Origin of the sequence: Streptomyces sp. NPDC048411, assembly GCF_040704695.1 — a bacterium.
Lineage (GTDB): Bacteria > Actinomycetota > Actinomycetes > Streptomycetales > Streptomycetaceae > Streptomyces.
The window spans coordinates 1-47,762 of sequence record NZ_JBEZKL010000055.1; the positions used below are offsets into that span (position 1 = coordinate 1).

Annotated in this window: 42 protein-coding genes and 4 pseudogenes; 14 read left to right on the forward strand and 32 right to left on the reverse strand. The window is 70.5% G+C overall.

The annotated features are described in order from the left end of the window. From AB0915_RS20390 to AB0915_RS20440, 11 genes are all read right to left on the reverse strand, one after another. The coding region (locus AB0915_RS20390) for a kelch repeat-containing protein (RefSeq protein ID WP_366692426.1) at positions 1-923 on the reverse strand (923 nt) is incomplete at its 3' end. Continuing rightward, positions 884-2,065 (reverse strand): hypothetical protein, encoded by a 1,182-nt coding sequence (locus AB0915_RS20395; protein ID WP_366692427.1) that lies wholly within the window; start codon positions 2,063-2,065, stop codon positions 884-886. The genes AB0915_RS20390 and AB0915_RS20395, both read right to left, overlap by 40 nt. A 102-nt stretch (positions 2,066-2,167) precedes the next feature. Continuing rightward, on the reverse strand, positions 2,168-2,599 hold the full coding sequence (locus AB0915_RS20400) for a hypothetical protein (protein ID WP_366692428.1): 432 nt from the start codon (positions 2,597-2,599) through the stop codon (positions 2,168-2,170). A 440-nt stretch (positions 2,600-3,039) separates the two neighbouring features. Further along, positions 3,040-3,936 (reverse strand): RNA methyltransferase, encoded by an 897-nt coding sequence (locus AB0915_RS20405; protein ID WP_366692429.1) that lies wholly within the window; start codon positions 3,934-3,936, stop codon positions 3,040-3,042. 63 nt (positions 3,937-3,999) lie between these two features. Continuing rightward, entirely contained in the window at positions 4,000-5,256 is a 1,257-nt protein-coding gene (gene cobA, locus AB0915_RS20410; protein ID WP_366692430.1) for a uroporphyrinogen-III C-methyltransferase, read from the reverse strand. Positions 5,257-5,495: 239 nt separating this feature from the next. Then, positions 5,496-8,843 (reverse strand): nicotinate-nucleotide--dimethylbenzimidazole phosphoribosyltransferase, encoded by a 3,348-nt coding sequence (cobT, locus tag AB0915_RS20415; RefSeq protein ID WP_366692431.1) that lies wholly within the window; start codon positions 8,841-8,843, stop codon positions 5,496-5,498. Between the two features lie 334 nt (positions 8,844-9,177). Beyond that, positions 9,178-10,392 (reverse strand): precorrin-6y C5,15-methyltransferase (decarboxylating) subunit CbiE, encoded by a 1,215-nt coding sequence (cbiE, locus tag AB0915_RS20420; RefSeq protein WP_366692432.1) that lies wholly within the window; start codon positions 10,390-10,392, stop codon positions 9,178-9,180. 106 nt (positions 10,393-10,498) lie between these two features. After that, positions 10,499-11,176 (reverse strand): GNAT family N-acetyltransferase, encoded by a 678-nt coding sequence (locus AB0915_RS20425; RefSeq protein WP_366692433.1) that lies wholly within the window; start codon positions 11,174-11,176, stop codon positions 10,499-10,501. Positions 11,177-11,278: 102 nt separating this feature from the next. Next, a complete protein-coding gene (locus AB0915_RS20430; RefSeq protein WP_366692434.1) occupies positions 11,279-12,145 on the reverse strand; it encodes a MetQ/NlpA family ABC transporter substrate-binding protein in 867 nt (288 codons plus the stop codon). A gap of 75 nt (positions 12,146-12,220) precedes the next feature. Beyond that, positions 12,221-12,892, reverse strand: coding sequence for a methionine ABC transporter permease (locus AB0915_RS20435; protein WP_366692435.1), 672 nt, complete (start codon positions 12,890-12,892; stop codon positions 12,221-12,223). Continuing rightward, complete coding sequence (locus AB0915_RS20440; protein WP_366692436.1) at positions 12,889-13,971, reverse strand: ATP-binding cassette domain-containing protein; 1,083 nt, start codon at positions 13,969-13,971, stop codon at positions 12,889-12,891. The genes AB0915_RS20435 and AB0915_RS20440 overlap by 4 nt, the downstream gene beginning before the upstream one ends. A 629-nt stretch (positions 13,972-14,600) precedes the next feature. On the opposite strand from AB0915_RS20440, the gene AB0915_RS20445 reads away from it, so the two are divergent. Both AB0915_RS20445 and AB0915_RS20450 read left to right on the forward strand, forming a co-directional pair. Then, a complete protein-coding gene (locus tag AB0915_RS20445) occupies positions 14,601-14,960 on the forward strand; it encodes a hypothetical protein (RefSeq protein WP_366692437.1) in 360 nt (119 codons plus the stop codon). A gap of 1 nt (position 14,961) precedes the next feature. Continuing rightward, positions 14,962-15,390, forward strand: coding sequence for a hypothetical protein (locus AB0915_RS20450; protein WP_358862079.1), 429 nt, complete (start codon positions 14,962-14,964; stop codon positions 15,388-15,390). Between the two features lie 4 nt (positions 15,391-15,394). Here the strand turns inward: AB0915_RS20450 and AB0915_RS20455 are convergent, their stop codons facing one another. From AB0915_RS20455 to AB0915_RS20465, 3 genes are all read right to left on the reverse strand, one after another. After that, positions 15,395-15,898 carry a GNAT family N-acetyltransferase gene (locus tag AB0915_RS20455; protein WP_366692438.1) on the reverse strand — a complete coding sequence of 168 codons (504 nt, stop codon included), beginning with the start codon at positions 15,896-15,898 and terminating at the stop codon, positions 15,395-15,397. Between the two features lie 45 nt (positions 15,899-15,943). After that, entirely contained in the window at positions 15,944-16,483 is a 540-nt protein-coding gene (locus AB0915_RS20460; RefSeq protein ID WP_366692439.1) for a sigma-70 family RNA polymerase sigma factor, read from the reverse strand. 99 nt (positions 16,484-16,582) lie between these two features. Continuing rightward, the gene (locus tag AB0915_RS20465; protein ID WP_366692440.1) at positions 16,583-17,746 is read right to left on the reverse strand and encodes a glycerophosphodiester phosphodiesterase; all 1,164 of its coding nucleotides are present in this window, start codon (positions 17,744-17,746) and stop codon (positions 16,583-16,585) included. A gap of 229 nt (positions 17,747-17,975) precedes the next feature. Here AB0915_RS20465 and AB0915_RS20470 point away from each other — a divergent pair, with 229 nt between their 5' ends. Next, positions 17,976-18,647: a lysophospholipid acyltransferase family protein gene (locus AB0915_RS20470; RefSeq protein WP_366692441.1), complete on the forward strand. Its 672-nt coding sequence runs from the start codon at positions 17,976-17,978 to the stop codon at positions 18,645-18,647. Between the two features lie 277 nt (positions 18,648-18,924). Here AB0915_RS20470 and AB0915_RS20475 read toward each other — a convergent pair whose 3' ends face one another. From AB0915_RS20475 to AB0915_RS20500, 6 genes and pseudogenes are all read right to left on the reverse strand, one after another. Continuing rightward, the gene (locus AB0915_RS20475) at positions 18,925-20,469 is read right to left on the reverse strand and encodes an MFS transporter (protein WP_366692442.1); all 1,545 of its coding nucleotides are present in this window, start codon (positions 20,467-20,469) and stop codon (positions 18,925-18,927) included. Continuing rightward, the gene (locus AB0915_RS20480; RefSeq protein WP_366692443.1) at positions 20,466-21,017 is read right to left on the reverse strand and encodes a helix-turn-helix domain-containing protein; all 552 of its coding nucleotides are present in this window, start codon (positions 21,015-21,017) and stop codon (positions 20,466-20,468) included. Before AB0915_RS20480 ends, AB0915_RS20475 begins: the two co-directional genes overlap by 4 nt. 161 nt (positions 21,018-21,178) lie before the next feature. Next, entirely contained in the window at positions 21,179-22,078 is a 900-nt protein-coding gene (gene sigJ, locus AB0915_RS20485) for an RNA polymerase sigma factor SigJ (protein ID WP_366692444.1), read from the reverse strand. 102 nt (positions 22,079-22,180) lie between these two features. Further along, the gene (locus tag AB0915_RS20490; RefSeq protein ID WP_366692445.1) at positions 22,181-23,152 is read right to left on the reverse strand and encodes an aldo/keto reductase; all 972 of its coding nucleotides are present in this window, start codon (positions 23,150-23,152) and stop codon (positions 22,181-22,183) included. Between the two features lie 568 nt (positions 23,153-23,720). Continuing rightward, positions 23,721-25,154: an argininosuccinate lyase gene (gene argH, locus AB0915_RS20495; RefSeq protein ID WP_366692446.1), complete on the reverse strand. Its 1,434-nt coding sequence runs from the start codon at positions 25,152-25,154 to the stop codon at positions 23,721-23,723. Positions 25,155-25,296: 142 nt separating this feature from the next. Then, a pseudogene (locus AB0915_RS20500) lies at positions 25,297-25,389 on the reverse strand (argininosuccinate synthase domain-containing protein); the annotation flags it as partial. A gap of 174 nt (positions 25,390-25,563) precedes the next feature. Between AB0915_RS20500 and AB0915_RS20505 the strand changes: the two are divergent. Next, the gene (locus AB0915_RS20505) at positions 25,564-26,157 is read left to right on the forward strand and encodes a pyridoxamine 5'-phosphate oxidase family protein (protein ID WP_366692447.1); all 594 of its coding nucleotides are present in this window, start codon (positions 25,564-25,566) and stop codon (positions 26,155-26,157) included. Between the two features lie 239 nt (positions 26,158-26,396). On the opposite strand, the gene AB0915_RS20510 is transcribed toward AB0915_RS20505, so the two are convergent. The 5 genes from AB0915_RS20510 to argC are packed head-to-tail and all read right to left on the reverse strand — an operon-like array spanning position 26,397 to position 31,260. Then, positions 26,397-26,933 (reverse strand): arginine repressor, encoded by a 537-nt coding sequence (locus tag AB0915_RS20510; protein ID WP_037698928.1) that lies wholly within the window; start codon positions 26,931-26,933, stop codon positions 26,397-26,399. A gap of 10 nt (positions 26,934-26,943) precedes the next feature. Next, positions 26,944-28,155: an acetylornithine transaminase gene (locus tag AB0915_RS20515; RefSeq protein WP_366692448.1), complete on the reverse strand. Its 1,212-nt coding sequence runs from the start codon at positions 28,153-28,155 to the stop codon at positions 26,944-26,946. Continuing rightward, positions 28,152-29,084: an acetylglutamate kinase gene (gene argB / locus AB0915_RS20520; RefSeq protein ID WP_366692449.1), complete on the reverse strand. Its 933-nt coding sequence runs from the start codon at positions 29,082-29,084 to the stop codon at positions 28,152-28,154. Before argB ends, AB0915_RS20515 begins: the two co-directional genes overlap by 4 nt. Continuing rightward, entirely contained in the window at positions 29,081-30,235 is a 1,155-nt protein-coding gene (argJ, locus tag AB0915_RS20525; RefSeq protein ID WP_266987792.1) for a bifunctional glutamate N-acetyltransferase/amino-acid acetyltransferase ArgJ, read from the reverse strand. Before argJ ends, argB begins: the two co-directional genes overlap by 4 nt. Next, the gene (gene argC / locus AB0915_RS20530) at positions 30,232-31,260 is read right to left on the reverse strand and encodes an N-acetyl-gamma-glutamyl-phosphate reductase (protein ID WP_366692450.1); all 1,029 of its coding nucleotides are present in this window, start codon (positions 31,258-31,260) and stop codon (positions 30,232-30,234) included. The genes argJ and argC overlap by 4 nt, the downstream gene beginning before the upstream one ends. Positions 31,261-31,921: 661 nt before the next feature. On the opposite strand from argC, the gene AB0915_RS20535 reads away from it, so the two are divergent. The 3 genes and pseudogenes from AB0915_RS20535 to AB0915_RS20545 all read left to right on the forward strand — a co-directional run. Further along, positions 31,922-32,827 (forward strand): endonuclease/exonuclease/phosphatase family protein, encoded by a 906-nt coding sequence (locus AB0915_RS20535; protein WP_366692462.1) that lies wholly within the window; start codon positions 31,922-31,924, stop codon positions 32,825-32,827. A 537-nt stretch (positions 32,828-33,364) separates the two neighbouring features. Beyond that, complete coding sequence (locus AB0915_RS20540) at positions 33,365-33,970, forward strand: GPP34 family phosphoprotein (protein ID WP_366692451.1); 606 nt, start codon at positions 33,365-33,367, stop codon at positions 33,968-33,970. Positions 33,971-34,030: 60 nt separating this feature from the next. Then, positions 34,031-34,252, forward strand: a pseudogene (locus AB0915_RS20545) (cytochrome P450); the annotation flags it as partial. A 74-nt stretch (positions 34,253-34,326) separates the two neighbouring features. Here AB0915_RS20545 and AB0915_RS20550 read toward each other — a convergent pair. Further along, positions 34,327-34,731, reverse strand: coding sequence for a DUF5997 family protein (locus tag AB0915_RS20550; RefSeq protein ID WP_366692452.1), 405 nt, complete (start codon positions 34,729-34,731; stop codon positions 34,327-34,329). 58 nt (positions 34,732-34,789) lie between these two features. Between AB0915_RS20550 and AB0915_RS20555 the strand changes: the two genes are divergently transcribed. Continuing rightward, a complete protein-coding gene (locus AB0915_RS20555) occupies positions 34,790-35,554 on the forward strand; it encodes a LysR family substrate-binding domain-containing protein (RefSeq protein ID WP_366692453.1) in 765 nt (254 codons plus the stop codon). Positions 35,555-35,852: 298 nt separating this feature from the next. Here the strand turns inward: AB0915_RS20555 and AB0915_RS20560 are convergent, their stop codons facing one another. Beyond that, positions 35,853-37,421, reverse strand: a complete 1,569-nt coding sequence (locus AB0915_RS20560) for an alpha/beta hydrolase (protein WP_366692454.1) — start codon at positions 37,419-37,421, stop codon at positions 35,853-35,855. Positions 37,422-37,880: 459 nt separating this feature from the next. On the opposite strand from AB0915_RS20560, the gene AB0915_RS20565 reads away from it, so the two are divergent. The 3 genes from AB0915_RS20565 to AB0915_RS20575 all read left to right on the forward strand — a co-directional run bounded on the left by AB0915_RS20565 (position 37,881) and on the right by AB0915_RS20575 (position 40,142). Continuing rightward, positions 37,881-38,378, forward strand: coding sequence for a peptidylprolyl isomerase (locus AB0915_RS20565; RefSeq protein WP_366692455.1), 498 nt, complete (start codon positions 37,881-37,883; stop codon positions 38,376-38,378). Positions 38,379-39,090: 712 nt separating this feature from the next. Further along, the gene (locus AB0915_RS20570) at positions 39,091-39,831 is read left to right on the forward strand and encodes a Clp protease N-terminal domain-containing protein (protein ID WP_366692456.1); all 741 of its coding nucleotides are present in this window, start codon (positions 39,091-39,093) and stop codon (positions 39,829-39,831) included. A gap of 119 nt (positions 39,832-39,950) precedes the next feature. Beyond that, on the forward strand, positions 39,951-40,142 hold the full coding sequence (locus AB0915_RS20575; RefSeq protein ID WP_366692457.1) for a DUF1059 domain-containing protein: 192 nt from the start codon (positions 39,951-39,953) through the stop codon (positions 40,140-40,142). Between the two features lie 113 nt (positions 40,143-40,255). Here AB0915_RS20575 and AB0915_RS20580 read toward each other — a convergent pair. Together AB0915_RS20580 and AB0915_RS20585 are read right to left on the reverse strand one after the other, a co-directional pair. Next, positions 40,256-40,381: pseudogene (locus AB0915_RS20580) on the reverse strand (GNAT family N-acetyltransferase); the annotation flags it as partial. Further along, positions 40,374-41,855, reverse strand: coding sequence for a PLP-dependent aminotransferase family protein (locus AB0915_RS20585; RefSeq protein ID WP_366692458.1), 1,482 nt, complete (start codon positions 41,853-41,855; stop codon positions 40,374-40,376). The pseudogene AB0915_RS20580 and the gene AB0915_RS20585, both read right to left, overlap by 8 nt. Between AB0915_RS20585 and AB0915_RS20590 the strand changes: the two genes are divergently transcribed. Beyond that, positions 41,854-42,918: a DMT family transporter gene (locus tag AB0915_RS20590; RefSeq protein WP_366692459.1), complete on the forward strand. Its 1,065-nt coding sequence runs from the start codon at positions 41,854-41,856 to the stop codon at positions 42,916-42,918. The two genes, AB0915_RS20585 and AB0915_RS20590, sit on opposite strands and share 2 nt — an antisense overlap. A 42-nt stretch (positions 42,919-42,960) precedes the next feature. Then, positions 42,961-43,173, forward strand: a complete 213-nt coding sequence (locus AB0915_RS20595; protein WP_366692460.1) for a DUF1918 domain-containing protein — start codon at positions 42,961-42,963, stop codon at positions 43,171-43,173. A 73-nt stretch (positions 43,174-43,246) separates the two neighbouring features. On the opposite strand, the gene AB0915_RS20600 is transcribed toward AB0915_RS20595, so the two are convergent. Beyond that, positions 43,247-44,518, reverse strand: a complete 1,272-nt coding sequence (locus AB0915_RS20600; protein ID WP_366692463.1) for a family 10 glycosylhydrolase — start codon at positions 44,516-44,518, stop codon at positions 43,247-43,249. A 215-nt stretch (positions 44,519-44,733) separates the two neighbouring features. Here AB0915_RS20600 and AB0915_RS20605 point away from each other — a divergent pair, with 215 nt between their 5' ends. Next, complete coding sequence (locus AB0915_RS20605) at positions 44,734-45,594, forward strand: 3-hydroxybutyryl-CoA dehydrogenase (protein WP_358859867.1); 861 nt, start codon at positions 44,734-44,736, stop codon at positions 45,592-45,594. A gap of 83 nt (positions 45,595-45,677) precedes the next feature. Here the strand turns inward: AB0915_RS20605 and AB0915_RS20610 are convergent. Together AB0915_RS20610 and AB0915_RS20615 are read right to left on the reverse strand one after the other, a co-directional pair. Next, positions 45,678-46,205, reverse strand: a pseudogene (locus tag AB0915_RS20610) (NUDIX domain-containing protein); the annotation flags it as partial. 87 nt (positions 46,206-46,292) lie between these two features. Further along, positions 46,293-47,636 (reverse strand): transcriptional regulator, encoded by a 1,344-nt coding sequence (locus AB0915_RS20615; RefSeq protein ID WP_366692461.1) that lies wholly within the window; start codon positions 47,634-47,636, stop codon positions 46,293-46,295. Positions 47,637-47,762 lie beyond the last annotated feature (126 nt).

Here is a 47,762-nt window from a genome sequence, read left to right on the forward strand (position 1 = left end):
ACGCCGTACGCCGAGCCCCACAGGTCGGCGGGCATGTCGGCGATGGGCGACCAGCTGTCGGCGCCCGGATCGTAGACGTAGGCGTGCTTGGTCGAACTGGTGCCGCTGCTGCCACCGGCGCAGTAGAGCTTGCCGTCGATGCCGCCGCAGGACTGCCAGGAGATCGGCTCCGGGTAGGAGGCGATCTGGGACCAGCTGTCCGACGACGGGTCGTAGACCGTAGCGTCCGTGGTGCCACAGCTGCTGGTGCAGCCGCCGACGACGTACAGCTTGCCGCCGAGCACCACGCTGCCCGAACCGGCGTACGGCTTGGGCGAGGACGCCTTGGTGGACCAGCTGTTCGACGCCGGGTCGTAGACCTCCAGCTTGGCGTCGGGGGCGCCGCTGGCACCCCAGCCGCCGACCACGTACAGCTTGCCGCCGATGAAGCCGTGGGCCGGGTTGCCCTCGCGGGTGTCGGCCGCGGAGGCCAGCTTGGTCCAGGAGCCACTGTCGGGGTCGTAGGCGTACAGCGCGTTGGTGTCCGCGCTGCCTGTGTAGCCGAAGGCGGAGTAGACCTTGCCGTCGTAGACGGCGACCGCGTTGTCCTGCACAGCGGTCGGCAGGTTGGCCACCGGCTGCCAGGCGTCACCGGCCGCGTCGGCCGCCGGAGCCGCATCCGCGGTCTTGCCCTTGCTGAGGGCCAGCGGGGAGTAGTTGCCCTTCACCAGGTTGAGCGGCGCGCCGCCCTTGACCAGCTGGGTGAAGCCGCCCGGCTGCTCGCCCAGGGTGAGGCTGGCAGGCGCACCGCCGGTGTTCTTCACCGTCAGGTCCTGGGTGGCCTTCTTGCCCCAGTCGACCGTCTTGTCGATCGAGCCGGGGGTGAACGCCAGCTTGCCGGCCTTCAGGCTGAAGTTCGCCTTGTTGGCGCTGTCCGCCGCCACGTCCACCGACTTGTCCAGGTCGGCGTAGTGCGACTTGGAGGCGGTGAAGGGTGGCTGCCGGTTTTGGTGGTGAACATCCAGTAGAAGCCGCCGCCGAGCGCCGGGTCGTCCGGGGTGGCCGCGGTGATGGCCTTGTCCTGCGAGGCGTCGGTGTTGACGACAGTGGCGCCGACGACGCTGTCGCCGGTGTTGGCGTCCTTTACGGTGCCGGCCACCAGACCACCGTTGACAGGCTCGTAGGTCCGCTTGCCCACGAACACGTTGTCGAGCTCCCACCAGTAGCCGTAGCTGCCCGTGAAGTGGAACCGCAGCTGCACGCCGGGCTTCCCGGCGTAGTCGGTCAGCGGAACCTCGACGTGGGCCGGGCCGGTCAGGGTGGTGGTGCGGTTCCAGACGTTGGTCCAGGTCGCACCGCCGTCAGTGCTGACGTCGATGTTTCCGGTCTGATTGGTGAAGCTGAGGTACGACGGGTTGCAGCTGCCGTTGGAACCCTGCGTCACGTCATTGAGCGCGGACGGTTTCTTATACGGGTACGAGTTCGGGTAGCTGCCCTCGGCCGGGGTGCCGGCCGCGGCGTACGCACCCGCGATGATCGGCGACGAGGCACTGGTGCCGCCGTACACGGACCAGCCGGATCCGCCGTAGGTCTGGTACACCGAGACGCCGGTGACCGGGTCGGCGACCGCGGCGACGTCAGCGACGGCCCGCTTGTCACAACCCGTGTCGGTCTGGAAGGCCGGTTTGGGCTCGTACAGCGAACAGCCCGAGCCCGGACCGCCGTAGCTGTTGTGCCACACCGACTCGGACCAGCCGCGGCTGGTGGTGGTGTCCCGCTTCAGGGCGGTGCCGCCGACCGAGGTCACGTACTGCGAGGCGGCCGGGTAGGAGACTCCGTAGTCGCTGTCGCCGGAGGAGGCGACCATCGCCACGCCCGGGTGGTTGTCATGGGCGTCCAACTCCGTGGTCTCGGACGGGTCCTCACCGCTGCCCGGCGTGGAGTCGCAGCCGGTTCCGTAGGAGTTGGACACGTACTTGGCGCCCTGCGCGACGGCCTGGTCGACGGCCGCGCCGATGTCCTCGAAGCTGGCGCTGTCGGACTCGACCAGCAGGATGTGGGCGTTGGGGGCGGCCGCGGACACCATGTCGAGGTCGAGCAATATCTCGCCCGCCCAACCGGCGTTCGGAGCCGGGTAGTTCGTGCCACCGCGCTGGTCGATCTTCTTGAAGCAGCCGTTGTCGGTGGTTCAGGCGGGCAGGCCGTACTGCTGGCGGTAGACGGCCAGGTCGGCCTCGGCGGTCGGGTCGTCGTAGGCGTCGACGATGGCTATCGTCTGGCCCGCTCCGCCGTTCGCCGGCAGGTTGTATGCGCCCTGCAAGTCAGCGGGGCCGAAGCCGTTCGGCGTAGCGGCCGTCGGCTGGACGCCCTTGACGCCCTCGACGTCGGTGCGACGCAGCGCCAAGCAGCTGAACTCGCCCTTCTTGGGCGTGCTGCAGACCTGTTCCACCCCAGGATGCGTCGCGGTGGCGGCGGTGCCCGGAGTGGCTGCTGCGGCGCCGGTGGCGGCCTGGGCGGCGGGGAAGCCCGCAACCGTGACGGCGACGGCCGCTGCGGTTAAAGCAGCCAGCCGCGCGGAGATCTTCCGCGCGGCCGGTCTCGGATTCCTCGAAGTGCGCAATGTGTGACTCCATACTGTTGAGCTGGGGGTCGACCCTTGCGCTGGTTCTCGGTCGACAGCGGATGGAATTCACCCGCCGGGACGACCATCAGTAATGATCATGTCCTTGACAAGAGAGCGTGCGATGGCGGATACATGACATGGCGTGAATTCGCCGGTGCCATGCGGGGGAGATTTCCCGACGGAACGTCACAACTGGTTTACGCCGTGCTCACAAGCGGACGCCGATGGACACCCCAGCGAGTGCCCCTGACTGAACGACGTGATGACGCACCCGGGTTCAGGGACTTTCAGCGCTGTCCGAGGGACTTCGGAGGGACTTCTTGCGGCCTAAAGCGGCAATCCGCTGAAAGCCCAGAAAGGGCCTCCGGCGCGGGTCGGAGGCCCTTCCGAAGGCAAAACCGCAGATGGCGGCCGACGGGTCGGCCTGTACGCCGGGTTCAGGCAGTTCGCGGCCGGGTGGCGTAGAAGGCCACGGCCGAGGCGGCTGCCACGTTGAGAGAGTCCACACCGGCGTCCATCGGGATGCGGACGTGCTCGTCGACTGCGGCAAGGGTCCCGGGGGTGAGGCCGGCGCCTTCCGTGCCGAAGACCAGGGCGAGTTTCTCGTCGTTCCGCGCGGCGAGTTCGTCGAGGGTGATGGCTCGGCCGCTCAAGCAGAGTGCGGCGACCATGAAGCCCGCGGAACGCAAGACCTCGACATCCTTCGGCCAGGCCCCCAGGCGAGTCCACGGCACCTGGAAGACGGCCCCCATCGAGACCTTCACGGACCTCCGGTACAGAGGATCAGCGCAGCGCGGGGTCAGGAGGACCGCGTCGACGCCCAGGGCAGCGGCGTTCCTGAACGCGGCCCCCAGGTTGGCGTGATCGACGATGTCCTCGAACACGGCGATGCGCCGAGCTGCACGTTCTCGCAGCCCCAAAGGCAACACCGCGCCGATGTCGGTGTGGTCGTTGCCCGCCTCCACGGCGACGAGGCGGCGGGTCGTCGTCAGCAGTTCCTCGGCCGTCGGCAGCGGCTTGCGCTGCATGGAGGCGAGTGCGCCGCGGTGCACGTGGTAGCCGGTGACGCGTTCGGCGAGCTCCGGGCTGACCGCGTACACCGGGGCCGGAACCTCGTCGATGACGTCACGCATCACATCGACCCACTTCGCGGAGAGCAGCATCGAGCGCATCTCGTACCCGGCGTGCCGGGCGCGTCTGATCACCTTCTCGCCCTCGGCGATGAAGAGTCCTTCGGCCGGCTCCCGCCTGCGCCGGAGTTCGACGTCGGTCAGGCCCGTGTAGTCGCGCAGGCGAGGGTCGTCGGGGTCGTCGACGGTGATGAGATCTGCCACAGGTTGATACTGCCTTGTCCGGTGTGTGGTGCCAACGGCTTGGAAAAGATCCGTTACCGCTGGTTACTCGGCGGGGTGCGGGGCGGAGTCCGTGCCGACCGCGACGACATCGCCGATGACGATCACGGCCGGGGGCCGCACCTCTTCGGCGACGGCCCGTTCGCCGACGGTCGCGAGGGTCGCGTCGACGCGGCGCTGGGATGCCGTGGTGCCCTCCTGGACCAGGGCGACCGGGGTGTCCGGAGACTTGCCGTGGGCGATGAGGGCCTTGGCGATGGCGCCGATCTTGTCGACGGCCATCAGCAGCACGAGGGTGCCGCGCAGCCGCGCGAGCGCTGCCCAGTCGACCAGCGAACGCTCGTCGTCGGGGGCGACATGACCGCTGACAACGGTGAACTCGTGCGCCACCCCGCGGTGGGTGACGGGGATTCCGGCCGCGCCGGGTACGGAGATCGAGCTGGAGATGCCCGGGACGACGGTGCACGGGATGCCCTCGGCGGCGAGCGCCTGCGCCTCCTCCATTCCCCGGCCGAAGACGAACGGGTCGCCGCCCTTGAGCCGGACGACGGCCTTGCCCGCCTTGGCGTGCTCGATGAGCGCCTGGTTGATCGCCTCCTGCGCCATGAAACGGCCGTACGGGATCTTCGCCGCGTCGATCACCTCGACGTGCGGCGGCAGTTCGTCGAGCAGGTCGCGCGGGCCGAGCCGGTCGGCGATGACGACATCGGCCTCGGCGAGGAGGCGACGGCCGCGCACGGTGATCAGGTCGGGGTCGCCGGGGCCGCCGCCGACCAGGGAGACACCGGGGGCAGGGCGGCTGCGGTGGTGCGGGGCGGCGAGCGTGCCGTCGCGCAGGCCCTCGACGATGGCGTCGCGGACGGCGGCGGAGTGGCGCGGGTCGCGGCCCTGGGCGTCGGTGGAGAGGACGGCGACGGTCACGCCCTCGCTGCGACCGGTGGCCGGGGTCCAGGCGGTGGCCACGTCGGCGTTGTCGCTGCGCACGCACCAGGTGCGGGTGCGCTCGGCCTCGGCGGACGCGGCGTCGTTCGCAGCCGCGTCGTCGGAGGCGATGAGCGCGTACCAGGTGTCGGTCAGGTCCCCGTCCTCGTACCGGCGGCGCTCCCAGCGGATCTCACCGGCGTCGGCCATCGCCTCGACCGACGCAGTCGCGGACGGTGATACGAGGGTGATGTCGGCACCCGCCGCGATGAGCGCGGGGAGGCGGCGCTGCGCGACCTGGCCGCCGCCGACGACGACGACGCGGCGCCCGCTCAGGCGCAGTCCGACGGGGTACGCGGGGTGATCGGCGTGCTCGGCCATGGCGGTGCGGGCTCCTCGTGCAATGCGGGGTGCGGGCCGCTGCGGCGGTGGAGCGGCGCTGTGACGTGCGGTTTTGTGGGGCGTGGGTCCACGATACGGGGTGCGTCGGGGCGCGGGGCGGGCCGGTGGGGCGGCTGGGGGCGCTGCGCCGAGCTGTCCCCTGCCCGACCCCTGCCCGAAACCGTGGCTCGGCCCGGCCTAGCGTCTCAATCGCCGGCCGGGCCGAGCACGGCCGAGCGCTACTTCTCGGTGACGCCTGCCGCGTCGAACGTTGCCACCTCGTGCATCGCCCGCGCCGCGCTCTGCACGATCGGGAGCGCCAGCAGCGCGCCCGTTCCTTCGCCGAGGCGGAGGTCGAGGTCGACCAGCGGGCGCAGACCCAGCTTGTTGAGCGCGGCTACGTGGCCGGGCTCGGCACTGCGGTGGCCGGCGATGCATGCGGCGAGGGCCTCGGGGGCGATCGCCCGGGCGACCAGGGCCGCGGCGCCCGCGCTGACGCCGTCCAGGATGACGGGCGTACGGAGCGAGGCGCCGCCGAGCAGGAAGCCTGCCATCGCGGCGTGCTCCAGGCCACCGACCGCGGCGAGTACACCGATCGGGTCGGCCGGGTCGGGCTGGTGCAGTTCGAGGGCCCGGCGGACCACGTCGACCTTGCGGGCGTGCATCTCGTCATTGATGCCGGTGCCGCGACCGGTCACCTCGGCCGGGTCCATGCCCGTGTACACGCAGATGAGTGCGGCGGACGCGGTGGTGTTGGCGATGCCCATCTCACCGATGAGCAGGCCCTTGTTGCCCGCCGCGACCAGGTCGCGGGCGGTCTCGATGCCGACCTCGATGGCCGAGAGGACCTCCTCGCGGGTCAGGGCGGGGCCGGTGGTGAAGTCGGCCGTGCCGGCGCGCACCTTGCGGGGCAGCAGGCCGGGTGTCGCGGGCAGCTCCGTGGCGACGCCGACATCGACCACGCACACTTCGGCGCCCACCTGGGACGCGAACGCGTTGCAGACCGCGCCGCCGCCGAGGAAGTTGGCGACCATCTGGCCGGTGACCTCCTGCGGCCACGCGGTGACGCCCTGGGCGTGCACCCCGTGGTCCCCGGCGAAGATCGCGACGGCCGCGGGCTCCGGGATGGGCGGCGGGCACATCCGGGAGAGACCCGAGAGCTGTGCGGAGATGATCTCCAGCATGCCGAGCGCACCGGCCGGCTTGGTCATCCGCTTCTGGCGTTCCCACGCCTCGCCGAGCGCCTTGGCATCCAGCGGGCGGATGTTGGAGATGGTCTCCTGCAGCAGGTCGTGCGGTTCCTCGCCGGGCAGGGCGCGGCGGCCGTACGTCTCCTCGTGGACGACCCAGGACAGCGGGCGGCGCTTGGACCAGCCCGCCTGCATCAGTTCGGGCTCCTCGGGGAACTCGTCGACGTAACCGACACAGAGGTATGCGACGACTTCGAGGTGCTCGGGCAGGCCCAGGGCGCGGACCATTTCCCGCTCGTCGAAGAAGCTGACCCAGCCGACGCCGAGGCCCTCCGCGCGAGCGGCGAGCCACAGGTTCTCGACGGCGAGCGCCGAGGAGTACGGGGCCATCTGCGGCTGGGTGTGCCGGCCGAGCGTGTGGCGGCCGCCGCGGGTGGGATCGGCGGTGACGACGATGTTGACCGGGGTCTCGAGGATCGCCTCGATCTTCAGTTCCTTGAACTGCTTGGCCCGGCCCTTGGGCAGCGACTTGGCGTAGGCGTCACGCTGACGCTGCGCCAGTTCGTGCATGGAGCGGCGGGTCTCCGCCGAGCGGATGACGACGAAGTCCCAGGGCTGCGAGTGGCCGACACTGGGCGCCGTGTGGGCGGCTTCGAGGACGCGGAGCAGGACCTCGTGCGGGATGGGGTCGCTGCGGAAGCCGTTGCGGATGTCGCGGCGTTCGCGCATCACCCGGAGGACGGCTTCGCGCTCGGCGTCGTCGTAGCCCGGGGCGGGTGCGGAGGCGGGATCCTCGGTCTCCGCCGCGGCCTCCGCGGCCTCGGGCTCCGCCGCGGTCGTGGCCTGGGCCGGTTCGACGGGCTGCTCGTCCGCAACAGGCTCCGTGTCGGCCGGCTCCGTGTGCCCGGAGACCTCTGCGGGCTCGGCGGCAACCGCAGGGGCCGCGTCGGCCACGGGGGCCGTGACGTCCGGGGTCTCAATGACCTCGGGGCCGGTTTCGGGCTCCGGTTCGGGGGCCGTCACCGTCTCGGGCGCCGCCTCGGCCACGAGGACGGGTGCGGGGGCGGGCTCCTCCGGAGCGGCGGCGGGCTCAGGGGCGACGACCGGCTCGGGGGCCGCGACCGGCTCCTGAACAGTGACCGGCTCGGGGGCCGCGACCGGCTCCTGAACGGCGACCGGCTCGGGGGCCGCGACCGGCTCCTGAACGGCGACCGGCTCGGCGGCCGCGACCGGCTCGGGGGCCGGTGCTTCGACCGCCTCCACCGGATGGACGGTCTCGGCCGTCTCGATGACCGGGACCGGTGCGGGCTCGACGGCGATCGCCCCACGCTCGGGCTGGGGTTCGGGCGCGGGCTCGAATGCCACGACCGGCTCCGCGACCGGCGTCGGGGCCAGTTGCGGGGTGGTCGGTACCGACCCCTCCACCGGCACGAACTGGCCTGCGGGCGCTGCTTCCACCGGCGTCTCCACCGAAGCGGCGGCTTCCGCGGACGGCTCGGACGGAACCTCGGCCGCAGCCGGCGCGGCGACCGGCGCTGCAGCCGGTTCGGCCACCGGGGCGGGCTCGACGAACTCCGGAACGACCGTTTCTGCGACGGGTTCCGCGGCCACGGACGCCGCGACCGGCTCCGGCGCATGGGCCGCCCACGGGCTCCCGCCCTGCGGCGGGATCTCGCCGAGCTGCGGGCCCGGCACCACAGCTGCTTCGGTGCCCGGCTGGTCGAAGTACTCGGGACCGATGGTGAGCGGTCCCGCCTGCCGTGCGGGCATCGGGGTCTGCGGCGCGCCCGCCGGTCCTCGGTCGGCGAGCGAACGGACCACTCCGCCGGTCGGCGTCCCGCCGTACGACGGGGTCGACTCGCCCGAGGCCGGGCCGCGGTGCAGCGGTCGGCGTACGGGGGCGGCGGCCTGCGCCGCCGCAGCCTGTGCGGGAGCGGGGGCCTGGGCCGGCATACGTACGCCATTGAGGTCGACGGCACCGGAGTCGCGGCCGCCGGACTCGTGCGTGCCCTGCCCGGTCTCGGTCATCGCTCCGGCCACCGCCTGCTGCACGGCGTACACCGCCGGGTCCGGCGCCTGGACCTGCACGGGTCCCTGGGCCTGCGCGGCCTGCATGGCGGGCCGGCCCTGCGGCTGCGCCTGGTAGGCGGCCTGCTCGGCCACGGGTGCCTGCGCCTGCACGGCTCCGCCGTCCGTCGGCTGACCGGGGACCGGGGCGACCTGCTGGTCGCTCCAGGCGCCCTGCGGGCTCGGCATCAGCAGAAGGTCGTCGTCCTCGGACACATGCTCGGAGGGGTCGAGGAAGGTGTACGCACCCGGGGCGGGGATGCCCGGTTGCTCCACCATGCCTGCGTTCTCCGGCAGTCCCTCGCCCGGGATCTGGCCGGTGTCACTCATGCGTACCCCTCGCCCATCGTCAGTGCTCCTTCGGCCCTTCGCCCGGGACGCCCGAACACGGCACGCCGGTGCTCGTCATGAAGAACGAGCGGGCTCGCCGCGCGGCACGAATCAGACGCGGACGTACAACATTCTCGCGGCCGTTCGCCGCCGCGACAGGTAGTTCTGCCACGGCTCGCTGTGGGCTGCGCCACGTTGCGCGTCCCCCGGGGTTTGCCGTACCACAACGGGACCCAAAACGGTCCCCTTTTCCGGACATTGACGAACGAAACGACGAACGTCCAGGTGCGGTGCAACGATCGGCCAGCCTACCTCGCGCGGTACGCCGACCGGGTCACGGGGCGAGGTCCGATCGCACCGCCGAGAGCAGAAACACAACCGACCGTTCGCGCTCCGCCCATGCGGACGTGTCGAGTTCGACGGACTGCAGGAGTGCGCACTCGACCGTGTAGCCGTTTCCGGTGAGTGCGGCGCCGAGCGCTTCGGCCTCGTCGCGGGTCGAGGCGTGGGTGACGATCCGTTCGGGCCGGCGGTCGGCGACGGCGGTGACGACGGGGACGCCGCCGCCCCCGATCCGTACGACATCCGGCTCGGGCAGCCGCTCCAGCACATGAGGTGCGCGGCCCTGGACGACCTGGAGCTGCACGCCGAAGGCGCGGGCAGCGGCGGCCGTTCGGGCGCAGGCGTCCGGGTCGCTGTCGACCGCCAGGACCGCCGCACCGAACCGCGCCGCCTCCACGGAGAGGGCGCCGCTGCCGGAGCCGATGTCCCAGACGAGGTCGCCCACACGCGGGCCGAGGCGGGCGAGTTGGGCGGCGCGCAGTCCCGGGGACTCGCCTTCGGGGTCGGCGGCGCTGTCCGGGTAGGCGTCGGAGGGCAGCGCCCAGCCCCGTACGCCGTGGGGGTGGCGGCCGGAGATCCAGCCACCGGTGGTCTGCTGTTCGGGTCCGCTGCCGATGACGATCACCACGTTCGGGTCGCGCCAGACGTGGTCGGCGGCCTTGTCGGAGGTGACGACGGTGACCTGCTCGCGTGCGGTCCCGAGTTCCTCGCAGATGACGAAGGTGCGGTGGACGCCGTCGAGGAGCAGGGCGAGTTCGGCGGGTCCCGCGCCGGGCGAGGTGAGGACGGCGACCTTGTGGTGGGCACGGCAGACGTTGACGGCGCGGCGCAGGGTGCGGGGGTGGGCGACGACGATCTGGGCGTCCTCCCAGGGCATTCCGGCGCGGGCGAACGCGGTGGCCACGGCCGACACGGCGGGCACGACTTCGACTTCCAGGCCGTGTTCGGGTGCGCGGAGGTTGCGTACGACCCCGAAGAAGCCGGGGTCGCCGTCGGCGAGGACCACGGCGGTGCCGCGGTGGCCGGCGATCCTGCGGGCGGCGAGGTCGATGGAGCCGAGGCGGATCCGTTCGGCTGCTGCCGGGACTTCGGGGAGAGCGAGGTGGTGGGCGGCGCCCGCGACGAGGGTGGCGGCCGAGAGCGCGGCCGTGGCCACCGCGGTCAGGGGCGAGCCGTCCCAGCCGATCACCGTGACCCGGTCGGCCATCTGTCGTCAGTCTCCTGAAGTCGTCGCAGGTGGGCTGCCCACGAGAGGGCGGGCAGGGTGAGACTATCCGGTCCTCGACCGGTCCGTACCGGTGCCGTCCCCTGCGTCAGTTCCAGTCGCTGTAGGTGCTGTAGCCACCCGCGTCGGCCAGCTGCTCGGCGACTCCGTCGAGGTCCTCGGGGAGCAGGCCCCAGACGATCAGGTCGGTCCTGATGTCGGTCCAGCCGCCGTCCTCGGTCTGAGTGCGCGCTATCCGGGCGTTGCGCAGCACGCCCTCACTGATGCAGCCGAGCTTCTGGGCGACCTGCTGGGAGGCGGTGTTGTCGGCGGCGGTGCGCAGTTCGATGCGTTCGAAGCCCTGGTCGCGGAAGAGCCACTGGGCGACGGCGAGGACGGACTCGGTGGCGTATCCCTCGCCGCGGGCCCAGGGGGCCGTGATGTAGGCGGCCTCGGTGGCGAGGGTGCGCCAGTCGGTGTTCCGCAGCCGGACCGAGCCGACGAGGCGCTGGGTGAGGAATTCTGTGACGGCGAAGACGATGCCGTCGCCGCCCGTTCGTTGTGCAGGAGCGATCCTGCGGACCCAGCGTTCGGCGTCGACCTGGGTGTAGGGGTGGGGTGCCCCGGTCCAGGCGGTGACGAGTTCGTCGTTCATCATCTCGACGTACGCGGGAACGTCGGACATGTCGAAGGGGCGCAGCACCAACCGATCCGTGCTGATGGAGATGGACGGAAAGGTGGAAGTCATGCGCAGCTCCATGCCGAAGACCGTGTAAAGGCACAGCATGCAGCATGGGACGGACCTTGCGCATGGCCGGGTCCGCACGGCGGAGCCCCGCGCACCCCGGTGGGGTGCGCGGGGCTCGGCCACGCGGATGCGTTACGGATGTCAGGAGTTGCCGAGGGCGCCGAAGGCGGGGATGACCGAGCCCTGGTAGGTGTCCTCGATGAACTTCTTGACCTCGTCGGAGTGGAGGAGCTTCACGAGCTTCTGGACGCGGGCGTCCTTCTCGTTGCCCTCCTTCACGGCGAGGATGTTGGCGTACGGGTTGCCATCCGCCTTCTCCAGCACGAGGGCGTCCTTGGAGGGCTTGAGCTTGGCCTCGATGGCGTAGTTGCCGTTGATGACGGCGGCGTCGACATCGTTCAGGGCGCGGGGGACGGTTGCGGCCTCCAGCTCCTTGAACTTCAGGCCCTTCTTGTCCGTGATGTCGCTGATCTTGGCGTTGGCGCCGACGCCGTCCTTGACGGTGATCAGGCCGTTCGCGGCGAGGAGCTGAAGGGCGCGGCCCTCGTTGGTGGTGTCGTTCGGTACGGCGATGGTCTGGCCGGCCTTGATGTCCTTCAGGTTCTTGACCTTGTTGGAGTAGAGGCCGAGCGGCTCCAGGTGCACATTGGCGACCGCGACGATGTGGGTGTTGTTCTTCTTGTTGAAGTCGTCGAGGTACGGCTGGTGCTGGAAGAAGTTGGCGTCGACCTGGCCGTTCTCGGTGGCGGTGTTCGGCAGGACGTAGTCCGTGAACTCCTTGACCTCGAGCTTGAGGCCCGCCTTGGCCGCCAGGTTCTTCTTGACGAAGTTCAGGATGTCGGCGTGCGGCGTCGGGGACGCGGCGACGACGAGCGCCTTGGAGGTGTCGGCCTTCGCGCCGGTCTCGCTCTTGGAGGCCGGGTCGGACGACGTACCGCAGGCGGTGAGGCCGAAGGCGAGGGCGGCGGTGGCGGCGGCAGCTGCGGTGATCTTGATGTTCTTACGCACGAAAAGTGCCTCTTTCTGGTGGTGAGGGTGGTGCGCCCGGACAAGGAGTTCGGGCTTGTGAGCGGAGGGAAAGTCTCAGGAGGCGGTGCGGCCCCGGCGGGCCAGCAGGCGTACGGCGATGTCGCCGATCAGCTGGATCGCGGTCACGATGACGATGAGCAGCGCGACGGTGATGAGCATGAACCGGTTGTCGAAGCGCTGGAATCCGTAGGTGACGGCCTTGGAGCCGAGTCCTTCGCCACCGACCGCGCCGGCCATCGCGGAGTACCCGATGAGCACGATGACGGTGGTGGTGATCCCGGAGACGAGCGACGGCAGGGCCTGCGGCAGCAGGACCTTGCGGACGATCGTCGGGATGGATCCACCCATCGACTGGACGGCCTCGACGAGCCCGTGGTCGACCTCGCGGATCGATGTCTCGACGAGCCGGGCGAAGAACGGGATGGCGCCGACGGCGAGCGGCACGATCATCGCGGTCGGGCCGATGAAGGTGCCGACGACCCAGGTGGTGAAGGGGATCAGGGCGATCAGCAGGATGATGAACGGCAGCGAGCGGCCGATGTTCACGATCACGCCGATGACCTTGTTCACCACGGTGTTCTGGAGCAGTCCGCCCTTGTCGGTGAGGACCAGCAGCACGCCGAGGGGCAGTCCGACGAGGACGGTGACGAGCGCGGACCACAGCACCATGTAGAGGGTGTCGACGGTTCCCTGGGACAGCAGTGGCTGCATTTCGGACCAGGTCACTTGGCCACCTCCTTGGCGAGCGGGGTCTGGGCGAGCGGGGCGGGAGTCTGTACGGGGATGGGGATGTCGGCGGCGGCCGTGTCCACGACCTCGGCCTGCAGGCCCTGCTCGCGCAGGAAGCCGATGGGTACGACGTTCTCCTCGAATCGGCCGGGCAGCTCGATCCGCATCCGGCCGATCTGGTTGCCGCCGACGGTGTCCATCGCGGCGCCCAGGATCGAGATGTCGATGTTGTACGTACGGGAGAGCTGGGAGATCACCGGCTGGGACGCCGCCTCGCCGTGGAAGGTGACGTCGACGACCGTGCGGTCGGGGCCGGAGGCCGTACCCCCGACCGGGAACAGCTCGTGGGCCAGTTCGGAACCGGGGGTGGCGAGCAGTTCGCCGACGGTGCCGGACTCGACGATGCGTCCCTTCCGCATGAGCGCGGCCGAGTCGCAGATCGTCTTGACGACGTCCATCTCGTGCGTGATCAGCAGGACAGTCAGGCCGAGCTGCTGGTTGAGGTCGCGCAGCAACTGCAGGATGGAGCGGGTCGTCTCGGGGTCGAGGGCGGAGGTCGCCTCGTCGGAGAGCAGCACCTTGGGATCCCCGGCGAGGGCGCGGGCGATGCCGACGCGCTGCTTCTGACCGCCGGAGAGCTGGCCGGGGTACGCCTTCGCCTTGTCGGCGAGGCCGACCAGGTCAAGAAGTTCAAGGGCTTTGCGGGTGCGCTCCCGGCCCTGGACGCCGAGGATCTCGAGCGGCAGCTCGATGTTGTCCTGGACGTTGCGCGAGGCCAGCAGGTTGAAGTGCTGGAAGACCATGCCGATGCGGCTGCGCGCCTCGCGCAGCCCCTTGCCGGCCCGGCGGCCCCGGCCCGCGAGGGCGGTGAGGTCCTGGCCGGCCACGGTCACGGTGCCGGAGGTGGGGCGTTCGAGCAGGTTGACGCAGCGGATCAGGGAGGATTTGCCGGCGCCGCTCTGTCCGATGACGCCGCACACCTCGCCCTCGCGGACGTGCAGGTCGACGCCGTCCAGAGCGGTGACCTCACGGCCGCGCGACTGGTAGACCTTCGTGAGGCCCGTAGTGGTGATCACAGGGTTTCCGTCACTGTCGAGTGCACGGCGCGGTGTCCGCCGGGCACGGGGCGTTCGTCTGATGAGACGGTTCGGACTCGGATGTTCGGGCCCGTGGGTCTCGGCAGGGCTGCGGGCGGCGGGTGACCGGGGGCAGCGCATGCGGGGGCAGGCTCGTTCCGCTGGGTGCGGACGGCAGTGGCTCGGTCTCGCTTCGGGGCGCGAGGCTCAGGCGGGGGCCCTCAGAAGGCGCGCATTCGACACATACAACGAGCACCGGGCGTGGTGATCGCCTCGGTCGCAAGGATGCGGCTGCTCGTCGTGGTCATGGGGCAAGTAAAACAGACGTCAGGTTCCACCGAGCCCGCGTGTCCGAATAGCGGACACGTCCGGTCAGTCCGTGGACCGCCCCACCGGACGGCTGCGCTCCCGGTGACACCGCCCGTGACCTGCGACGATACGGCGACTAGGCGGTGGGAACCCATCGTCGAGCGGCCCAGACCTGTCCTGCGTTGTGGCCAAGGCCACGGCCTTGATCGCTGCCGTCGGAAGCAGCGCCCGGGCGCGGGGGCGCACGCGCATCCACACCGGTCCGACCCGGGCGCGGGGGCGCACGCGGGACGCCGTCCGGTCCGTAATACCCTCGCCTCATGCTTGTCGCCCTGACGGTCGCGGTCGCCGTGGCCGCGCTCGCCCTCGCCGCCTGGTGCGGTTTCGCCGCCTACCGGGACCAGCCGACCAAGGACTGGCACTTCATCGCAATGGCCGTGGTGTCGCTGCTGGCGCTGGCCCAGTTGGTGGTGGGCATCGTGCTGCTGGCCCGGGGCGAGCGGCCGGATCAGGGCATGACGATCTTCATCTGTTATCTGATCGGCGCCTTCGCGGCCGTGCCCGCAGCGGGTTTCCTGTCGCTGGCCGAGCGGACCCGGTGGGGCTCGGTGACGGTGGCCGCGGGCGCGGTCGTACTGGCCGTCCTGCAGGTACGGCTCTACGACATCTGGGGAAGCTGACGTGACCGACACCGATCGCCGCGCCGCCGGCGAGAAGACCGGCTTCCAGCTGGGCACCGGACCGGGCCGCGTACTGGTCTGGTTCTACGGGGTGTTCACCGTGGCCGCCGCCTCCCGCGCGATCGTCCAGATGATCCTGGACTTCGGCAGGGCGCCGCTCGCCTATGTGCTGTCGGCCGTCGCCGCGCTGGTGTACGGCTTCATCACGTACTCGCTGGTGCGCGGCGGCGAGAAGGCGCGCCGGACGGCGCTGGTGTGCTGCGCCGCCGAGCTCGCGGGCGTACTGATCGTCGGTACGTGGACGCTGGTCGAGCCATCCGCCTTCGCTGACGCCACCGTCTGGTCGTACCTCGGCAGGGACTACCTGTTCATCCCGGTGATCCTGCCGGTCACCGGGATGATCTGGCTGCGTCGCGCAAAGAACGCGTAACCTCCTAGGCCCTGGCGACGTAGGCCTGTTCCGCGACGTCCTTCTCCAGAAGGATCAGCTGGACACCGTCCCGACCGGTGGCACTGCCCACAGGGGCGTAACCCGCTCGCCGGTAGAGCCGCAGATTTGTCTCGCTGCGGTGCCCGGTGTGCAGCCGGAACCGGGTGGCCGACCGCTGATCGGCAAGTGCGGACTCCGCGGCCTTCAGTAGCCGGGCGCCGAGCCCGTGCCCCTGGAGCCGGGGGTGCACACAGAGCTTCCCTATCTCTCCGGTGCCGTCCGGATCGGTGGATCCGCGTACCGAGCCGACGACTTCGTCACCGAGCCGTGCCACGAACACCAGGTTCGCGGTCACTTCGTCCCGGACCGAGTCAAGGGTCTGGACCAGCGGGTCGATGCGGTAATTCCCGTAGAGCTCCGCCTCGCTCTGAAAACAGAGGTACTGGAGCTTCAGTATCTGTTCGGCGTCCTCCGCGGTCGCCGCCGAGATGATCACACTCATGCCCATGTGTGCATGCCTCCCGCTCACCTGGTCCACCGGTTGCCCCTGCTCCTATCCCCGCAGTTCAGGAACGGCAACCTCCGCCGCGAGCATTCTGCGCAGACATCCAAGGCATCGGGAACGGATCGGCCCCAAACTGCCTTGTGACATACCCAACTTCCCTGCGATTTCCTTGTATGTGGAATCACTCGGGGCGAGCATCGCCGCCAGCAGGCTCGCGCACCGTCCGGGCAGCCGCTCCACCGCGGCGTGCAGCGCGCGGCGTTCGTCGGCGCCGACGGCGGACCGCTCGGGGCAGTCGGCCGGGTCCGGGACGGTCCCGTCGGCGTACGGACGTTCGCGCCGCGCGGTACGGCGGGCGCGGCGCGCCTCCTCCCGTACGGTGTCGCGAACCCAGCGGGCCGGGTCGGCCGGCGGTGTCCGGTCGGCGAGCAGTTCCAGCAGCCGCAGCCAGACGGTCTGTTCAAGATCGGCGGGTTCGACGGCCGCGCCCGCTGCCGCGCAGCCGGCCTCGGCCATCGCCTCGGCGCTGACGAGGGGGTACAGGGCGCGCACGACGGCGGTGGGGGCGGCGTCTGCGGGAAGCGTCATGCCTCACCCGACGCGCCGCCGCGGACGGACGGTTGCCGTCCGCGGGGCGCATCACCCGACCGGGGCATGGCCGGCCGGGTGCTGACGCGGAGCGCTGCGTCAGTTCTTCGTGAAGTCCTCGGCGGCGAGCAGGGCGGTGTCCGGGTTGTCGGAGAAGATCCCGTCGATACCGGTCGCGAAATACGTCCGGAACGCGCCGAAGGCGTCGCCGTACGCATTGGGGTCGGTGCCGCGGCGGAAGTCGGCGGGCAGGAACGAGTTCTCGTTGCGCATCGTGTACGGGTGCAGGATCAAGCCCTCCGCATGTGCGTCCTGGACGAGGGACGTCGGCGTGGTGAGCCGGCCCGACGCGTCCTTGGGAATGATCAGGTCCAACGTGGGGCCGATGCCCTGTGCGAAGGACGCGATCCACTTCAGCCCCGCGGGGGCCACGAGGTCGTCGACCGTGCGCGGGTCGCCGGTCGCGACGAAGTCCCAGGGCCGCGATCCGGCGCCGGAGAGCAGGACGACGCTCGGGGAGGCGACGAGCTTCGACAGCCGTTGGATGCTGCTGGGTTCGAAGGACTGGAGGATCAGCGGGGACTGCGTGCGGTGGCGGTTGTAGCGGCGCAGCAGCTTGGCGAGCGGCTCCTCCAGGCCGAGCCCGAGGCCGCGGAAGTAGGTGGGGTGCTTGGTCTCGACGTACAGCCAGATCTGCTTGCCGCGCCTGCGGCCCTCGCGGTCGGCCCACTGGAGCACCTCTTCGAAGGTGGGGACCTCCCAGCGGCCGTCGTAGAGGGTGTTCTTCTGACGGTTGCCCGGTATGCGCTCCTTGGCGCGCAGCGTCTTCAGCTCGGCGAGGGTGAAGTCCTCGGTGAACCAGCCGGTCAGGGAGACCCCGTCGACCTTCTTGGTGGTCCTGCGGCCGGCGAACTCGGGGTGGGCCGACACGTCGGTGGTGGCGGTGATGTCGTTCTCGTGGCGGCAGACGAGGTGGCCGTCCTTGGTGGGGACCAGGTCCTGCTCGATGATGTGCGCGCCCATGTCGAGGGCCAGCTGGTACGAGCCGAGGGTGTGCTCGGGCCGGTAGCCGCTCGTGCCGCGGTGACCGATGACGGTCGGCACGGGAAGGTCCAGCCGACTGCCGTGGTCGCCGCCGTGGCCACCGGACCGCTCGGCGGCGTCCGCCGTGCCGGGAAGTCCGAGCGCGGCCGCGCCGAGTACGGCCGCTCCCGCTCCCAGGACGGTCCGGCGACCGGGGTTCGCCTGCGCACGCTCTGTCATGAATGCTCCCTCGCATGTGATGTATGGCACCGTCGAGCGAGGCCCGATCGTAGGCAGCCACACCGTCGGGACGGCAGCTCATGGACGAACATGGCGCAAACAGACATCAACACTGTGTGTCGACTCGATGAACCCGATGTGCGATCAGCGAGTACCCGCGAGTATCGTCCTCACCTGCATGGACCGTCACGATCCCGCGCCTCGGCCGGCCACTACACCGGAGGAACCGTTGTCCCGACACGCACTCATCAAGGCAGTGCTCGGACCGATCTTGCGTCTGATGTTCCGCCCCCAGGTGGAGGGCGTGGAGAACATTCCGGGCGACGGTCCGGTGATCCTCGCGGGCAACCATCTGACGTTCATCGACTCGATGATCATGCCGATCTGCTGCGACCGGCCGGTGTTCTACATCGGCAAGGACGAGTACGTGACGGGCAAGGGTCTCAAGGGCCGGCTGATGGCCTGGTTCTTCACCGGCTGCGGCATGATCCCGGTGGACCGGGACGGCGGACGCGGCGGTGTCGCGGCGCTGATGACGGGCCGTCGGGTGCTGGAGGAGGGCCAGGCGTTCGCCATCTACCCGGAGGGCACCCGCTCCCCCGACGGCCGCCTCTACCGCGGTCGTACGGGCATCGCCCGGCTGACGCTGATGACGGGCGCGCCGGTGGTGCCGTTCGCGATGATCGGCACGGACAAGCTGCAGCCCGGTGGTACCGGTCTGCCCCGTCCCGGCAAGGTGACGGTCCGCTTCGGCGAGCAGATGGAGTTCTCCCGGTACGAGGGCATGGACCGCGACCGCTATGTCCTGCGGGCGGTGACGGACTCCGTGATGGCCGAGGTGATGCGGCTGTCGGGCCAGGAGTACGTCGACATGTATGCGACGAAGGCGAAGGCCGCCTGATCGGACGTTGGGAAGGGCCCGTACCGCGTTCGGCGGTACGGGCCCTTCCCTATGTCGGGACAACCCGAATGGTCGTAGAAGGAGGGGTCCAGGACGCCGCTGGGGCGTGTTTCGAAAGGAGCGTCGTCCGCCCGTAGGGCAGGCCTGGCGGCGTCCGGTGCGTGCGATCGCAAGGCGGAGGGTCGCCCCGATACTGGGCGTATCGGGGCGAGCCCGACAACGCAGCAAGCGTGCGTGCCAGACGCCGCCAGGCAGGCGGGACTTTCAAAAAACGCCCTTAAGGGTGTTCGATCTCCTCCTCCAGCGCCTGGCCGCGCAGCAGGAACCAGGAGGCGACGGCCGTCGCCAGCAGGACCACAGCGCCGACGCCCGAGGCGATGTGCAGCCCGTCGACGAACGCGTCCTGAGCCGCGGAAACCAGGGCGCTCCCCTGCGCCTGCGGCAGGGCGTGGGCCGCTTCGACCGCGCCGCCCAGTGACTCGTGGGCGGCCGCGGCGGTCTCGGCCGGGACGCCGTTCGGGGTGACGAAGTCCTGGTAGACGCCGGTGACGATGGAGCCGAGCAGGGCGATGCCCAGGGCCGCGCCGAGCTCGTACGCCGTCTCGGAGACTGCAGACGCGGAGCCCGCGTGTTCCTTCGGGACGCTGGAGAGGATCACGTCGGCGGTCACGGTGAAGGCGAAGCCCGCGCCGATGCCGACGACCAGCAGCAGCAGACCGATCAGCGGATAGCCGGTCTCCTGGTGGACGAAGGTGACGGCGGCGAGTGCGACGCCGACCGCCGCCAGTCCGGCGGAGACCACGGACCGGACCGAGAAGCGGCGGGCGGCCATGCCTGCGATCAGACCGCAGGCAACCGCGCCGACGGCCGCGGGCAGTTCGGCGAGCCCGGCCTCCAGCGGTCCGCGTCCCTGGACCAGTTGCAGGAACTGGGAGAGGAAGAAGACGAGCCCGGACAGGCCGAGGATGGTGAGCAGGTCGGCGAGGACCGCGCCCGAGAAGCCCCGGTGGTGGAAGAGCCGCATGTTCAGCAGCGGCTCGGGGAGCGTCAGCTGCCTGCGGACGAACCAGTAGAGCGCGCCCGCACCGCCGATGCCGGAGACCGCGACCTCCCAGCTCGCCCCATGCGCGGCCAGCTCCTTGATCGCGTACACGACACCGATCATGCCGATCAGGGAGAGCGCGACACTGACCAGGTCCCAGGGGCCGGGCGCCGGGTTCTTCGACTCCGGGATCATGCGGATGCCGACGACCACGAGGACCACCATCACCGGCAGATTGATCAGGAAGACCGAGCCCCACCAGAAATGCTGGAGCAGGAATCCTCCGACGACGGGACCCACGGCCGCGCCCGCCGACGCCATGGCCCCCCAGATGCCGATGGCGAAGCTGCGCTCGCGCGGGTCGTTGAAGAGGTTGCGGATCAGAGCGAGGGTGGACGGCATCAGGGTGGCGCCGGCGACCCCGAGCAGCGCCCGCGCCAGGATCATCATCTCGGGGCTGCTCGCGTACGCGTTCAGCACGGAGACCGCACCGAACGCGGTGGCGCCGCTCAGCAGCAGCTTCTTGCGACCGATGCGGTCACCGAGGCTGCCCATGGAGACCAGGAGTCCGGCGATGACGAACGAGTAGACGTCGCCGATCCAGAGGAGCTGGGTGCCGGTCGGCTGGAGATCCTCGGTGAGAAACGGTGTCGCCAGCCCGAGGACCGTGGCGTCGACGGCCACCAGCAGGACGGCGAGGACGAGGACGGCCAGCGCGATCCACCGCCCGGGGCGACGCAGCTCGTCCGAGGTCTCCGTGTGCTGGTCGGTGCTGGTCATTGCTCCACGCTCCGGCGTGCTCCGCCGAGCAGCAACTCGACGATCATGTACTGGAAGTCCTGTCCGGCGACCCGGCCCGCCTGGACGGCCCAGGCGCCGGTGGAGACGAGTCCGTAGAGGGCCTCGGTCAGCCAGGCCGGGGTCAGGTCGATCCTGAACTCGCCGCGCTCCTGACCGCGCCGGAAGAAGGCGGAGACTCGTGCGTCCGTCCGGTTCCAGCCGTCGTTCACCTCTTCGCCCTCGAAGAGCTGGTTCTCCGTGACGAGGAAGGACAGCAGTCCGGCGCTCGGTTCAACGGCCGCGATCAGCCGGCGCAGCGCCTCCTCCGAGGTTCCCTCGTCGAGCGCGGCGGCGTCCAGGGCCGCTTCGAACTCCTGGATCCCCAGGTTCTCCAATGCTCTGACCAGGGCGTCCCGTCCGGCGAAGTGCCGGTGCAGGGTGGCGCGCCCGATGCCCGCCGCCCGGGCGACCTCGTTCATGGTGGCGGTCGATTTACGGGTCAGCAGTGCGGCGGCGCTGCGCAGCACCTGCTCACGGTCAAGAGTCATGAGACAACACTAACCCATATGAGACAAAGATGTCTCACCGAACGTCGCTGCTGCTCCAGCCCGATCCGCGGATCGGGCTGGAGCGTACCGACTTCGACGCGCTCTCCCAGTGGGCGGCGGACCGGGACGGGAACTGAGCCGCGGTCCGCCCCCGGCCCTTCTCAGTCGTTGAGCACGGTCAGATCCAGCTCCGGAAGCCGGGCCGGGTCGTTGATCACGTACAGCTCGGTGACCCTGCCCCGCTCGATCGTGAATCGCATGACCGAGAACCGCTGGCCCTCGCGGGTCGAGATGACCGCGAGGGCCCCGTTGACGAGAGCCATCTGCGAGGACCGGGCGAACGGCGCGAACATCATCGCCTGGCGGGCCACCGACGCGGCTCCGCGCACCAGCGACGGGGCACCCACACCACCCGCGCCGCTGTCGGACCGTGCCACCACGTCCGGGTCGAGCACGGTGACAAGCGCGTCGAAGTCGCCGCCCCGGGCGGCGACCAGGAACGCCTCGACGACCTCGCGCCTGCGGCTGAGATCGGGGTCGGGCGCCGGGTCCACGCCCCGGACCCGGCGGCGCGCCCGGCTGGCGAGCTGGCGGGCCGCGGCCGGGGTGCGGTCCACAATGCGCCCGATCTCGTCGAACGGCACCGCGAACATGTCGTGCAGCACGAACGCCAGCCGCTCGGCGGGGTCCAGCGTCTCCAGCACCACGAGCAGCGCGAGCCCGACCGAGTCGGCGATCAGCGCCTGCTGCTCGGGGTCGCTGCCGGGCTGCGGGCCGAGGACCGGATCGGGGGTGTGCCCGTCGGGTGTCCCTGCCTCCAGCGGCTCCTCCCGCCGGGACCGGCGGGAGCGCAGCATGTCCAGACAGACCCGGCCGACGACCGTGGTCAGCCAGCCGCCCAGGTTGTCGATCTGCCGGTCGTCGGAGCGGCTGAGCCGGATCCACGCTTCCTGGACGGCGTCCTCCGCCTCGCTCAGCGAGCCGAGCATCCGGTAGGCCACGGCCTTCAGATGGGTCCGGTTCTCCTCGAAGCGTGCTGCCAGAAACTCGTTCTCGTCCACAGACCCATTCCTCCGTCGCGTGCCGTCACACCATTGACGCGTGGAACGGCGCGGATGTGACAGAACGGCCGGTGATCAAGGAATCGGCTGGTGCGCCGCCGGTCAGCTCCAGGGCAGCGCGGCGCGGTGGCGCCAGTACGCCTCGGGCTCCTCGACCAGCGCGTCGAGCTGGGACCGCCGCTCCTCGTCGAGATCGACGAGCGGGGCGTGCAGGTTGCCGGCGAGGTGGGTGACCGTCGCCGCGCCGGAGAGCACGACGCCGGCCCACGGCTGGTGCAGCACCAGCGCGAGCGCGACCGCGTCGCTTCCGAGGCCCGCCTCGGCCGCGATCTCCTGGACGATCGCGGGGGCATCCTTTCCGGCGAGGCGCCCGTTGGCCATGGCTTCCTTGACGATCACGGTCAGCCCGGCCTCGTGCGCCTCGGCGAGCGCGGGACCGGCCGAGGTCTCCAGGGCGTTGAAGGTGGCCTGGACGGTCCGGAAGAGGGGTTCGCCGTCGACCCTGACGGTGAGCGCGGCACGGATGGCGTCCGCCTGGCCGGGGCCGCTGGTGGAGAGTCCGACGCTGACTCCGTCGGCCGCGAGTTCGGCGAGCCGCGCGTGGAGTTCCTTGTCGGTGAGGGCCGGGCTGTCGGCCGTCACGGAGTGGATCTGGTAGAGGTCGAGCCGGTCGCCGAGCAGCGCCTCGGTCTCGGCGCGCTGCCGCTCGAACGTGGCGAGGCTGTGGTCCTTGACCTCGTGCGCCTCGGCGTCGATGCTCCAGTCGGCGGTGTAGGTGTAGCCCCACTTGCTGCCGATGACGACATCTCGTACCTCGGGACGGGCGGCCAGCCAGGCGCCGAGGAACTCCTCCGCGCGGCCGTAGGAGCGGGCCGCGTCGAAGTAGCGGACGCCCTGGGCATAGGCGGCGTCGAGCAGTTCATGGGTGCGTTCGCGCAGGGCGTCGACGCTCCGGTCCTCGGGCAGGTCCCGGTCGCGGTGGAGATTGATGTAGCCGGGCCTGCCGACCGCGGCCAGGCCGAGCCCGATATGGGCGGTCGGGGTCGTGGCCGAGGCCAGGCGTCCGAAAGGCATCGCGGGCTCCTCGTCGATGGGGTGCTCCCCGCCAACGTTACGGCCTGCCCCACGACAGGGAGTGGACTCCCGACACCCTGCAACTCCGCTGGCGGCGTTGTCGTCGGTCACCGACGCTCCGCGTCGACTCCCTCCTCCGCCTTGCCATCGAAGCCGCACGACGCCGCTCGCCGATCCACTCCCTATCGCGGGGGAGGCCGTAACGCAGCCGGATTCACGCGCGTCCAGCCGCGGGATTCGGCCGATCGGGCCCTCGTCTGGCCGGGAGCGGGCCGGTCCGGCCAGGGCCTCGCCCCTCGGACCTGCGCAGACCTGGTCGAGTCCGGCCGGCAGGTCGGCTTCCATGTCGTCCGGGAGTTTCAGCCGGATGAGCACCCGCGAGCGGATCGGTGGTCATCGGCCCGGCCAGTACGGGTGTCGGCGTCCTCACCGTCACGGCGGTGATGTGGTGGTCGGCCACGCCCCGGACCCCCTCGTCGCCGTTCCGTCGCCCGCCCGCCCGTACGGACGCGGCGAGGCGGGGAGCGCACGACCGCTCCCCGCCTCGTCGCCTGCGCCCGGGCTGCTGTCAGCTCTTCGCGGTCGCCCATGCGTGCTGGACGGCAAGGTCGGCCTTGACCTCGGCGAGCTGGGTGGAGACGGCCGACGGGGCCGTACCGCCGCGCCCGTTGCGGGAGGCCAGCGCGCCCGCCACGTTGAGGACCGTGCGGACCTCGGGGGTGAGGTGCTCGGAGATCTTCGCGAACTGCGTGTCGGTGAGTTCGTCGAGCTCGATGCCCTGCTGCTCGCACTCCTTGACGCACTCCCCCGCGACCTCGTGCGCGACACGGAACGGGACGCCCTGCTTGACCAGCCACTCGGCGATGTCCGTGGCGAGCGAGAAGCCGGCCGGTGCGAGCTCCTCCATCCGCTCGCGGTTGACGGTGAGCGTGGCCATCATGCCGGTGAAGGCGGGCAGCAGGACCTCGAGCTGGTCGCAGGAGTCGAAGACCGGTTCCTTGTCCTCCTGAAGGTCGCGGTTGTACGCGAGCGGGAGGGCCTTCAATGTGGCCATCAGGCCCGTCAGGTTGCCGATGAGCCGACCGGACTTGCCGCGGGCCAGCTCGGCGATGTCCGGGTTCTTCTTCTGCGGCATGATCGACGAGCCGGTGGAGAAGGCGTCGTGCAGGGTGACGAAGGAGAACTCCTTCGTGTTCCAGATGATGACCTCCTCCGCGATCCGGGAGAGGTTGACGCCGATCATCGCCGTGATGAACGCGAACTCGGCGACGAAGTCGCGGGAGGCCGTGCCGTCGATGGAGTTGGCGACGGAACCGTGCTCGAAGCCGAGGTCGGCGGCGACCGCCTCCGGGTCGAGCCCCAGGGACGAACCGGCGAGTGCGCCGGAGCCGTACGGGGAGACGGCCGTGCGCTCGTCCCACTGCCGCAGCCGCTCGGCGTCCCGGGACAGGGACTGCACATGGGCCAGGACATGGTGGGCGAAGAGGACGGGCTGGGCGTGCTGCAGATGCGTACGGCCCGGCATGGCGACGTCCGCATGGGCCTCGGCGAGACCGACCAGGGCGTCCTGGAGCTCGGCGATCAGACCGCCGATGATCCGGGCGTGGTCGCGCAGGTACATCCGGAAGAGCGTGGCGACCTGGTCGTTGCGGGACCGGCCGGCGCGCAGCTTGCCGCCGAGGTCCTTGCCGAGGCGCTCCAGCAGGCCGCGCTCCAGCGCGGTGTGGACGTCCTCGTCGGCGATGGTGCCGGTGAAGGAGCCGTCGGCGACATCGGCTTCGAGCTGGTCGAGACCGGCGATCATGCGCGTCAGTTCATCCGCGGTCAGCAGGCCCGCCTTGTGGAGGACACGCGCGTGGGCGCGGGAGCCGGCGATGTCGTACGGCGCGAGCCGCCAGTCGAAGTGGACGGAGGCGGACAGCTTGGCCAGCGCCTCGGCCGGGCCGTCGGCGAAACGGCCGCCCCAGAGGCGTACGTCGCTGTTGCCGGTGAGGTTGCTCACTGCGTGCTCCTCGGAAATGCCAGGGGGTGGATGTGCGACCTCCCAGCCGTGGAGGAACGGGGAGGCGGTGACGTGAACGGGTCGGCGTCAGGCCAGGTCGACGTCAGGCTACGCCTGCAGATCGCGCTTCGCGGCGATCTTCTATGACCTCGGCGCCCGTCTCCTCGGCAATCCAGCCGATGGCGACGGAGGTGTCCAGACCGCCCGAGTAGGCGAGTACGACGCGCTCGGTCACGGGTTTCTCCTTACGGTGCAATCCGCAATGGGCATAACTATGCAGTCCTCCGTATGATTTGTCAAAGCTGCCGGTCGGTGGCGCACCATCGGGCCGCGCAGGCGGCGACCAGGGGCGCTGCCCATACTTTGAAATACCCCCGGCATCCGCCGTATCGGCGCCGATAATCACCTCATGGGAAAGACGTACGAACGTATCGACGGACGGCTCAGGACCTTCATCGAACAGCAGCACATCTTCTTCACGGCGACCGCGCCCCTCGACGGGAACGGCACGGTCAACCTCTCCCCCAAGGGAGTCAGCGGCTCCTTCGCGGTCGTCGACGAGCGGACCGTGGCTTATCTGGACTTCGCCGGGAGCAATGCGGAGACCGTGGCGCATCTCCGCGAGAACGGCCGCATCACCCTCATGTGGTGTGCCTTCCAGGGACCGCCGAACATCGTGCGGGTGCACGGCCGCGGCGAGCCCGTCTTCCGCGACGACCCGCGGTTCACCGGCCTGCTCGCCCACTTCCCCGGCGTCGACCCCACACCGCACGGGCTGCGCGCGATCATCGTGGTGACGGCCGAGCTGATCCGGGACACCTGCGGATTCGCCGTGCCTTTCATGTCCTACGACGAGGACCGGCCGCTCCACGCCCAGCGCTTCGCCCGCGAGGACGACGCCTCGCTCAGCGAGTACTTCGAGAAGAAGGAGCACGTCGCCACCAGCATCGACGGCCTTCCCGGGCTGCCGCTCCCGCTGCCCGGCATGCCCGCCGCGGGATGAGCCGTCGGGCATTGGTCCATCCGGAGCAGGCCCGGGGGCGGACCGGTTCGGTCGCGCCTACGGTCCGGGACATACGCATAGGGGCGGACCCGGACCGCCGGCCGCACATCGCGATCGGGACGCTTTCGGGCCCGACCGCGACCACCCGTTACTGATCCGGACACCCGGGCCCGCCCTCTCCCGGGTCGGCCCGGGCCCTCGGGGTCCGTCCCGATCCGGGGAGAAAAGCCCGCGCGGGCTCAGCGGCCGTTCTGCGCCAGCCGCAGCAGATGGTCGGCGAGTGCCTGACCGCCCGCCGGGTCACGGCTGATCAGCATCAACGTGTCGTCGCCCGCGATCGTGCCGAGGATGTCCTGCAGTTCGGCCTGGTCGATGGCCGAGGCCAGGAACTGGGCCGCGCCCGGAGGCGTACGCAGCACCACGAGGTTGGCCGAGGCTTCCGCCGAAATGAGCAGTTCGGCGGAGAGGCGCCGCATCCGCTCCTCCTTGGCGGACTCGCCGAGCGGCGCCTGCGGGGTACGGAAACCGCCCTCGCTCGGCACCGCGTAGATCAGCTCGCCGCCGGTGTTACGGATCTTCACCGCGCCCAGCTCGTCCAGATCCCGGGAGAGCGTCGCCTGGGTGACGCTCAGCCCGTCGTCGGCGAGGAGCTTGGCCAGCTGGCTCTGCGAGCGCACCGGCAGCCGGTTCAGAATGTCCACGATCCGGCGGTGGCGTGCCGTGCGGGTCTGCGGCACGGACTGCCCGCCGTACTCGGATTCCTGCGCCTCGGTCATCGTCGTCGCCTCATTCTCCGGAGCGCTTCTCTCCGGATGGTCCGTCCCCGTGTGCCGCGTCGAGAGCGCCGGGCAGTGCCTGGAGGAACGCGTCCACCTCCGCGTCACCGATGATCAGCGGCGGCATCAGCCGTACGACATCGGGGGCGGGCGCGTTCACCAGGAGTCCGGCTCCCTGAGCCACCTGCTGCACCTGAGGTGCGAGGGGCTCGGTGAGCACGATACCCAGGAGCAGTCCGGAGCCGCGGACGTGGGAGACCAATGGGTGCCCCAGCCCCTCGACACCCTCCCGGATCCGCTCACCGAGCCGCTTCACCCGGTCCAGGGCGCCACCGGCGGCAAGGGTGTCCAGCACGGCGAGACCGGCAGCGCAGGCGATCGGGTTGCCGCCGAACGTCGTGCCGTGCTGACCGGGCTTCAGCAGGTCGGCCGTGGCACCGAAGGCGATGGTGGCGCCGATCGGCAGCCCGCCGCCCAGGCCCTTGGCGAGGGTGACGATGTCGGGCTCGACGCTCTGGTGGGCCTGGTGCTCGAACCAGTGGCCGCACCGGCCGATACCGGTCTGCACCTCGTCGAGAACGAGCAGGGTGCCGGTGGCCCGGGTGATCTCCCGGGCGGCCTCCAGGTAGCCCTTGGGCGGGACGACCACACCGTTCTCGCCCTGGATGGGTTCGATGATCACCAGCGCGGTCCCCGTGGTCACTGCGGCGCGGAGGGCTTCCGCATCTCCGTACGGGACATGCGTGACGTCGCCGGGGAGCGGGAGGAACGGCTCGCGCTTCCCGGGCTGGCCGGTGAGGGCGAGGGCCCCCATGGTCCGGCCGTGGAAGCCGCCGTCGGTGGCGACCATATGGGTCCGCCCGGTCAGCCGGCCGATCTTGAAGGCGGCCTCGTTGGCCTCGGCGCCCGAGTTGGAGAAGTAGACCCGGCCGGTCCGTCCGAAAAGGTGCAGGAGCCGCTCGGCGAGGGCGACGGGCGGTTCGGCGATGAAGAGGTTGGAGACATGGCCGAGGGAGGCGATCTGGGCGGAGACGGCCTCGACGACGGCGGGGTGGGCGTGGCCCAGCGCGTTCACCGCGATGCCGCCGACGAAGTCGAGGTACTCGGTGCCGTCGGCGTCCCACACGCGGGCGCCTTCGCCGCGGACGAGGGAGAGCTGCGGGGTGCCGTAGTTGTCCATGAGCGAGCCCTGCCACCGCTGCGAAAGCTCGGCGTTGGTCATGCTTCCCCCTCTGTCCCCGGCTGTGCGGCTGTTCCTGGCTGTGCGTCGGGCACGACCATCGTGCCGATTCCTTCGTCGGTGAAGATCTCCAGCAGGATCGAGTGCTGGACCCGGCCGTCGATGACACGGGCGGTCTCGACGCCGTTGCGCACGGCGTACAGACAACCCTGCATCTTCGGCACCATGCCGCTGGACAGCTCCGGCAGCAGCTTCTCCAGCTCGCCGGCGGTGAGCCGGCTGATCACGTCGTCGCTGTTGGGCCAGTCCTCGTAGAGACCCTCGACGTCGGTGAGGACCATCAGCGTCTTGGCGTTCAGCGCGGCGGCGAGTGCGGCGGCCGCGGTGTCGGCGTTGACGTTGTAGACGTGGTCGTCGTCGGCGGAGCGGGCGATGGAGGAGATGACCGGGATCCGGCCGTCGTCCAGCAGCGCCTGGATGGCCCCGGTGTCGATGGCGGTGATCTCGCCGACCCGGCCGATGTCGACGAGCTCGCCCTTGATGGTGGGCCGGTGCTGGGTGGCGGTGATGGTGTGCGCGTCCTCACCGGTCATGCCGACGGCGAGGGGGCCGTGCTGGTTGAGCAGGCCGACGAGCTCGCGCTGGACCTGTCCGGCCAGCACCATCCGTACGACGTCCATCGCCTCGGGCGTGGTGACACGCAGCCCGGCCTTGAACTCACTGACCAGGCCCTGCTTGTCGAGCTGGGCACTGATCTGCGGGCCGCCGCCGTGCACGACGACGGGCTTGAGGCCGGCCTGCCGCAGGAAGACGACGTCCTGCGCGAAGGCCGCCTTCAGCTCTTCGTCGATCATGGCGTTGCCGCCGAACTTGATGACGATGGTCTTGCCGTTGTGCCGGGTCAGCCAGGGCAGCGCCTCGATGAGGATCTGTGCCTTCGGCAGTGCGGTGTGCTTCCGCGCGGCGCTCATGAGCTGTACGCGCTGTTCTCGTGGACGTAGTCCGCGGTGAGGTCGTTGGCCCAGATGACGGCCGACTCGGTGCCTGCGGCGAGGTCGGCGGTGATCTTCACCTCGCGGTAGCGCATGTCGACGAGGTCGCGGTCTTCGCCGACCCCGCCGTTCTTGCAGACCCAGACGCCGTTGATGGCGACATTGAGCTGGTCGGGCTCGAAGGCGGCCTTCGTCGTGCCGATCGCGGAGAGGACCCGGCCCCAGTTGGGGTCCTCGCCGTGGATGGCGCACTTGAGGAGGTTGTTGCGCGCGATGGAACGGCCCACCTCGACGGCGTCGTCCTCGGTCGCCGCGTTGATGACCTCGATCCGGATGTCCTTGGAGGCACCCTCGGCGTCGCCGATCAGCTGCCGGGCCAGGTCGGCGCAGACGACCCGTACGGCCTCCGCGAACTCGCCTTGCTCCGGGGTGATCCCGCTGGCCCCGGAGGCCAGCAGCAGCACGGTGTCGTTCGTCGACATGCAGCCGTCGGAGTCGACCCGGTCGAAGGTGGTGCGGGTCGCGGCGCGCAGCGCGGAGTCGAGACCGGCGGCGTCGACGTCGGCGTCGGTGGTGAGGACGACCAGCATCGTGGCGAGCCCCGGTGCGAGCATGCCCGCGCCCTTGGCCATGCCGCCGACGGTCCAGCCCTCGCCGCCCGCGACGGCGGTCTTGTGGACCGTGTCCGTGGTCTTGATGGCGATGGCGGCCTTCTCGCCGCCGTGCTCGCTGAGCGCCGCGGCGGCGGTCTCGATGCCGGGCAGCAGCTTGTCCATCGGAAGCAGCGTGCCGATCAGCCCGGTCGAGGCGACGGCGATCTCACCGGCGCTGTGACCGATGAGGACCTCGGCGGCCTTCTCGGCGGTGGCGTGCGTGTCCTGGAAGCCCTGCGGGCCCGTACAGGCGTTGGCGCCACCGGAGTTGAGGACGACGGCGGTGACCTCGCCGCCCTTGAGGACCTGTTCCGACCAGAGGACGGGGGCGGCCTTGACGCGGTTGGAGGTGAAGACTCCCGCGGCGGCGCGACGCGGGCCGTTGTTGACCACGAGGGCCAGGTCCGGGTTACCGCTCTCCTTGATTCCTGCGGCGATGCCCGCCGCCGAGAACCCCTGTGCTGCCGTGACGCTCACGGTGCCACTCCGATCGTGGAAAGACCTGTGTCCTCGGGAAGTCCGAGGGCGATGTTCATGCTCTGCAGGGCGCCGCCCGCGGTGCCCTTGGCAAGGTTGTCGATGGCGCTGATGACGACGATCCGGCCGGCTGCCTCGTCGTACGCGACCTGGATCTGCACGGCGTTGGAGCCGTACACGGACGCGGTGGCGGGCCACTGCCCCTCGGGAAGAAGGTCGACGAACGGCTCGTCCGCGAAGGCCTTGTCATAGGCGGTACGGACGGACTCGGCGCTCACGCCCGGCTTCGCCTTCGCGCTGCACGTGGCGAGGATGCCGCGGGGCATGGGCGCGAGGGTCGGCGTGAAGGAAACCGTGACCGGCTCACCGGCGGCTGCGCTGAGGTTCTGGATCATCTCGGGCGTGTGCCGGTGGACACCGCCGACGCCGTACGGAGACATGTTGCCCATCACCTCGGAGCCGAGCAGGTGCGGCTTGGCCGCCTTGCCCGCCCCGGAGGTACCGGACGCGGCGACGACGACGGCCTCGGGCTCGACGAGCTGCGCCGCGTACGCCGGGAAGAGCGCGAGGGAGACAGCCGTCGGGTAGCAGCCGGGCACCGCGATCCGCTTGGAACCCGCCAGCGCGGCACGGGCACCGGGGAGCTCGGGCAGACCGTAGGGCCATGTCCCGGCGTGCGGCGACCCGTAGAACTTCTCCCAGTCACCGGCGTCCTTCAGCCGGAAGTCGGCGCCCATGTCGACGACGAGCACCTCGTCACCGAGCTGCTCGGCGACGGCGGCGGACTGCCCGTGCGGCAGGGCGAGAAACACGACGTCGTGCCCGGCGAGGACCTCGGGCGTGGTCGGCTGGAGCACCCGGTCGGCGAGCGGCCGCAGATGCGGTTGCAGCGTGCCGAGCTTCTGGCCGGCGTTGGTATTGCCGGTGAGAGCACCGATCGTCACCTCGGGGTGAACGAGCAGCAGACGGAGCAGCTCCCCGCCGGCATACCCGCTCGCGCCTGCCACTGCTGCACGTACCGCCATCGGAATCCTCCTTATCGATGGCATGACTATACGCATCGACGCACTTTTATGCAAAGCTTTCGGGGGTCGACGCGCGGCGCCGTATGACTACCCCGGTCGTAGCCCGCCCAGGACGCGAAGGAAGCCACGGTGCTGGGCGACGCTCCACTCGGCAGCTTCACCCAGGTTGCGCCATACATACCAATGGTCCGCCTTCTGCACCGCCTGGGGCACTCCTGCGGGCGCGCGCCTGCGCAAAGAACGGTGCGCAGTCACGGCATACGACCTCGGGCGCTGACCTTTTGGCCAGCCCTGCGGTCAACGTCGAAGCCTCCCGGTCGGGCAGCAGGTGCGCCGGCCGACCTGGCTCGCCGTCCACCGCGGTCCCGTGGTTACGGCCCTTGCGCGTCGCCTACTCATCGACGCCGACCACCCTCGGCGCCGGAAGTTGCGGGTCGGGCATGCCTCGACCATCCGCGGCATTGTGCCGCGGACAACAGAAACTGATTCACCCGGTGGCTCGTCCTGGGGAGCGAGGTCGAGTGAAGGGGAAGCCATGGTGGAGCAGGCACGGGCGGACAGCGGTGCGACGTCGACGGTGAAGGCAGCAGCGCCTCGGTGGACGCGGCGCCGGGCTCCGGGCCAGGACGCGAGGGCCCGGTCGGCCTGGACGCGAGGGCGGGTGATCGCCGCGCTCGCGGTGCTGACGGCCGGGCTGCTGGCGTTCCACCGGGCCGTCCCCAACTCCGTGGGCCGCGCGGGCAGTCTGTTGGAAGCCTTCCTGCCCTGGCTCGGCCTGGTGGTCGTAGTACTGCTCGGCGGGGCGCTGCTGCGCCGTTCGGCCACCGCGGTGGTGGCCCTGCTGATGCCCGTGGCGGCCTGGATGCACCTCTTCGGCGGACTGCTCCTGCCCGGGGCGAAGCCCGGCGGGCACGACCTGGTCGTGGTGCAGCACAACGTCAGCGACGAGAACACCGACCCGGCAGGCACGGCCCGCGCCCTGGCCGACGCCGAGCCCGATCTCATCGCGCTGGAGGAGCTGGTGCCTCCGGCACTGCCTGCCTACGAGAAGACCCTCGCCTCGGACTACCCGTACCACGCGGTCCGGGGCACCGTCGGGCTCTGGTCGAAGTATCCGCTGACCGGCACCCGGCTGTTGGACATCAAACCCCAGGGGATCGCGGACGCCTGGAGTCGCGGGCTGCGGACCGTGGTCCACACGCCGCACGGCGAGATTGCGGCGTACGTCGCGCACCTGCCCTCGGTCCGCGTCCGGGCGAGCGGCCTCGCATCCTCCTGGCGCGACGAGAGCGCCGACCTGCTGGGCAAGGCCGTCGCCGCCGAGAAGCTGACAACGGTGATCCTGCTGGGGGACCTCAACAGCACGGTCGACGACCGTGGGCTGGCCCCGCTGACCTCACGGATGAACGTACCGGAACGCGGCTTCGCCTTCAGCTTCCCCGCCGCCTTCCCGCTGGCTCGGATCGACCAGGTCATGGCCCGCTCGGCAACCGTCACCCACATCCACACCATGCCCGCCACCGGCAGCGACCACTTGCCGGTCGCCGCCCGGATCACACTGGGCTGAGGAAAGGGTCCCGGTGACAGCGAACCTGCGTAGGTGACAGCCGGCGTGCTTCCGCACAGGTGGTGCGACCGAGCGCGGCAGTCGGCCGGTGCGGCCAACCGAAGCGCGTATACGTCGCCGGACGGCTCGGGTACCCATCTCGATCTGAGCAGCCACGCCCATGTGCCGCGTCGCCCGGAGCTGCCGACTCGGGCACTCGGGCCGACGCGGTTGGAGCTTCAGCCGACGGCCAGGGCAGCAGGGTGGAGCCGACGCAGGATGCACCTGCCACCCTCGCTCCGTAAGCTCGTTATCGGGAAAGCTCGGCGACGAGCAGAAGTGTCCTTTCCTCACACACCGGCCGCACGATCAGTAATCTGATCCCGATGAGCAGCACCGGCCGGGCTTCCCGCCCGCCGGCTGCACGCAGCACATCCGCTCGGCGATCGCCGCGGCCGCCGACAACGGCAGCCGACCTTGCCGCCCGGCGTCACATCGGGCGCCGGACCAGCTGCTCGGCGACGCATCGCTACCGATGCCTCTGACGGGGAGCCCTTCATGACCACACCGCGGGACCTCTCGATCGCCGTCATGGACATGGCACCCGGCCACCCTGTGGAGCAGGGCGACCTGTCGCTCGCGCTCGCGGGAGCCGAGATGATCGACCTCCTCGGTGCCGAGGCCATCAGGCTGGACGGCAACCAGATCGTGCCGTGCCTCCGGCCCCCCATGGCCGATCGCCTGCTGGACGAGGCTGCGGCGTCGCTGGTCCGAGAAACACCGTACGAATCGGTCGACGACTGGCTGTGGCGCCGAGGTCGCGGCCTGGCCGCCGCCTATCTGGCCGCGCTCGAGACGGAAGGGCAGCTCACTCGGCAGCCCCGTCGCGGGATGCCCTTCCGGAGCGGTCGGACGGTGCTGGTCGATTCGCCCGCCCGCCGCGAGGCGGCGAACCGCTGGACATCCGATGAGCCCGTCCTCGCCGCCCTCGCGGCAGCCATCGGGATCCGGGACGAGTGGACCGGGGACTTCCCGAGCACGGTCGACGACTCGGTGGTGACCGTGCTGGCCGCAGTCAATGACGCGCTCATGGAGCTGGAGGCCGTACGGCAACGGCGAGCCGTCGAGAATGCGGCCTTCGACAACATCTGGCGAGGCGAATGACGACGGCGCACGCGGGGGCGATGGCGGCCGCCACCTGATAGCCGCGGCCCTGGCCACACGTTCGATCCGGCCCGCCCACCCGCCTCGTCCCACCTGGCGTTCGGACACGGCATCCACCGCTGCATCGGCGCCGAACTCGGCAAGATGGAACTGCGCGCGGCCTTCCCCGAGTTGGTAGCCCGTTTTCCGGAATTGCGCCTTGCGGTGCGGCCGGAGGAACTGGAGTTCCGCAAGTTGTCGGTCGTGTACGGGGTGGACTCACTGCCGGTGCATCTGAGCTGAACAACGCCCGGCCTCGCGAGCAGGTCCGGTGACCGCCGACAGCGTCGTCGAGTCCGAACTTCGAGAGAAGCAGGTCAGGAGCGCGGTCGCTGGGGCTGACCGGCTCGCTCCGCGTTCCTCTCCTTGATGCGCGCCGCTTCCTTCCGGACCTCGGCCTGGGTGGCGCGCTCCTTCTGCAGCCACTCGGGGAGGTCCTTCTTCAGCGCGTCGATCTGCTCCGTGGTGAGGGCGTCCGTGACTCCGCCACGTGCGAGACCCGCGATGGAGACGCCCAGCTTCGCCGCGACCACCGGGCGGGGGTGCGGTCCGTTGCGCCGCAGTTCCTGCAGCCACTCGGGCGGATTGGCCTGCAGCGCATTGAGCTCGCTGCGCGAGACGACACCCTCCTGGAACTCGGCGGGGGTGGCCTCAAGGTACACACCCAGTTTCTTTGCCGCGGTTGCGGGCTTCATCGTCTGGGTGGTCTGGTGCGACGTCATGGTGTCAAGAGTAGCGAGCGTGTGCGATACCTCCGACCACGACCGGTAACCTGGCGGAGTGACAGGCTCCTATGCACCCCTCTCGTTCCGGCTCGCATACGTCCCAGGCGTGACGCCGACCAAGTGGGTGCGCATCTGGAACGAGCGGCTGCCCGACATCCCACTGACCCTCGTCGCGGTGGCCGCCGCCGAAGCATCCGACCTGTTGCGGAGCGGTGGCGCCGACGCAGGTTTCGTGCGGTTGCCGATCGACCGGACGGACCTCAGCGCGATCCCCCTCTACACCGAGACGACGGTGGTCGTGGTCCCGAAGGACCACATCGTGGCGACGGTCGACGAGGTGTCCGGTGCGGATCTGGCCGACGACGTCGTGCTGCACCCCCTCGACGACACCCTCGACTGGGAGCGTCCGCCGGGCCGGCCCGCGATCGAGCGTCCGGCCACGACGGCGGACGCCATCGAGCTGGTGGCGGCAGGCGTGGGCCTCCTCGTGGTCCCTCAGTCACTCGCACGCCTGCACCACCGTAAGGACCTCACGTACCGGCCGCTCACGGACGCCCCCGAGTCGCGCGTCGCGCTGTCGTGGCCGGAGGAAGAAACCACCGACCTGGTGGAGGACTTCATCGGGATCGTCCGGGGGCGGACCGTCAACAGCTCGCGGGGGCGCAACCCCACCCCGGCACAGCCGAAGCAGCGCAAGCACCCCGACGCAGGCGGCGCGCGGCGAAAGTCCAAGGCCGGGAAGCCGGCCGGCAAGAGCCCGCGGAGCGGCTCCGGCGGTCCCAAGACCGGCAGGCGGGGCAAGCCCCGTCGTCGGTCCTAGGGCGTGTTTCGAAAGTAGCGTCGTCCGCCCGTAGGGCGGGTCAGGCGGCGTCTGGTGCGTGCGATGGCACGGCGGAGGGTCGCCCCGATACTGGGCGTATCGGGGCGAGCCCGACAACGCGGCGAGCGTGCGTGCCAGACGCCGCCTGGCAGGCGGGACTTTCGAAACACGCCCTAGTGCCGTGACCGGCAGTGTTTGCCCCATGAGGAACAGCCGTCGTTGCCGCAGGGCGGCCGGAACAGACAACTGAGTCCCGGCCCGCCCTGCGAGTGACACACCTCGGCACCCGTTCCGGAGCTCACTTCGCGCCCGTACCGCCTCTTCCGTCCGGGAGGGCCGGCGTCTCCGTCGCGAAGGGAGGGACGTCCTGTTCGCACGTGGCGCCGACGGGGGGCAGGACCCCGCTGAGGAAGTAGCGGGACGCATGCCGGCCGACGCAGCCGCTCGGATTGTCCAATGCCGTGTGGCCGTGCCCGTTGACCGTGAGCAGACGGGCGTCGGCGAGTTCACGGGCCATCGCCTTGCCTGCCTCATAGGAGGTGGCAGGGTCGTAAATCGCATTGACGACGAGTACGGGGTTTGCGGTGTGCCTGTTCCAGGGGCCGGAGTAGGTCCTGACGGCACGGGTCGGCCAGGTTGCGCACGGCTCGTTGGCCCAGGCCCACCAGTGTCCGATGTCTCCCGCTCGCGCGGTGCTCAGCTTGTCCAGTCCGACGTAGCGTGCCGGGTCGCGCGGGTTGGGGCTTTCCGCGCACAGTACGGCGAGAGGCTGCTCGAAACCGGGATACTCCAAGGAAACGGGAAGCGCCGGCGGATCCTCCGGGATGCGTCCCTTCCAGAGGGCCTGCAACATCTGGGCCGTGTCGGCCCAGCCCGGGTGGACGGTGTAGAGCCCGCCACGGATCTCGCTGACGGTCTTCGCGTACGTCCAGGACCCCACGGGTTTGGTCGGGAGGCGGCGCAGCAGCTCGGTGAGCTTGGCGCGGGTTGCTGCCGGGTTTCCTGCGGAGAAGGCGCAGCTGCCCGCCGGGGCGCGACCGCACAGCCTCAGGAACTCCCGCAGGGTGTCGGCCGAGCCCAGATCGGACCCCAGTCGCAGGAAGGTGTTCAGTTCCGGATCGCTCTTCGAGCCGCCGTCGACCCAGGCCCGAGGATCGACGTTCCCGTCGAGCACCAGGCGGCCGACCTTGGACGGGAAGAGGTTTGCGTAGGTCGCCCCCAGCAACGTTCCGTACGAGACACCCCAGTACCTCAACTGCCGCTCACCGAGTGCCTGACGCAACCGGTCGAGGTCGCGGGCGCTTTCGGCCGTCGATACATGACGCAGCAGTTCGGGAACCCGCTTCTGACAGCGTCGGCCGAGTTCGGCGTAGGCCGCGGTGAAGGCTCTGCGCTCTTTCGTGCCGACCGGAAAGGCGGGAACATTCGCCAGCCATGTGACGGCCTCTTCCGCACTGGCGAAACATTGCACGGCGGTGCTCTGCCCGACGCCGCGCGGGTCCCAACTGACGATGTCGAACCGCTCGCGGAGTTCCTTGGGGAACTTGTGGTACTGCAACGGCAGCCCCACCGTTCCCGGGCCGCCGGGCCCCCCGGGGTTGAAGAACAGTGATCCGACCCGCCGCCCGGGAGCGGTGGCCCGGTGCCTGATCACCACCAGGTCGATGGTGCGCCACCGGGGACGGGCGTAGTCGAGTGGCGACTTCACCATGGCGCACTCGAATCCCTGCCGGCCCTCACCCTCACAGGGCTTCCAGGTCAACGTCGTCCCGGCGCCCGTGGACAGTCCCCCGTCGGACAACTCGACCACGACCGAACCTCTGGTCGTGACCGCGGAGACGAGCAGCAGGACCCCCGCGGCGCACATGGCGCCACGCCTTTGCCGATGGATGGTGACACCTGGCATCGGCAGACCCTTCCTGGGCAGGGTGACTCATGGCGCGGGGCCGGCGGAGGGCAGACCCAGTGCCATACGAACGGCGTCGAACGTGCCGGGCAACAGGCGCCCGTCCGAACGGGTGACAACGTCGTCCCGGGAGGCCCCGGGAGACCCGGGAGAGGGCGACGACCGGGCAAGGGGTCCTCCCCGGTGGGTCGGGCGCAGCGAGGAAGGGCGGTCACCGTGCGTGGCGCATCAGTCCGGCACTCACTCCGGAACGGATCAAAGAGCGACTGCACAAAGGCTTTTGACGCATGGTCAGCCGACCCTTCCGATCGCCCGCACGAAAGTTCTTCTCGCACTCACGTTCGAGGACCGGCTGGGCGATACGGCGCCCGGACCACCCCGTCCACTGGTGGCCGACCGCGGTGATGTCAGGATGGATCCATGACGACCAAGGTTTTTTTCGACATCACCATCAATGACGAGCCCGCCGGGCGGATCGTGTTCAACCTGTTCGACGACGTGGTTCCGAAGACGGCGGAGAACTTCCGCGCGCTGGCGACCGGCGAGAAGGGCTTCGGCTACAAGGGCTCGTCCTTCCATCGGGTCATCCCGGCCTTCATGCTGCAGGGCGGCGACTTCACCAGCGGTGACGGCCGCGGCGGCAAGAGCATCTACGGCGAGAAGTTCGCCGACGAGAATTTCAAGCTCAAGCACGACAAGCCCGGACTGCTGTCGATGGCGAACGCGGGCCCCAACTCCAACGGCTCCCAGTTCTTCATCACGACGATCGTGACGTCGTGGCTGGACGGCAAGCACGTCGTCTTCGGCGAGGTCGAGGGCCAGGAGAGCATGGACCTGGTCAAGAAGATCGAGAGCTACGGCTCGCAGAGCGGCAAGACCCAGGCCAAGGTCACCATCGCCGACTCCGGCGTCCTCTGACCTCACGAGGGACCCTCTGACGCCCCGGCCTCTCGCTGATCGGTCAGCGGGGGCCGGGCGCTCGTTCCCGCCGCACACCCACCCGACGGGACCGTTCGGGTCCGCGGCGACACTCACGCCGGTATCGGCGGCGACAATCGCCCGATGAATCCTTCCGACCGGAGCCGGGTACGCGCCGAGCGACTGGATGCCGTATGCATGGCGGCAGCCCTGCACGCCCGGACCGGCGTCCGTCCGGTCGTGGGCCCGTGCCCGGGAGGGGCACTGTGTGACCCGGCCCGACGGTCACCGGTCCGTACTGAAGTAGCGGCCGCACACCCGGCTCGCCGAGCTCCGGGCCGGCCCGCTCGCCGTCGTCCACGCACTCCGCTCCGCGGGTTTCCCGGCCCCCGCGACCGAGCCGACTGCCCAGGTCGACCACGCCGTGGTCACGATCCATGAGCTGCCGCCGGGCACAACGACGGACCGGCTCGACCATGACGGACTCGACCAGGCGCTCGCCCTCGACACGCCCCTCACCGGGCGGCTGACCGGCCGTGCCGACCATCCCCTCGCTCCGCCTCCATCGCGGAGCTCCCGACGGGCGAGGTCGGCCGATGGCTGGGAATGGCCGAGCAGCGGGCCGACTGAGCCGCCCGCAGGGCCGAGCGTCGCCCCCCTGCACTGTCAACCGATGGTTGACACGCCACGACTGTCAACCTACGGTTGACACATGGCGAAACCAGTGAGCATGACGAATCCGGTACGGCTCGACGAACTGATCGAAGCCATCAAGAAAGTTCACTCCAACGCTCTCGAACAGCTCTCGGGCGCGGTCATCGCCGCTGATCACCTCGGCGACGTGGCCGACCACCTGATCGGCCACTTCGTCGATCAGGCGCGCCGCTCGGGAGCCTCCTGGACGGAGATCGGAAAGAGCATGGGAGTCACCCGGCAGGCGGCCCAGAAGCGCTTTGTCGCCAAGGATCCCGGCGAGCCGTCGGATCTCGACCCCAGCCAGGGGTTCAGCCGGTTCACCGAGCGGGCACGGAACGTCGTGATGGCAGCACAGAACGAGGCCCGCGCCGCAGGCAACGACGAGGTGCGTACGGAGCATCTGACGCTGGGGCTGCTCAGTGAGCCGGAGGGGCTCGCCGCGGCGTTCATCAAGGCGCAGGGCGTCGCGCTGGACGCCGTCCGGCAGGCCGCGACCGAGGCGCTGCCGCCCGCGGCCGAGGAGCTCCCGGACCTCATTCCGTACGACGCCGGGGCACGCAAGGCGCTGGAGCTCACGTTCCGGGAGGCCCTGCGGATGGGGCACAACTATGTCGGCACGGAGCACATCCTGCTCGCGCTCCTGGAGCACGAGGACGGCGAGGGCGTGCTGACCGGGCTCGGTATCGACAAAGTCGCCGCGGAGACCGGCGTCGCGGAGGCCCTGACGCTCGCTGCCGCCGCACACAAGGGTGAATGACCAGGCGCACCGGGCGAAGCCGGACAGTTCCGTACGGCTGTGAGCGCACTGGCGCCTCCCCCTCCCCCCTCCCTGGCGTGCACACCGCCCTAGAGTGGAAGGGAGCAGGGAGGTGCCTCATGCGGAAGGTCGCCGACTGCCGGGAATACCCCAGCGAGACGAAATGCACGCTTGCCCTCGCCGGTGAGCCGGAGGAAGTGGTCCGCGCCACCACCGAGCTGGCCGTCCGGGTGCGCGGCCACGCGGACGGACTGGAGCTGCGGGAGCAGATCGGGTCCGGGCTTCAGGACGAGCCCACAGAGCTCGCGTGAGCCGTGACGCGGCCCGGTTCGCGTCACCCGGATCCCCCGCGGCCCACGCTGTCCCGGGGCCGTGCGTCGCGGCCCCCGGGGCACGGACCCCGCCCCTGTGGGCACCATGCCCCCTGCATCTCGCGGGTACGTCCGAGCGCCCAGTAGGCGTCGGTGGAAAGCCAGTGGTGGATCCGGTCCGGGTCCAGCCGGGCCGGGTCGGGCGAGATCTCGTAACGCTCCTGGAGGATGTCAGCCATGCCCGGAGGATAGGTCGCGGCGCCCGGGGGCGGCGAAGAGTTTGTCGCAGGCGGTGCGCAGCCGTCGTACGCCCTCGGCGATCTCGCCCGCCCCGGCGACCGCGGCGAAGCTCAACCGCACCTGGGCGGCCGGGGGTTCGGCGCAGTAGTACGGACGGCCCGGCGCAACCGCGACACCCGCGCGCAGCGCGGCCGAGACCAACGCCGCCTCGTCGGGGCCGGCTTCGGCATCCGGCAGCCGCAGCCAGAGGCTGCCGCCGCCCGCGGGGATGCGCGGGAGCGACAGTTCGGGCAGTTCGAGCCGCAGGGCGGTCGTCATGGCGGTCCGCCGATTCTTCAGCTCCGTCGGCACGGAACGCAGATGGTGACCCCAGGCCGGGGAGCCGACCAGTTCGAGCGCGGCTTCCTGGAGCGGGCGCGGGACGAAGAAGCTGTCGACGACCTGGATGGCCCGCAGCCGTTCCAGCACCGGTCCGCGGGCGGCCAGCGCACCCACCCGCAGGCTCGGCGAGGTGATCTTGGTGAGAGAGCAGACATGGACGACGACGCCGTCGGGGTCCTCGGCGGCGAGCGGCGCGGGCAGCGGGCCCGCGTCGTCGTGGACCAGGCGGCGGGCGAAGTCGTCCTCGACGACGAACGCTCCCGCATCGCGGGCGATCCGGACGACCTCACGTCGGCGGTCCGGGGCGAGGACTGCGCCGGTCGGGTTCTGGAAGAGCGGCTGACAGACGAAGACGCGTGCGCCCGTGGCGCGGAAGGCGGCGGCCAGCAGTTCGGGGCGGACCCCGTCGGCGTCGACCGGGACCGGGACGGGACGCAGTCCGGTGGCACGGGCGGCCGCCAGCATGCCCGGGTAGGTGGGTGATTCGACGAGGACGGGGGCGCCGGGCTGGGCGAGGGCGCGCAGAGCGGTGGCCAGGGCGCTCTGGCCGCCCGCGGTGACGAGTACGTCGGCGGCGGTGAGCGAGGGTCCGATCTCGCGGGCGAACCAGGCACGGAGCTCGGTAAGCCCGTCGGTGGGAGGACGGCCCCAGGCTCCGGGGCGGCGCCCGGCCCGGGCGAGGGCGGCGGCGAGCGCCCGTTCGGGCTGGAGCGAGGGGTGGAGGTAACCACCGTTCAGCTCGATGACGCCGGGCGGCGGTGCGGTGAGCGTGACCAGGACGCCGGACGCGTCGACGGTACGGGGCACGACCTCCGGTCCGCCGTCGCCGCTGAGGGAGACCTCCTGCCAGGAGGTGTCGCCGGGCGGGGGCACGTCGGTACGGGGCTCCGCCCGGAAGGCGCCGGAGCCGGGGCGGGTCACGACGAGCCCTTCGGCGGCGAGCTGCGCGATCGCCCGGGAGACGGTCACCGGACTGACTCGATATCGCTCCACGAGTGCCCGACTCGACGGCAGCTTCCCACCAGGTGGGTAGCGATTCAGCTCACCTCGAAGAGAACTCACCAGGCCAGCAACGCTGCTACGCTCTTGCATGACAGCAAAGGATAGCGCTACCCGTCAGGTAGCGATAGCGGTTACTTCCCCTTCGGCAGCGATTGCCCCCTCGGCGGGCCGGAGCGGCACACTGCTCGCCGGGCTCGGCGTCGTCGCCTTTTCGCTGACCTTCCCGTCCACGGTCTGGGGACTGGAGAGCTTCGGCTCCTGGTCCCTGGTGACCCTGCGCAGCCTGCTCGCCGCACTGATCGCGGGCACCGTGCTGCTTGCGGGACGGGTCCCGGTGCCCGACCGCCACCACTGGGGCGGGCTCGCGGTCGTCGCGGGCGGTGTGGTGGTGGGGTTCCCGCTGCTGACCACGCTGGCCCTGCAGACCTCCACCTCCTCGCACGCGGCCGTGGTGGTGGGGCTGCTGCCGCTGACCACAGCGGTCCTCTCGTCACTGCGGACCGGGTCGCGTCCGCCGCGTGCCTTCTGGATCGCGGCACTGGCCGGCGCGGCCGTGGTGATCGTGTTCACCGTGCAGCAGAGCGGCGGCGCGCTCTCCTCCGGCGATCTCTGTCTGTTCGGTGCGCTGCTGGTGTGCGCGGCGGGGTACACCGAGGGCGGCAGGCTGGCCGGGGTCATGCCGGGCTGGCAGGTGATCGGCTGGGCACTGGTCCTCGCGGCGCCGCTGATGGTGGCGGGCGCGGCGGTCGCGCTCTCCTTCGAGCCGGTGCGGCTGAGCACGCACGGGGTCATCGGCCTGGTCTGGGTGGCGGCGGGTTCCACCTTCGTCGGCCTGTACGTCTGGTACCGCGGCATGGCGGAGATCGGGGTCCCCCGGGCGAGCCAGCTTCAGCTCGCGCAGCCGCTGCTGACTCTGGTGTGGTCGTTCCTGCTCCTCGGCGAGAAGGTCTCGGCGGCCGCACCGGTGGCGGCGGTGGCCGTGCTCGTCTGCATCGCGGCCACCCAGCGGGCGGGGGCGCGGCGCCAGGGGGTCTCCGGCGTGACCCACGACGGCCCGGACGCACCCGCCACGGCGGCCTCAGCCGTGGCCGGTTCCCGCCCGATCCGAAAAGAGTCACTGGTACGCCCGGTGCGTGGGCGGATCCGGTCATAGACTTGTCGACATGGACCGTCACCCGTGAGGAGGTCACTCCAGATGGAGGCACACGCGGGCGACCGGCTGCTGACGCACGGCAGGACCGTGGGGCAGCACGACCGGGTCGCAGAGATCCTCGAAGTGCTCGGGGACAAGGGCGCTCCCCCGTACCGCGTCCGCTCCGAGGACGGACACGAACACCTGGTTTCGCCAGGTCCCGACACCATCGTCCAGCACACCGGGGTCCTGCACCGGAGCCCGGAGACCCCGTAGGTTCCCCGGGCACACGGCACCGCCCCGACCGCGCCACCCCTCGGTGCGCCCCCTCCGCCTGAGATCCCTCGGGTCAGCGGGGAGGGCGCACTCTGTTGCGGTAGTGGTCCGCCACGACGCGCGCCATCATGCCGGCCCGATCGGTGACCACGTCCTTGCCCGAGAAGTAGACATGCCCGCGGACCTGGTCGTAGCGGGCGGCGAGGTCGATGTGGCGCGAGAGCTCGGCCGGGTCCTGCCAGGCGGCGGGCTGGGCGGGGTCACCGCCCTTGTAGAGCGCCTCGCCGACGAAGAGGTCGACACCCGTGCCCCGTACCACCGCGTCCCACCAGGGCAGCAGCTTGGCGTAGTCGGCGGCGGCGAAGCCGATGTTCCAGTAGATCTGCGGACAGATGTAGTCGATCCAGCCCTTCTTGACCCAACCTCGGGTGTCGGCATACAGGTCGTCGTAGGTCTGCACCCCTGCCCTGGTGTCCGAGCCGAGCGGGTCGGTGCCCGCGTTGCGCCAGACACCGAACGGACTGATCCCGAACTGGACGTGCTTCTTGATCTTCTTGATCCCCGCGGACATCTCGCGGACCAGCTTGTCGGTGTTGTCGCGGCGCCAGGCGGCCTTGTCCGGGAAGCCCGCGCCGTACTTCGCGTAGGTGGCGTCGTCGGCGAAGACCTGTCCGGCGACCGGGTACGGGTAGAAGTAGTCGTCCCAGTGGACGGCATCGATGTCATAGCGGCGGACCGCGTCGAGCATGGCGTCCTGGACGAAGCGGCGCACCTCGGGCAGTCCGGGGTTGTAGTAGAGCTTTCCGCCGTACGGCAGGACCCAGTCGGGGTGCAGCCGCGCCGGGTGGGTGGGGACCAGCCGGGACGGGTCCGTGTGGTTGGCGACCCGGTACGGGTTGAACCAGGCGTGCAGTTCCAGGCCGCGGCGGTGCGCCTCGCGGACGGCGGTGCCCAGCGGGTCCCAGCCGGGGTCCTTCCCCTGGACGCCGGTGAGGTACTGGGCCCACGGCTCGTAGGAGGACGGCCACAGGGCGTCGGCGGTCGGCCGGACCTGCAGGACGACGGCGTTCAGCCGCCGGGCGACGGCCTCGTCGAGGTACGCGATCAGCTCGGCCTGCTGCGCCGCCGCCGTCAGACCGGGCGCGGAGGGCCAGTCGATGTTGGCGACGGTGGCGACCCACATACCGCGCATCTCGCGCCGGGCGACGCGCGGGAGGCTCACACCCGGCCCGGGCAACGCACCCGCCCCGGACGGAACCGGCACTTCCCGTGGTACGGCGACGGCCTCGGCCGCACCCGCCACCGAGGTCATCATCCCCGCGACCACCCCGGCCGCACCCGCCACAAAGCCCCTTCGAGCCATTTGCCGCATTTCGTTGCACCTGCCGTCTCTGTGTCCTCGTCCGTCACCCCGGCATCGGGGGTAACGCAGAGCATGCCCGCCCCGGCCCGTCATGACCCGTAGGCCGCGGAGTAACGTCGGGGGGTCGAGGCGGGGACCGGAATCAGACGGGAGCCCGCCGAACGGAGACCAGCGAAAGGCATGAGGTGACGGACTCTATGGCCGACATTGCACGCGTCGGAGTGGTCGGCTGTGGCCAAATGGGCGCAGGCATCGCGGAGGTGTGCGCCCGCAGCGGACTCGACGTCATGGTGGCCGAGACCACCGGCGAGGCGCTGGAGATCGGTCGCACCCGGCTCCACAACTCCCTCTCGAAGGCCGCCGAACGCGGAAAGATCACCGAGGAGGAGCGCGACGAGACACTCAACCGCCTCAGCTTCACCACCGACCTCGGCGAGTTCGCCGACCGCGATCTCGTGATCGAGGCCGTCGTGGAGAACGAACAGGTCAAGACCGAGATCTTCCAGGTGCTCGACCAGGTGGTGACCCGGCAGGACGCGATTCTCGCCTCCAACACCTCCTCCATCCCGCTGGTGAAGCTGGCTGTGGCGACATCCCGCCCGGACCAGGTCATCGGCATCCACTTCTTCAACCCGGCCCCGGTGCAGAAGCTCGTCGAGCTGATCCCCGCGCTGACCACGTCCGACGAGACGGTCCGGCGGTCCGAGGCACTGGTGCAGGACGTACTGGGCAAGCATCCGATCCGCGCCCAGGACCGCTCCGGATTCGTCGTCAACGCTCTGCTGATCCCGTATCTCCTCTCCGCGATCCGGATGTTCGAGTCGGGTATCGCCAGCCGCGAGGACATCGACAACGGCATGGAGCTCGGCTGCGCCCACCCGATGGGCCCGCTGAAGCTCTCCGACCTCATCGGCCTGGACACCGTGGCCTCGGTCGCCGACTCGATGTACGCCGAGTTCAAGGAACCGCTGTACGCCGCTCCCCCGCTGCTCCAGCGCATGGTCGACGCGGGACGGCTCGGCCGCAAGACGGGCTCGGGCTTCTACCCGTACTCCTGACCTGCCGGTCGTCGTACCGCCTGCCCGGCCGGCCGGGGATGTCCCGGCCGGCCCCGATCGCGTGTGCTGCGCGCCTCAGAGTGCCCGATCCGTAAGTGATGGAGCATCAGCAGCCCGGCCACCATGTTGGCGGCCGGGATCTCGCCCCGGGCGATCATGTCCGGCACCAGCTTGAGCGGGATCCATTCGCGGCGCGACGACTCGAAGTCGTCCTGCGGGGGGCCGGTCCAGGTCGCCTCCTCGGCCCAGTAGAGGTGGTGCCGGGCGTCGGTGAGGCCGTTCGACGGCTCCACGGTCAGCAGCGGCCGCAGCGGGCCCGGCCGCCAGCCGGTCTCCTCCTCCATCTCCCGGGCGGCCGCTGCCTCGATGTCCTCGCCGTCCTCGACCACACCCGCGGCGAGCTCCCAGCCCCAGCTGTCGGTGATGAACCGGTGCCGCCACAGCAGCAGTACCTCGTTGGCCTCGTTGACGACGGTCGCCGCGGCGACGGCCCGGAGCCGGACGAGGTAGTGGTCGAGATGACGGCCGTCGGGAAGAACGACATCCGCCAGATTGACCCGGAACCAGCGGTTCTCATACACAGTTTGTTCGTTCAGATTCGTCCACTGCATAGTTCTGCCACCTTCCGACACGTTGGTGGCAACATGGCAGCAGGAACAGCGCCGGAGGGGAACGTTCCCGGCATACGTCCCGTACCTTCACAGCGGTACGCGCAACGCCCCGTCGATCAGCTCGGCGGCCTCCTTCGCGTCGGCGCAGCCGCTCCCGACCAGATCCTCGCGCACCGCCCGCAGCCGGTCCCGCAGCCGCTGCGACTCCATCCCCCGGGCCCGTTCCGCCATCTCCGCGGCCGTGCCCGCCGCCCGGTCCGCCTCCCCCTGCCGCAGCTCGATATGGGTCAGCATGGCCAGCCGGTGCACCCGGCCCCGGTCGTGCGCCGGGGTACTGACCGCAGCCGCGGCGTGCTCCCGAGCCCCCAGCAGATCGCCGAGGCTGAGCAGGGTCTCCGCCACCTGCACATTGACCAGGCCCGGTTCGACGTACCCCGTCTCGTCGGGTTCGTGGCCGGGGCGGATGCGCTCGGCCTCGGACTCGGCTCGCCGGATGCACTCCAGGGCGCTGCGGCCGTCACCGAGGTGTGCGTACGCCTTCGCCTGCATCGCGTACAGATCAGCCGCCAGCGCGGGCGTGATGTGCCGTCCCGCCGCCCGCAGCGCCGCCTCCGCGAAGGCGACGGACTGCCGGTAGTCGGCGAGAAACAGCGACTGGTTGACCAGCAGGGCGATCACATACCCGCCGAGCCCCCGGTCCCCGCTCGCCTTGGCCAGCCGCAGCGCCTGGTGGAAGTAGCGCTGGGCGAGACCGTGCGCGTCGGAGTCGTACGCGCAGATGCCCGCGACGGCCACCAGCCCGCCGGTCGCCCGGTGCAGCCGGCGGCCGGTCGCGTCGCTGTAACCGCCGCGCAGCAGCGGGGCGGTCTCGGCATTGAGGAAGCCGACGATGCGGGAACGCGTCGCGATGCCGCCGGCCCTGCGGTACATCAGTTCGTAGTGGGTGCGGGCGGCACGCAGCATCGCTATGTCGGCCATGCCGACGCGTGTCGGACCGACGCGGGAGACGTCGGCGTCCTCGGGCGGGTTCTCCCACTCCCACACGGGCATCACCGCTGTCGTACCGGTGACCGTGGCCGCGGCGATGACGTGCGGGCGCTGCTGTTCGTCCGAGCGCCACAACGCGGTGGCCCGCTCGACGAAGCCGGTGAGCGTCGAGCCCGGCGCGGCCGTGCCCCCGCCGCCGCGGGTCGCCATGCCGATGTCGCCGAGGGAGACCGGGCGGCGCAGCCGGTCGCCGAGCACCTCGCAGATCAGGTCGGGCGCCTGTCCGCGGGGCCGCTGACCCTTCAACCAGCGGGCCACGGCCGTGTGTTCGTACCGCAGGGACAGACCGCGGGCACGCCCGGCCTGATTGATGTGCGCGGCAAGACCTGCCCGGGAGACGCCCGCCTCGTCGATGAGGGCTTCGAGCAGGATGTTGGGCTCCATTGCCCCTCCTAAGGCCGACCGGCAAATGGGAGGCGGCGTCGCGGGGCTGGGCACGCACATCTGCCGCGTTGTCGTCAATCACCATGGCTCCGCCATGTCTCAATCCTCCGCCTTGCAGCTGCACGC

Excerpts from the sequence above, each read along its gene's own strand:
- AB0915_RS20395 (WP_366692427.1), bottom strand. The coding sequence starts at position 2,065 with ATGGTGTCCGCGGCCGCCCCCAACGCCCACATCCTGCTGGTCGAGTCC.
- cobA (WP_366692430.1), bottom strand. The coding sequence starts at position 5,256 with ATGGCCGAGCACGCCGATCACCCCGCGTACCCCGTCGGACTGCGCCTG.
- cobT (WP_366692431.1), bottom strand. The coding sequence starts at position 8,843 with ATGAGTGACACCGGCCAGATCCCGGGCGAGGGACTGCCGGAGAACGCA.
- cbiE (WP_366692432.1), bottom strand. The coding sequence starts at position 10,392 with ATGGCCGACCGGGTCACGGTGATCGGCTGGGACGGCTCGCCCCTGACC.
- AB0915_RS20425 (WP_366692433.1), bottom strand. The coding sequence starts at position 11,176 with ATGCTGTGCCTTTACACGGTCTTCGGCATGGAGCTGCGCATGACTTCC.
- AB0915_RS20445 (WP_366692437.1), top strand. The coding sequence starts at position 14,601 with ATGCTTGTCGCCCTGACGGTCGCGGTCGCCGTGGCCGCGCTCGCCCTC.
- AB0915_RS20455 (WP_366692438.1), bottom strand. The coding sequence starts at position 15,898 with ATGGGCATGAGTGTGATCATCTCGGCGGCGACCGCGGAGGACGCCGAA.
- AB0915_RS20460 (WP_366692439.1), bottom strand. The coding sequence starts at position 16,483 with ATGACGCTTCCCGCAGACGCCGCCCCCACCGCCGTCGTGCGCGCCCTG.
- AB0915_RS20465 (WP_366692440.1), bottom strand. The coding sequence starts at position 17,746 with ATGACAGAGCGTGCGCAGGCGAACCCCGGTCGCCGGACCGTCCTGGGA.
- AB0915_RS20475 (WP_366692442.1), bottom strand. The coding sequence starts at position 20,469 with ATGACCAGCACCGACCAGCACACGGAGACCTCGGACGAGCTGCGTCGC.
- AB0915_RS20480 (WP_366692443.1), bottom strand. The coding sequence starts at position 21,017 with ATGACTCTTGACCGTGAGCAGGTGCTGCGCAGCGCCGCCGCACTGCTG.
- AB0915_RS20490 (WP_366692445.1), bottom strand. The coding sequence starts at position 23,152 with ATGCCTTTCGGACGCCTGGCCTCGGCCACGACCCCGACCGCCCATATC.
- AB0915_RS20505 (WP_366692447.1), top strand. The coding sequence starts at position 25,564 with ATGGGAAAGACGTACGAACGTATCGACGGACGGCTCAGGACCTTCATC.
- AB0915_RS20510 (WP_037698928.1), bottom strand. The coding sequence starts at position 26,933 with ATGACCGAGGCGCAGGAATCCGAGTACGGCGGGCAGTCCGTGCCGCAG.
- AB0915_RS20515 (WP_366692448.1), bottom strand. The coding sequence starts at position 28,155 with ATGACCAACGCCGAGCTTTCGCAGCGGTGGCAGGGCTCGCTCATGGAC.
- argB (WP_366692449.1), bottom strand. The coding sequence starts at position 29,084 with ATGAGCGCCGCGCGGAAGCACACCGCACTGCCGAAGGCACAGATCCTC.
- argC (WP_366692450.1), bottom strand. The coding sequence starts at position 31,260 with ATGGCGGTACGTGCAGCAGTGGCAGGCGCGAGCGGGTATGCCGGCGGG.
- AB0915_RS20540 (WP_366692451.1), top strand. The coding sequence starts at position 33,365 with ATGACCACACCGCGGGACCTCTCGATCGCCGTCATGGACATGGCACCC.
- AB0915_RS20550 (WP_366692452.1), bottom strand. The coding sequence starts at position 34,731 with ATGACGTCGCACCAGACCACCCAGACGATGAAGCCCGCAACCGCGGCA.
- AB0915_RS20560 (WP_366692454.1), bottom strand. The coding sequence starts at position 37,421 with ATGTGCGCCGCGGGGGTCCTGCTGCTCGTCTCCGCGGTCACGACCAGA.
- AB0915_RS20565 (WP_366692455.1), top strand. The coding sequence starts at position 37,881 with ATGACGACCAAGGTTTTTTTCGACATCACCATCAATGACGAGCCCGCC.
- AB0915_RS20570 (WP_366692456.1), top strand. The coding sequence starts at position 39,091 with ATGGCGAAACCAGTGAGCATGACGAATCCGGTACGGCTCGACGAACTG.
- AB0915_RS20575 (WP_366692457.1), top strand. The coding sequence starts at position 39,951 with ATGCGGAAGGTCGCCGACTGCCGGGAATACCCCAGCGAGACGAAATGC.
- AB0915_RS20590 (WP_366692459.1), top strand. The coding sequence starts at position 41,854 with ATGACAGCAAAGGATAGCGCTACCCGTCAGGTAGCGATAGCGGTTACT.
- AB0915_RS20585 (WP_366692458.1), bottom strand. The coding sequence starts at position 41,855 with ATGCAAGAGCGTAGCAGCGTTGCTGGCCTGGTGAGTTCTCTTCGAGGT.
- AB0915_RS20595 (WP_366692460.1), top strand. The coding sequence starts at position 42,961 with ATGGAGGCACACGCGGGCGACCGGCTGCTGACGCACGGCAGGACCGTG.
- AB0915_RS20605 (WP_358859867.1), top strand. The coding sequence starts at position 44,734 with ATGGCCGACATTGCACGCGTCGGAGTGGTCGGCTGTGGCCAAATGGGC.
- AB0915_RS20615 (WP_366692461.1), bottom strand. The coding sequence starts at position 47,636 with ATGGAGCCCAACATCCTGCTCGAAGCCCTCATCGACGAGGCGGGCGTC.